Annotated in this window: 42 protein-coding genes, 1 tRNA gene, 1 other RNA gene and 1 pseudogene; 16 read left to right on the forward strand and 29 right to left on the reverse strand. The window is 67.8% G+C overall.

The features are described 5' to 3' along the window. Nucleotides 1-698: 698 nt before the first annotated feature. The 3 genes from VNF71_00200 to VNF71_00210 all read right to left on the reverse strand — a co-directional run bounded on the left by VNF71_00200 (nt 699) and on the right by VNF71_00210 (nt 3,279). Entirely contained in the window at nt 699-1,394 is a 696-nt protein-coding gene (locus VNF71_00200; GenBank protein ID HVA72970.1) for a VIT1/CCC1 transporter family protein, read from the reverse strand. A gap of 67 nt (nt 1,395-1,461) precedes the next feature. Then, nucleotides 1,462-2,058 carry a DUF4389 domain-containing protein gene (locus VNF71_00205; protein HVA72971.1) on the reverse strand — a complete coding sequence of 199 codons (597 nt, stop codon included), beginning with the start codon at nt 2,056-2,058 and terminating at the stop codon, nt 1,462-1,464. A 138-nt stretch (nt 2,059-2,196) separates the two neighbouring features. Beyond that, entirely contained in the window at nt 2,197-3,279 is a 1,083-nt protein-coding gene (locus VNF71_00210) for a trypsin-like peptidase domain-containing protein (protein HVA72972.1), read from the reverse strand. Nucleotides 3,280-3,384: 105 nt separating this feature from the next. Between VNF71_00210 and VNF71_00215 the strand changes: the two genes are divergently transcribed. Further along, nucleotides 3,385-4,107, forward strand: coding sequence for a hypothetical protein (locus VNF71_00215; protein ID HVA72973.1), 723 nt, complete (start codon nt 3,385-3,387; stop codon nt 4,105-4,107). Here the strand turns inward: VNF71_00215 and VNF71_00220 are convergent. From VNF71_00220 to VNF71_00235, 4 genes are read right to left on the reverse strand one after another with little or no spacing between them, the layout of a single operon-like run. Then, nucleotides 4,091-4,792 carry a glycerol-3-phosphate acyltransferase gene (locus tag VNF71_00220; GenBank protein HVA72974.1) on the reverse strand — a complete coding sequence of 234 codons (702 nt, stop codon included), beginning with the start codon at nt 4,790-4,792 and terminating at the stop codon, nt 4,091-4,093. The two genes, VNF71_00215 and VNF71_00220, sit on opposite strands and share 17 nt — an antisense overlap. Nucleotides 4,793-4,794: 2 nt before the next feature. Then, nucleotides 4,795-5,655, reverse strand: a complete 861-nt coding sequence (locus VNF71_00225; GenBank protein ID HVA72975.1) for a DegV family protein — start codon at nt 5,653-5,655, stop codon at nt 4,795-4,797. Nucleotides 5,656-5,700: 45 nt separating this feature from the next. Beyond that, the gene (locus VNF71_00230) at nt 5,701-6,633 is read right to left on the reverse strand and encodes a lysylphosphatidylglycerol synthase transmembrane domain-containing protein (GenBank protein HVA72976.1); all 933 of its coding nucleotides are present in this window, start codon (nt 6,631-6,633) and stop codon (nt 5,701-5,703) included. 40 nt (nt 6,634-6,673) lie between these two features. Continuing rightward, nucleotides 6,674-7,519: an alpha/beta hydrolase gene (locus VNF71_00235; GenBank protein HVA72977.1), complete on the reverse strand. Its 846-nt coding sequence runs from the start codon at nt 7,517-7,519 to the stop codon at nt 6,674-6,676. A 296-nt stretch (nt 7,520-7,815) separates the two neighbouring features. Between VNF71_00235 and VNF71_00240 the strand changes: the two genes are divergently transcribed. The 3 genes from VNF71_00240 (at nt 7,816) to VNF71_00250 (ending at nt 10,526) form a co-directional block, all read left to right on the forward strand. Continuing rightward, a complete protein-coding gene (locus VNF71_00240) occupies nt 7,816-8,226 on the forward strand; it encodes an STAS domain-containing protein (GenBank protein HVA72978.1) in 411 nt (136 codons plus the stop codon). Between the two features lie 193 nt (nt 8,227-8,419). Then, entirely contained in the window at nt 8,420-9,247 is an 828-nt protein-coding gene (locus tag VNF71_00245; protein ID HVA72979.1) for a methyltransferase domain-containing protein, read from the forward strand. 79 nt (nt 9,248-9,326) lie between these two features. Then, the gene (locus tag VNF71_00250; GenBank protein HVA72980.1) at nt 9,327-10,526 is read left to right on the forward strand and encodes a hypothetical protein; all 1,200 of its coding nucleotides are present in this window, start codon (nt 9,327-9,329) and stop codon (nt 10,524-10,526) included. Here the strand turns inward: VNF71_00250 and VNF71_00255 are convergent. Continuing rightward, nucleotides 10,471-11,127 (reverse strand): TetR/AcrR family transcriptional regulator, encoded by a 657-nt coding sequence (locus tag VNF71_00255; GenBank protein HVA72981.1) that lies wholly within the window; start codon nt 11,125-11,127, stop codon nt 10,471-10,473. The genes VNF71_00250 and VNF71_00255 overlap by 56 nt on opposite strands. A gap of 147 nt (nt 11,128-11,274) precedes the next feature. Between VNF71_00255 and VNF71_00260 the strand changes: the two genes are divergently transcribed. Further along, a complete protein-coding gene (locus tag VNF71_00260) occupies nt 11,275-13,221 on the forward strand; it encodes a kelch repeat-containing protein (protein HVA72982.1) in 1,947 nt (648 codons plus the stop codon). Between the two features lie 33 nt (nt 13,222-13,254). On the opposite strand, the gene VNF71_00265 is transcribed toward VNF71_00260, so the two are convergent. The 6 genes from VNF71_00265 to VNF71_00290 form a co-directional block, all read right to left on the reverse strand. Further along, a complete protein-coding gene (locus VNF71_00265) occupies nt 13,255-13,821 on the reverse strand; it encodes an HD domain-containing protein (GenBank protein HVA72983.1) in 567 nt (188 codons plus the stop codon). 45 nt (nt 13,822-13,866) lie between these two features. Next, nucleotides 13,867-14,361 carry a carbonic anhydrase gene (locus tag VNF71_00270; GenBank protein HVA72984.1) on the reverse strand — a complete coding sequence of 165 codons (495 nt, stop codon included), beginning with the start codon at nt 14,359-14,361 and terminating at the stop codon, nt 13,867-13,869. 154 nt (nt 14,362-14,515) lie between these two features. Then, entirely contained in the window at nt 14,516-15,391 is an 876-nt protein-coding gene (locus VNF71_00275) for a maleylpyruvate isomerase family mycothiol-dependent enzyme (GenBank protein HVA72985.1), read from the reverse strand. Then, the gene (locus tag VNF71_00280; GenBank protein ID HVA72986.1) at nt 15,392-16,078 is read right to left on the reverse strand and encodes a DsbA family protein; all 687 of its coding nucleotides are present in this window, start codon (nt 16,076-16,078) and stop codon (nt 15,392-15,394) included. A gap of 29 nt (nt 16,079-16,107) precedes the next feature. Beyond that, a complete protein-coding gene (locus VNF71_00285) occupies nt 16,108-16,875 on the reverse strand; it encodes a crotonase/enoyl-CoA hydratase family protein (protein HVA72987.1) in 768 nt (255 codons plus the stop codon). Between the two features lie 12 nt (nt 16,876-16,887). Next, nucleotides 16,888-17,664, reverse strand: a complete 777-nt coding sequence (locus VNF71_00290; GenBank protein ID HVA72988.1) for an SDR family NAD(P)-dependent oxidoreductase — start codon at nt 17,662-17,664, stop codon at nt 16,888-16,890. A 71-nt stretch (nt 17,665-17,735) separates the two neighbouring features. On the opposite strand from VNF71_00290, the pseudogene VNF71_00295 reads away from it, so the two are divergent. Further along, nucleotides 17,736-18,458: pseudogene (locus tag VNF71_00295) on the forward strand (phosphatase PAP2 family protein). A gap of 41 nt (nt 18,459-18,499) precedes the next feature. On the opposite strand, the gene VNF71_00300 reads toward VNF71_00295, so the two are convergent. Continuing rightward, nucleotides 18,500-19,519, reverse strand: coding sequence for an aspartate-semialdehyde dehydrogenase (locus VNF71_00300; GenBank protein ID HVA72989.1), 1,020 nt, complete (start codon nt 19,517-19,519; stop codon nt 18,500-18,502). A 1-nt stretch (nt 19,520) separates the two neighbouring features. Continuing rightward, nucleotides 19,521-20,738: an aspartate kinase gene (locus VNF71_00305; protein HVA72990.1), complete on the reverse strand. Its 1,218-nt coding sequence runs from the start codon at nt 20,736-20,738 to the stop codon at nt 19,521-19,523. A gap of 97 nt (nt 20,739-20,835) precedes the next feature. On the opposite strand from VNF71_00305, the gene VNF71_00310 reads away from it, so the two are divergent. Further along, nucleotides 20,836-21,768: a peptidylprolyl isomerase gene (locus VNF71_00310; protein HVA72991.1), complete on the forward strand. Its 933-nt coding sequence runs from the start codon at nt 20,836-20,838 to the stop codon at nt 21,766-21,768. Nucleotides 21,769-21,779: 11 nt separating this feature from the next. Continuing rightward, complete coding sequence (locus tag VNF71_00315; protein ID HVA72992.1) at nt 21,780-22,340, forward strand: peptidylprolyl isomerase; 561 nt, start codon at nt 21,780-21,782, stop codon at nt 22,338-22,340. A gap of 25 nt (nt 22,341-22,365) precedes the next feature. On the opposite strand, the gene VNF71_00320 is transcribed toward VNF71_00315, so the two are convergent. Further along, nucleotides 22,366-23,109 carry a Type 1 glutamine amidotransferase-like domain-containing protein gene (locus VNF71_00320; GenBank protein ID HVA72993.1) on the reverse strand — a complete coding sequence of 248 codons (744 nt, stop codon included), beginning with the start codon at nt 23,107-23,109 and terminating at the stop codon, nt 22,366-22,368. Between the two features lie 212 nt (nt 23,110-23,321). On the opposite strand from VNF71_00320, the gene VNF71_00325 reads away from it, so the two are divergent. Next, nucleotides 23,322-25,298, forward strand: a complete 1,977-nt coding sequence (locus tag VNF71_00325) for a protein meaA (GenBank protein HVA72994.1) — start codon at nt 23,322-23,324, stop codon at nt 25,296-25,298. Nucleotides 25,299-25,416: 118 nt separating this feature from the next. Here VNF71_00325 and VNF71_00330 read toward each other — a convergent pair whose 3' ends face one another. The 4 genes from VNF71_00330 to VNF71_00345 form a co-directional block, all read right to left on the reverse strand. Continuing rightward, nucleotides 25,417-25,947 (reverse strand): sigma-70 family RNA polymerase sigma factor, encoded by a 531-nt coding sequence (locus VNF71_00330; protein ID HVA72995.1) that lies wholly within the window; start codon nt 25,945-25,947, stop codon nt 25,417-25,419. Between the two features lie 28 nt (nt 25,948-25,975). Further along, entirely contained in the window at nt 25,976-26,965 is a 990-nt protein-coding gene (locus VNF71_00335) for a hypothetical protein (GenBank protein ID HVA72996.1), read from the reverse strand. 78 nt (nt 26,966-27,043) lie between these two features. Then, complete coding sequence (locus VNF71_00340) at nt 27,044-27,235, reverse strand: hypothetical protein (GenBank protein HVA72997.1); 192 nt, start codon at nt 27,233-27,235, stop codon at nt 27,044-27,046. Next, entirely contained in the window at nt 27,235-28,791 is a 1,557-nt protein-coding gene (locus VNF71_00345; GenBank protein HVA72998.1) for an acyl-CoA carboxylase subunit beta, read from the reverse strand. The genes VNF71_00340 and VNF71_00345 overlap by 1 nt, the downstream gene beginning before the upstream one ends. A 74-nt stretch (nt 28,792-28,865) precedes the next feature. On the opposite strand from VNF71_00345, the gene aat reads away from it, so the two are divergent. Then, the gene (gene aat / locus VNF71_00350; protein HVA72999.1) at nt 28,866-29,597 is read left to right on the forward strand and encodes a leucyl/phenylalanyl-tRNA--protein transferase; all 732 of its coding nucleotides are present in this window, start codon (nt 28,866-28,868) and stop codon (nt 29,595-29,597) included. Here aat and VNF71_00355 read toward each other — a convergent pair. Next, nucleotides 29,563-30,471, reverse strand: coding sequence for a 5'-3' exonuclease H3TH domain-containing protein (locus VNF71_00355; protein HVA73000.1), 909 nt, complete (start codon nt 30,469-30,471; stop codon nt 29,563-29,565). The two genes, aat and VNF71_00355, sit on opposite strands and share 35 nt — an antisense overlap. A 37-nt stretch (nt 30,472-30,508) precedes the next feature. Between VNF71_00355 and VNF71_00360 the strand changes: the two genes are divergently transcribed. Next, nucleotides 30,509-31,090 carry an HAD family phosphatase gene (locus VNF71_00360; protein HVA73001.1) on the forward strand — a complete coding sequence of 194 codons (582 nt, stop codon included), beginning with the start codon at nt 30,509-30,511 and terminating at the stop codon, nt 31,088-31,090. Nucleotides 31,091-31,126: 36 nt separating this feature from the next. Here the strand turns inward: VNF71_00360 and map are convergent, their stop codons facing one another. Together map and mce are read right to left on the reverse strand one after the other, a co-directional pair. Next, on the reverse strand, nt 31,127-32,083 hold the full coding sequence (gene map / locus VNF71_00365; GenBank protein ID HVA73002.1) for a type I methionyl aminopeptidase: 957 nt from the start codon (nt 32,081-32,083) through the stop codon (nt 31,127-31,129). After that, on the reverse strand, nt 32,080-32,481 hold the full coding sequence (gene mce, locus VNF71_00370; protein ID HVA73003.1) for a methylmalonyl-CoA epimerase: 402 nt from the start codon (nt 32,479-32,481) through the stop codon (nt 32,080-32,082). The genes map and mce overlap by 4 nt, the downstream gene beginning before the upstream one ends. Nucleotides 32,482-32,525: 44 nt before the next feature. Here mce and VNF71_00375 point away from each other — a divergent pair, with 44 nt between their 5' ends. Continuing rightward, nucleotides 32,526-33,710 carry an acetyl-CoA C-acetyltransferase gene (locus VNF71_00375; protein ID HVA73004.1) on the forward strand — a complete coding sequence of 395 codons (1,185 nt, stop codon included), beginning with the start codon at nt 32,526-32,528 and terminating at the stop codon, nt 33,708-33,710. 38 nt (nt 33,711-33,748) lie between these two features. Here the strand turns inward: VNF71_00375 and recR are convergent, their stop codons facing one another. The 4 genes from recR to ffs all read right to left on the reverse strand — a co-directional run bounded on the left by recR (nt 33,749) and on the right by ffs (nt 36,771). After that, on the reverse strand, nt 33,749-34,378 hold the full coding sequence (gene recR, locus VNF71_00380) for a recombination mediator RecR (GenBank protein HVA73005.1): 630 nt from the start codon (nt 34,376-34,378) through the stop codon (nt 33,749-33,751). 59 nt (nt 34,379-34,437) lie between these two features. After that, complete coding sequence (locus VNF71_00385) at nt 34,438-34,791, reverse strand: YbaB/EbfC family nucleoid-associated protein (GenBank protein ID HVA73006.1); 354 nt, start codon at nt 34,789-34,791, stop codon at nt 34,438-34,440. Further along, nucleotides 34,788-36,614, reverse strand: a complete 1,827-nt coding sequence (gene dnaX, locus VNF71_00390; GenBank protein ID HVA73007.1) for a DNA polymerase III subunit gamma/tau — start codon at nt 36,612-36,614, stop codon at nt 34,788-34,790. The genes VNF71_00385 and dnaX overlap by 4 nt, the downstream gene beginning before the upstream one ends. A gap of 58 nt (nt 36,615-36,672) precedes the next feature. Beyond that, nucleotides 36,673-36,771, reverse strand: an RNA gene (ffs, locus tag VNF71_00395) — signal recognition particle sRNA small type. A gap of 56 nt (nt 36,772-36,827) precedes the next feature. Here ffs and VNF71_00400 point away from each other — a divergent pair. Next, a tRNA-Ser gene (locus VNF71_00400) sits at nt 36,828-36,912 on the forward strand. 92 nt (nt 36,913-37,004) lie between these two features. Here VNF71_00400 and VNF71_00405 read toward each other — a convergent pair. Then, the gene (locus VNF71_00405) at nt 37,005-38,855 is read right to left on the reverse strand and encodes a hypothetical protein (protein HVA73008.1); all 1,851 of its coding nucleotides are present in this window, start codon (nt 38,853-38,855) and stop codon (nt 37,005-37,007) included. 162 nt (nt 38,856-39,017) lie between these two features. Here VNF71_00405 and VNF71_00410 point away from each other — a divergent pair, with 162 nt between their 5' ends. From VNF71_00410 to VNF71_00420, 3 genes are read left to right on the forward strand one after another with little or no spacing between them, the layout of a single operon-like run. Then, nucleotides 39,018-39,767, forward strand: a complete 750-nt coding sequence (locus VNF71_00410) for an SDR family oxidoreductase (GenBank protein HVA73009.1) — start codon at nt 39,018-39,020, stop codon at nt 39,765-39,767. A gap of 11 nt (nt 39,768-39,778) precedes the next feature. After that, nucleotides 39,779-40,870: a Glu/Leu/Phe/Val dehydrogenase dimerization domain-containing protein gene (locus tag VNF71_00415; protein ID HVA73010.1), complete on the forward strand. Its 1,092-nt coding sequence runs from the start codon at nt 39,779-39,781 to the stop codon at nt 40,868-40,870. Nucleotides 40,871-40,926: 56 nt separating this feature from the next. Then, on the forward strand, nt 40,927-41,577 hold the full coding sequence (locus VNF71_00420) for a GNAT family N-acetyltransferase (GenBank protein HVA73011.1): 651 nt from the start codon (nt 40,927-40,929) through the stop codon (nt 41,575-41,577). Nucleotides 41,578-41,599: the final 22 nt, after the last annotated feature.

Genomic DNA, 41,599 nt, shown 5'->3' on the forward strand with positions numbered 1-41,599 from the left:
CCCGGCGCCGCCGGCGTGCCCACATGCCGAACGGGATGGTACTTGTCACCGTGACGAGCGCCTCCCGTACACGGAGGCTGTCGAAGCAGACAACTGATCCTCCCATGGAGCCGACTGCGCCTGACATCCATGCCGATTGTCCGACGTCGCTCTTCAGGCAATGCCACGCGGCTGGCGCGGGCCGCGGCGGCGCCGACTAGATCGCCCATACCGCCCGGGAGGCGAGTCAGTTCTCGCTCGTGAGTACTTGGCGCAAGCGCTCGAGCAGAAAGTCTTCATCGGTTGGGTTGGTGGCGACGTCGAGCACCTTCCTGCGACTCGTGGGTCCACGAACCAGCGTGACTGAGCCGCGGGGTACACCGAGAGCGTCCGCGACGGCCGCGAGCGCTGCCCGAGTCGCTCTGCCACTCTCGGCGGGTGTAGCGACGCGTACCACCAAAGCGCCATCGTGGGTTCCACCGACCCGGGTCCGCGACGAATTCGGTCGGACGTGGATCTCCAGCCGCACGGGGCTCAGTCTGCCCTCAAACACCAATGGTTGGTCGCGCTCGAAACGTCCGGCGGCCTGGTGACACACCTACTCCCGGGGCGATCTGAGAAGTCGTCCCAGAGCACGCGCTCCATCATCGTCGATCCACGTCAAGGGGTGAGAGTGCGGCATGGCCGACACCTACCCGGGTGGTACCCGCCGCCCCGGGTCAGGTCCCGGCTCCGAATAGGAAGCCGATGCCGTAGGTCACTGCCATCGCTACGGCGCCGCCTGCGCCGACTCTCAGGGTGGCCCGCAGTCGTCGGGCGCCGCCCAGCAGAGCGCCTAGCGCGCCCAAGGCGCACAGGGCGGCCAAGGTGATCGCGGCGATCACCGCCATACGAGATCCGGCTGGGCCGATCGCGGCAGTTAGGAGCGGGATGGCGGCTCCGACCGCAAAGCTGGCCGCCGAGGCGGCTGCCGCCTGGAATGGTTTGGCCGCGGTGGACGGCGTGTGGCCGAGTTCGTCGCGAAGGTGCGCGCCGAGCGGATCGGACGCGTGTAGGGAGGCTGCTACTTGGGCAGCTAGTTCGGGGGGTAGGCCGCGGGCCTGGTATAGGGAGGTCAGCTCGCGTAGTTCTGCTTCCGGGTCCTGGGCCAGTTCTGATCGTTCGCGAGCGCGATCCGCCCGTTCGGTGTCAGCCTGGGCGCTGACCGATACCCACTCGCCGATGGCCATGGCCATCGCCCCGGCGCTCAGTGCGGCGACACCGGCGGTAAGGATCGAGTTGCGAGACGCTCCCGACGCCGCGACCCCGATCAGCAGGGCGGCGGTGGAGACCAGGCCGTCGTCCGCGCCCAGGACGGCAGCACGCAGCCAACCGGAGCGCTGTGACCGGTGGCGCTCGATCGTCGCAGCAGTCACCGACGGGCCCGCGGTTCGTCGGTGGTCGCAAGGTTGGTGGCACCCACGACATGGCTCCCGTAGCCGGTCAGGCGGCCAGGTGGAATGGTGGGTATTCGTCGGTGAGCAGTCCTGCGTATGCCTCGACCCGCAGGGCGTAGCGGTAGACGCCGACCAGGTAATTCCGAAGGCTCTCGGGGTACTCGCCGGTGAAGAGCACCGTGACGAACCCTCCAACCAGCGCGAACACCGCTCCGATCGCGAGCACGGCCAGCACCACATAGTGCGGGATGGCCAGGAACCACTTGTAGAGCGGCTTCCAACGGTCGAGATGCTCCGGGTAGGCGATGCTCAGCGTGGTGTGCGGTTCGACCCCGTCATCTGTCGCGGTCGGATCGAAATCGAATGGCGGGTAGTCCTCATGGAGGAACAGCGCGTAGCTGAACGCCCGCCACTCGTAGCGGTATGTGGTAGCGATCATGTCGAACAACGGCTTCGGGATGCGTTCGGTAAACAACACCGTGAAGAGACTGATCAGGATCAGGATCTCCCGCAGGCTTCGCAGAGCGCTGGCGATCATGAGCTGGGGAACTGCCAGCAACCACTGCACCAATGGCTTCCACCAGGTGACGTGGCGATCCCCGTGGAACTCCAGCTGCGCCGGGTATGGGGCGGATATTGACATCGCGACCTCCTGCAGGGCTGCCCAAGGAATGGCGAGCCCTCAACGCATCATGTGGTCGTGCGGCTTGTTCGTGTCAGGGGCGAAGGGCACATCTTCAGGTCGCGAATCTGAGGGCTCTCGGTCGGACCGCGGGATCGTTCATCCCTGGAGTTGGCTGAGCACGGCGGTGACGGTGCGTTTGGTTCCGCTCTGGCTGACCAGGTCGACTGTGACCGTCTTGCCCGGTGCGAGTTGGGCCAGGATGGCCTGCATCTCGGTGAGCGAGGTGACCTTGTTACCGTCGACGGCGGTGATGAGTTCGCCGGGAACGATCCCTGCGGTGGCTGCGCTGCCTCCCGCTGTGACGCTGACAACTATGGCGCCGACCCGCTGTCCGTTCTGGTCGACGGCGTCGGCCGCGGCGATGTCGAGTGAAGCTCGGTCGCTGCGGGTGACCCGGCCTGAGCTGATGAGTTGGGCGGCGATCAGCTTGACGGTGTTGGAGGGGATGGCAAAGCCGATCCCCGGTATGGTGCCTCCTCCTTGTTGATCGGCGGCCGCCAGGGTGGGGATGCCGATGACTTCCCCGGCCAGGTCGACCAACGCTCCGCCGCTGTTGCCGGGATTGATCGCTGCGCTCGTCTGGATGGTGGAGGGGAGCACGACGCCGTTTCCTTCGCTGACCGGCCGGCCGTTGTAGCTGACGATTCCGTCGGTCACGGAGCTGGAAAGGCCCAGCGGGTTGCCGACAGCGAAGACGATGTCGCCTATCTGTAATGCGTCCGAATCGCCGAACGTCGCGGCGGCAAGGTTGCTGGCACCTTTGACCTTGATGACTGCCAGGTCGTCGGGGGCGTAGCTCCCGAGCAGAGTGGCCGGCAACCGATCACCGTTGAGGAGCTGCACCGTAAAGGTGGTGGCCGAGCCGACGACGTGGGCGTTGGTGACGATATCGCCTGCGTTGTCGTAGATCACCCCGGACCCGAGCCCGCTGGAGGTCGATATCTGTACGACCTGGGGGCGAACCTTCGCCACTACCGCCACGAAGGCCTGCTCTAGCTCGGATGCCGCTCTGCTGACGTTGGGCGACGCCGATTGGGTCGGGGTGGCGGTCGTCGTCGGGGACTGCAATGGGGTCGGGCCGCTTGACGCGCACGCTGCTACTAAGCCGGTGAGGGCCACCAGCATCATCGAACTGATGACGCCATGAAGGTACGCCTTGCGCCTGAAGCGATGTGCCACTGGTTCAACGATGCCTGTGCAGGTCGGTTGTCAACCAGGGCCGAAGGTCACCGAAACCTCTTCAGTCGGCCAGGTCGAGAGAAGCATCTGGCCGATCGAGCAGCCATGAAGGCGAGAGCGACCGGCGAGCAGGCGCCGGAGGAGTCTCTGGTGGGTGTCCCAGACGGGGCGCGCGACCAACCCGCCGAAGGCGTTGGTTATGGTCTAGGAGTGCTGCGGGCGGGACTTCGCATGCTCTGGCGGGCGCTGCCGGTTATCGGTACGACGACCGTCGTGCCGCTGCTGCTCTTCTACATTGCTATGGCCGCCGGATCCGTAGCGTGGGGGATCGGCGTGTCGGTGGCCTACGCGTACCTGACCGCCGGCTACCAGTACCTCCGCAGGCGCCGGGTGAGCGGCATGTTGCTCATGACGGTCCTGCTCGTGACCTTGCGTGCGGTGGGCGCGATTGCGTCCGGGCACGTGTTCGTCTACTTCGTGCTGCCTGTCGCAGAAACCGGCGTGTTCGGGCTTTTGTTCCTGGCGACGATGGCGACCAAGGAGCCCCTGATCGTCCGTCTCGCGCGTGACATGGTCCCTCATCTGGCGGATGACTTGGCGGGCCGGCGTGGCCTGGTCACCCGGCTGTCGCTGGTGTGGACGATCACCTACCTGGCCAGCGGGGCTACAACGCTGCTCATGTTGCTCTCGTTCTCCCTACCGGTGTACCTGGGCGCGCACCAACTCGCCGGCTGGATGTGGGTGGCCGCCGGGATCGGTGCCTCAGTGATGCTGTGCCGACGCCACGGGAGCGGGCTGCTCTCGGCGGCCTTCAGCTCTTTGGCCTGAACCCCCCGACGGACCCACCGGGCGCCGTCGGTGACGCCGCAACGTGGCGCTGCTGCGCCGGTCGGTCGCAATCGAACAGCAGCCGGTGCACGTAGGAGCGCATGTCGCGCCTGGGAGGCGGGAAGTTACCCGCCAGACGTTTGGCAGCGAGTGGCAGCGCGAGTGAGGTTCCGAGGAGAAGCCCGTCGCGTCCCCGGCTCTTCCAGAGGACGAGGGGCAGCGCACCGATCGCGAGCGCGCAACCGGCTCCGGACTGTCGGGCAAGCCGGCCACCGCCCAGCCCTGCTCCGAGGACGACGGCGCCTTCGGGCGCAGTGGCGAGACAAGCTCCCAACGCCACCGACACGCCTCGGCCCCCTTGAAGCCGCAGAAACGGCGACCAGTTGTGACCGGCGACCGCGGCGAACGCTGCGAGCGCTCCGAGGCGGGCGCCGCGCCTACGCGCCAGAAGCGGAACTGCAGCACCCTTGGCAAGTTCCATGCAACCGACTACGGCGAGGGGACCGAAACCGGCTACCTGGTGCAGGCTGGTGCCCGAGACGGTCCCGGTGCCGACATTCCTCAGGTCCACACCCTCGAGCCGCCGGGCGGCGATATTGGTGAACGGGGTCGAGCCCAGCAGGTAGGAGGCGACGATCAGCACAGGCGCTGGCAGGCGCCGGCAAGGGCCCTTGCGGCGTTTCATACTCAGGAACCGGTTTCCGGCTCCCACCACCAAGCGAGTCCCCGCAGGTCCGGACCGGTGTGAGCGACCATCGCCGGACCGAACGGAGCGGCGAAACGAGTGACCGGCTCGACGACCTCGCAAACCGCAGCCAGCAGCTTCTCCGCTTCCTCCGGCGCTCCCACGTGCAGGCCGGCAACGTGGAGCCGGTGCCCCGGCCGCTTCGACTTTCGCCACGAGGAGATCATGAGATCGAACGCCGCGTTCGGCGAGAACACCGGCCGCATCGGCCGGACGTTGCCTCGGCGCAGCTCGAATACCGGGCGGACCCCGACGGCGTTGCCGATCGCACCCAGAGGGCTTGGAACCCGTCCTCCCCGGATCAGGTACGTGAGATCGCCGACCTCTGCAACGAGCCGCACCCGGCGTCGCGCTTCGGACGCGGACCGGATGACTTCGTCGAACGGTGCGCCGTCGATCGCCGCCTGTGCGGCTGCCAGGACGACGAGACCTTCAGCGCCGGCAGCCGTTCCGCTGTCGATCACCTCCACCCGGGCATCGGTCATACCGGCGGCAAGCCGCGCCGAGTCACCGGTACTCGAGAACGACCCGCCCACTGTTATGACGACAACCCCTCGGCCCTGGTCCGCTTCTTCGATCGCCGACAGGAAGGCGCCAGGAGTCGGGGCGGCTGTCTTGACCGTCGAGCCTTCGCGAACGAGCCGGGCAACCTCGTCTATCCCGACGCTGTCGTCGGTGCAGGGGACCCCGTCGATGTCCAGTGACAACGGCGCTATCGCGACCCTACAGCTGCTGGCGAGATCCGGCGCGATCGATGCCGCGCTGTCAGTCACGACACCGACCACGATGCCCTCAGTACCCATGCCCGGGAAGCCAGAAACAAAGGGCGGTCACCGCGCACTCCGCCATCATTCGCTCGCCCTCAGGCGGGCGGCTGCCACCCATCCGACGGCGACCAGCAGCCAGAAGCTCAAGCCGCGGTACAGGACGACTGCTGCGGTTGCCGGGGCAGCCGGGAGGTGCGAACGAGCGAGCATCGTGACGAGTCCCCCCTCAACGATACCTAGCCCGCCCGGTGTGATCGGGAGTTCGGCCAGCAATTGTGCGCCCGCATACACCACGAGAAGCGAGCTCCATGGCACGTGGATCCCGATGGCAAGGATCGCGCTGGCCAGAACGAACGTGTCGAGAATCCAGTTCGCCACGGCCGCTGACGCGCCGAGAGCCCAGACCCGAGGCTCCGGTCGGATGTCCTTCATCTCGGCGACCGCCTTCTGTGCGCGGTACAGCCGGGTCTGTATTGAGTCCGGAGCGTGCCGCTGCGTGAGGCGAATGGCCCGGTCCACGAGCTTCCCGAGAAGCTCGGTGCGCTGGAACAGCAAGGCCGCCAGCGCGGCGCCCACCATCACAATCGCCAGCGGGCCGACCAGGATGTCGCGTAGCTCGCCGCCGACCACCACAGACCCTACGAAAGCGACCAGGGTCAGGGCTGCGAACGCGATGGCCCCGGCGGACAATTCCGCCCACGCGGCACCAACCCTGCTGGCCCCCACACGTCGATACTGGCGGAACACGTATCCCTCGGCGACGAGCACGCCCGCCGGGATCGACATCGCAACCGCGTTCGAGGCCAGCGTTATAGGGATCATGCGCGGAAAAGACACGGCCGTACCGGTGGCATCGATCAGCCGCTGCTGGAGCAGCGAGAGCGAGAGGATCGACAGAGCCTCGGCTGCGCCGCCGGCGAGCAACCACTCCCAATGGACGCCTACGACGAGGGATCCGACCGCGGCGAGTTTCGGGATCCTGCGTATGACGAACACGGCAGCCAGGGCCACCATGACGATTTCGAAGGCCCGCCTCGCCCAGAAGCGCCACCCTCTATGCCGATTCGGCACGGAACGGTGTCGGCAGCTCGGTTCCCTCCGGACGGGGACCGCAGCGACTCGCCTGCACCCCCAGGACGTGCTCGCATGCCTCCAGGAGGACCGATGCAAAGTGGTCTGGGTCACTCAGGCAAGCGCTGTGCCCTCCGGACATCTCGAACACTCTTGCACCGCAGACACCTGCAAGATGGGCTTGCCTGTCGGTCGGGACGTGAACGTCGTCTGCCGTCAGGAGCACCGCCATCGGTGCCTGTATCTCTCCGATCCACTCGCTGGCATCGTAGGTAGCCAGATCCGCGGCAAGGTAGAGCACGTTGCTCCAGCGGTGGCGCCTCATCAAGGGCAACGCCCATCGTTGGAACCCGTCCCATCCGTATAGAAGTCGCATGATGGCTTCAGCGACCACAGCGGAGACCGCATCGGGCAGCATCGAGGCGAACCTGCAGATCCCGTTGAAGATCCGGGTCCAGCGCGCCGTGATCGGGACGGCCGTAAAGCGCGCTGCCGATGCGCACAGCACCACTCCTGCGACCAGGTCATCGTGTTCACGGGCGAGACGCTGGGCGACAGCGCCACCGAGCGAGTACCCCACCACCGCCGCTGGCGCCAGGTCCAGCGTGCGGATGAGCGCTGCCACGTCCTCGACGACGTCGTCGAGGCTCGCCTTGCGCCCGTGTCGTGGTCCGAGGCCGTGGCCTCGCAGGTCGGGCGCGACCGCCCGGAAGTGCTCACCGAGGAGACCGAACACGCCGTACCAGGTGATGTCCGCGGTGGACGTCCAGCCGTGCAGAAGCACGACAGCAGGGGCGCCGGGGCGCCCCGGGGCCTCGCGGACGAACATTTCGCCTCGGGAGCCAACATCGACGAGACGACCTGCGGGGAGCCGCCAGTCGTCCGGCTTGGCTGTCATACCCGCGGGTTCCCGATCGCCGTTACCTCCTGGCCCTTTCGACTGGCCTGACTCGACCCGGGCTTGCGCTGGACCGACCCACCTAACCCCTCTTTACCGGACATACCCGCAACATCCCTTCGGCATGCAGGGGCCCGAGAACGCTATTCGTGCCCACGCCGACACTGCATTTCCGATATGAATCTTCGCCTATTGAACCGCAGCCGGAGTACCGAGAAGCTGAAGACATGCCCTCCGGTGATACGGGCGCGCCCGGCGACCAGCCGAGTAGAGACTTGACGACCAACGTCGAGGAACTGCGTGATGTCTCGATCGTGCACGTGGCGGGCGAAATCGACATCAGCACCGTGGGCGACCTCGAATCGGCCATCGAGCGCGCCCGGGCCCACGCCGGACCGGGCGGTGCAGCGAGCGGCGTGGTCGTCATCGACCTGCGGGGCGTCACCTTCCTGGGGGCGGAAGGGTTGAGGAGTCTCGTCAGCGCCCAGAACCGGATAGCCGAGTCCGGCGGGTCGATGCGGGTGGTGGCGCCTGCAGGCGGCGGGATCATCCGGCGACTTCTCGACCTGAGTGGTGTCGGGGCCCTCCTGGACCTGTTCGAGACGATCGAGTCAGCTGTTCCTGCCGACCGGGACTGAACTCTGGTCCTGGTCGCTTGGGGGCCATCGAGCTGGCGGTGAGCACGAGCCTTCGGGGTAATCCAGACCCGGATGCTGGCGACACAAACGAGGCTCAAGCGTGCGGCTCAAACCGTTGCTGGAGTACCGCATGGCCGGCGCGATCGGCGGGCACGCCCAGCCGGGGCTGTGCAGTTAGGCTCACAGCCTTAGAATGGGTGAGCGAAGCGGAAGCGCAGCAGCCGCCTGGCGGCAGGCGCTCGAAGCGTGGGCCATCCCTCCTGAAATACTCGCCCGAGCTCCAGAGTCGCCGTGGGGATGCCCGAGAGCACTCTTCGAGAGAGCTGCGGCACATGCCCTTGCCACCACCACCGAGAGCCCGTCACGAGCGCGCGCCCGCGAGGCACTGCCACCGGGAGGATCGGTGTTGGATGTCGGCGCTGGCGCAGGCGCGGCCAGCTTGCCGCTCGTTCCGCCCGCGAGGACAGTGTTCGCAGTGGACGTGAGCGATGAGATGCTCCACGCCTTCGTGCAGGGAGCTGAGCGGGTGGGCGCCGAACACCGCGAGATCAAAGGCCAGTGGCCGGATACGGAGATAGAAGCGCCGGTGACGGACGTTGCGGTCTGCCACCACGTCGCCTACAACGTCGCGAACCTGGCCGGACTTTTCGGCGCCCTCGACCGCCACGCAAGACGGAGGGTCGTGGTGGAGCTGACAGAGCGGCACCCCCAAAGCGACCTCAACGATTTGTGGAAGCAGATCCACGGCATCGACAGACCGAGCGTGCCTACCGCAGACGACGCTGCCGCTGTCGCGGCGGAACTCGGGTTCGACGTCCAATTGGAGCGCTTCGAGCAAACGGCCCTCTGGCACGGCTCGGAGCGCGACGAGCGTGTCGCGTTCGCGCGACGGCGTTTGTGCGTCGGATCGGAATACGACCCCTTCATCAGCGAGTGGCTCGCCCGCTCCGGCGAAGAAGTACAGAACCGCAAGCTGGTCACCCTCTGGTGGGACAGCAGGTCCTGGCAGGGCGACTCATGACATGCGGGCGGTCTCACTCTGCGCAACCGCTGCGCAGGATCCGCTTGACCAGAACTCATTTCTAGAAAAAGATTCGAACATGCGTGAATTCGTCCATCCCGCCATCAACGCGCTTCGCGACGCCGGTCCCGAGCTGAAGGCGCAGGCCGCCGTCAACACCGAGGAACGCCGACTGTCGGACGCCACGGCGAAGATCCTCCGGGACACGGGCGCCATGCGCCTGGTTCAGCCGGCACGCTACGGAGGCCTGGAAGCCGACCCGAGAGTGTTCGTCGAGGCGATGATGCTGGCGTCTCAGTTCGACGGCGCTGCCGGGTGGGTCCTCGGAGTGGTAGGGGTTCACAACTGGCACATCGGCCTCTACGCCGACGAGGTGCAGAAGGAAGTCTGGGGTGATGACCACGACACCTGGGTCAGCTCCTCCTACAACTACGTCGGCAAGGCCAGCCGCGTGCAAGGGGGCTTCAGGCTCACGGGACGCTGGTCCTTCTCCTCGGGATGTGAGCATGCCCGATGGGTGTTCGTCGGTGGATTCGTATTCGACGACGAAGGTCGCCCTCTGGAGATGCGCCACTTCCTCCTCCCGCGCCAGGACTACGAGATCGTTGACGTGTGGCACGTCGCCGGGCTGTGCGGCTCCGGAAGCAACGACATCGTCGTCGACGGCGCCTTCGTCCCCGATGCGAGGAGCATGAGCTGGCCCGACCTCAAGGCACACAATTGTCCCGGGACCGAGGTGAACCGGTCCGCGCTGTTCCGGGTGCCGTGGGGATCCATGTTCCTCAACGCGGTGACAGCACCCCTCGTCGGGATGGCCCGGGGGATGCTCGACGAGTCGGTCGCCCTGGTCAAGCAGCGGGTGAGCGGATACGTCCCGCCCGGACCCTCCACGGGGCCTTTCGACGCCAAGCGCATATGGCCGGCTGTCACGATGGCGAGGCTGGCCGAGGCCTCGGCTGAGGTGGACGCGGCAAGAGTGCAGATGCTCGACAACCTCGGCGACGTCTACTCCTACGCCGAGACGGGCGAAGAGGTGCCCCTGGACGTTCGCGCCCGTGCCCGGCGGGACCAGGTGATGGCGGCCAAGAGGGCGACAGACGCCGCCAACTCAATCTTCTCGCTCGCCGGCGGGCGGGGTCTGTCCTTGAAGAGCCCCATTCAGCGGTTGTGGAGGGACGCCCAGGCCGGTGCTCACCACGTAGTGAACGGCGCCGACCAGGCCCTCACTTCTTACGGCGCGTTCCTGATCGGTGAGGAGATCGAAGATCAGCTGGTCTGAGCGCCTCCCAAGCCGTGCCCGACAGCTCGAGAGAGGCGGAGCGAACCGCCGCCTGCGACGGCACGCCCCGGTACAGGGCGGAACGAACCCAGTGGTGCACAGGCCCGATGAGCACCGCGGTGACCGTCTCGAAGGGGAGCTTGCGTAGCTCGCCGCCGGCCATCCGTTTGTCGAGCCATCCCTTCACGACGGCCAGGAACTCGGCGTTCTCGTCGAGAAGCTCGGCGGCGACGTCGTCCGAGCGGTAGCCGGCGAATGGATGCTGCAGCAGGAAGGTCGCCGGGCGGGGATGCCTGACGAGCCAGCGGAGGTGATAGTCGACAGTATCTTTGATCCCGAGTTCAGCACGAGGGTCCGCCGCGAGGATGGCTCCGGCACCGGACTGATAATCGTTGAGCAGGCTGTAATGCAGGGTCGCCAGCAGGAGATCCTTGGATCCGAAGTGATGGTAGAGGGTGCCGACGCTCACGCCGGCACGGGCGCACACCTTTTGGACGAACATTCCGGACTCGCCGGTCTCCACTATCGTGTCGAGGGCAGCCGCGAGGATGTCCGCCCGGCGGCGTAAGGTCTTGCGGGTTCGCCCCCCGGCGGTGACCATTAGAAAAATATTCTAGTTGGGTGCCGTGGCAGGCACTTCCGGTTGGGGCAAGATGCAGATGTGACTCCCGGAGGACGACGAGGTCCGCGTCGCGCGCCAGCGCATCGCCGACCGACACACCAAGATTTTGTCCGCAGGCGCCTGGCGGTGCTGGGTGCGACGGCCCTGGCGGTCGTCGTCGTTGCTGCGGTGCTCACCAACGACTCGTCGAAGGGGTCCCCCAAGGCGAAGACAGCAGGTACCGTCGCCAAGACCAGCCATCCCCCTCAGCTGCAGGTCAGCATCGCCTCGTGGCAGCTCCCGTCCCCGCTGTCGAGGACGGTAGCCCTCTCCGTGGACGGAAACATCGACGTCTTCGGAGGACTCACCGGTACCGGCAACTCGACGACCGGTGCCGTCGTGCAGATAGATCCGGCGAACGGCCACAGCCAGAACGTCGCCACCCTGCCCGTGCCGGTGCACGACGCCGCGGGTGCCGCGATCGGGAGTCGCTACTTCGTGTTCGGGGGAGGGACGACCGCGCTGACGGAATCGGTGCAGTCCTTTTCGCCGGACAGCGCCGCGGGATCGCCTGCGATGTCGGTGGCCGGCCAGCTTCCCGCGAAGCGCGCGGACCTTGCGACAGCTACCGGGCCTGATGGCACCGTCTACATCGCCGGCGGCTACGACGGGGCGAGCTTTTCGCCGGACGTGCTGTCCACGCGCAACGGGACGTCTTTCTCCGTAATTGGAAGGTTGCCGGTCCCGGTCCGCTACCCCGCCGTCGCTGTCACGGCAGGAAAGCTCTGGGTCCTCGGCGGTGAAGCCGCCGGCGGCGGAGAGAGCGACGCCATCCAGACCATCGACCTCAAGACACACGCGGCCACCGTCGCCGCCCATCTCCCGCGGCCCATCTCGCACGCTTCGGCCGCGACTCTCGGCGGCACCGTCTATCTCTTCGGCGGCCGCTCGGGCGGCAACGCACTCGACACCGTCTACAAGCTCGACCCGGTAAAGGCGACTTTTTCGCAAGCAGGCAGTATTCCGCTCCCGATGTCGGACATGTCCGCCGTCGCGTTCGGCGAGACCGTCTACCTCGTCGGCGGGGAAGGCCAGCTCGCCCAACCAGGGCAGTCGGTCATCGTCGCCCGGATGTCCTCTACGACGCCGGCGGCCGCTGCGACGGGGGCAGCTCCCTTCTCCGGCGACCTGTTGATCGCCGATCGCGGCAACGACAGGCTGCTGCTCGTCACGGCCGACAAGAAGGTCCTCTGGGTCTTCCCGAGCCTCCTGCACCCCGCTCCGCCTCAGGGTTTCTACTTCCCCGACGACGCTTTCTTCGCCAAGCACGGCACAGCCATCATCACCAACCAGGAGGACCAGAACACGATCCTCGAGATCGCATACCCGTCCGGGCAGGTCATCGGCAGCTATGGGCACCCGAACCAGCCGGGCAGCTCTCCCGGGTACCTCAACCAGCCCGACGACGCCTACCTGTTGGCCGACGGCAAGATAACGGTCGCGGACGCCAAGAACTGCAGGATCCTGTTCATCAACTCCAACTTCACCTACCTGTCGAGCATCGGCCATACCGGGCGCTGCCAGCACGACATTCCCAACGACGTTGCCTATCCCAACGGCGATACCCCCCTGCAGGACGGCAACTTCCTCGTCTCGGAGATCAACGGCTCCTATATCGACGAGGTGACCATGTCGGGGCAGGTCGTGTGGTCGGTCAAACTGCCGATGATCGGATACGTATCCGATCCCCAGCAGCTGGGGCCCGACCTCTACCTGGTTGCCGACTACTCGAGGCCCGGTGGCATCTACGAGTTCACCCGAGAGGGCCAGATCGTCTGGAGCTACAAGGTCGCCTCCGGCGAGGGCATGCTCGACCACCCCAGTCTCGCCGAGCGCTTGCCCACTGGACTCATCTGTGCCAACGACGACTACCGCGACAGGGTGGTCTGTATCAACCCAACCACCAAGCAGATCGTCTGGCAGTACGGCGACACTGACTCACCCGGCACCGCGCCGGGGATGCTCAAGATCCCCGATGGGTTCGATCTTCTCGCGCCCGACAAGAGCACTCCGACGCACCCGTTCACCGGGTGATTGTCGCCCCGCCGTGAAGGCGTCCAACAGCGGCTAGGGAGCGGGAACGGTCGTCACGAGCCGCGCGCGGACCAGCGGCTCGAAATGCTCGAGGGGCTCGCTCCTGTACTCGGAATCGAACGCCGTCTGGTCGTACTTGGCGCAGAACTCCTCGGTGTACCCGAAGTACGGCGAGTCTCGGTACTGCTCGCGGGTGTTGCGGTCCAGCCCTATGTGATGCCAGAAGTAGTAGCCCTGGAAGATGCCGTGCTTCTCGACCATCCAGTGGTTGGCTTCCGAGACGAACGGCTTGAGGATGTCAGCCGCTATGGAGGGGTGGTTGAACGGGGAGAGCGTGTCGCCGATGTCGTGCAACAGTGCGCAGAGGACGTACTCCTCGTCGCGGCCGTCTCGTTCGGCTCTGGTCGCCGTCTGGAGGGAGTGCTCGAGGCGGTCGACAGGGAACCCGCCGTGGTCGCTCTTGAGATCCCGCAGGAGCATGAGTACCCGGTCGGGCACGAAGCTCTGGGTCACGTTGAGGTGCGGCGAGATGAGCGCCCAGTCCTCCGCGGTGGACTCCTCGAAGGTCTTGAACTTGGCGCGAGGGGCCGAAGTGGTCATGGGTTCGAGGGTACCCCTCGGCCGACCTAAAGAGGTAGAGGCCGCTCAGGCCGGGATCAGCCGCGCCACCAAGCCAGTTTCGACGTCGTAGCGCCACCCCTCGACGGTCGTGCCGGGCGGCAGGCCCCGGCACGAGCGGACGGCTTCCACGTCGTCCACAAGCGCCACATCCGGGTCAGGCATGGACAGCCACGACCAGCCGTTGGTGGCGTCCCGCTGTTGTTGGGACATGGCGTCGGGAACGCTTGCATCGTCGGTACCAGCGAGAGCGCATTTGGTGTGATGCATGACAGCGATCTCTTTCACGCCGAGGAACGTGGCTGCGAGCACCATCGACCGCAGCACGTCGGGGGTAACCCGGCCGCCGGCGTTGCGCAGGATCTTCGCGTCCCCCACCGACAGCCCGAGGATGGATAGTGGGTCGATCCGGGTGTCCATGCAGGTCAGAACGCAGAAGGCCTTGACCGCCCGCGCCTCCATACCGTCGTGAGTGAAACGTGAGGCGTAACCGGCGTTGGCGGCAAGCAACTCGTCGAACATGACCTAGAGCCTTGCAAAACGACAGCCGCGCGCGTAACGCACCGGGGCTGTCCGCCACGATCCAGGCCCGGACCCGCTACGGAATGTCCCAGCAGCTGATCGAGAGTCAGCGCTCGAAGCGCTGATCCGGCCCGTTCGGACTGGGCGGCCGGTGCTAGATGGTGAAGGCGAGGTTGGACACGACTCGCCTTCCGAGCTCGTCGTCACCGGCGATCTCCACACCACCGAGGTCGCCGGATGGGGTACCGCCGAGCAGCCCTCCGGGGTCGACCCGCCCGCACGCCAGGCGGGTGAAGGCGCTCGACGAAAGCACGAGCGTCGTGGCCGGCCCGCCGGTGTCGGGCAAGGTCCGGACCACCTTGGCGCGGCCGTCGACCACGGCGACGTTCAGCTCGCGCTGCACCGGGCCGGTGAGGCGGAAGGTGACCGACTGGCCGGCCGCGAGGCCGACCTTCTTGCCGACCACGAAACCCAGCGCCCGCACGATCTCGTCGACCGATTGCTCTGCCACAGCGCCTGACTCGTGGCCGGGGCGGCCGACGGCGTCACGGATGTCCTGCTCGTGCACCCAGCAGTCGAAAACCCTGATCTGCATGAACCGGCGGTAGTCGGCCTTGCCTACCGGGGTCCACGATTCGGTGGCGAAGTCTTCCTCGCTCATGGCGGCAAGCGCTGCGCGCCTCTCCTTGGTCACGTCGGCGAAATCCGCCAGGACCTCCTTGCGGGCGCGGCCGGCGAGCGCTGCGACCCAGACCTCGTTGAAACCGCCGATGTCGTTGCGCACGTGTTCGGGCCTGCCCGGGTCGACTTCCGGGTTGGGCCTGCCGAGCAGCATCGACTCGGTTCCGATCATGTGCGCGTACTGGGCGGCGACGGTCCAGCCGGGGCAGGGAGTCGGTCGCTGCCAGTCCGCATCGTCGATCTCGTCACCGAGTGCGAGTAACGAGTCCCATTCCTCCGAAAGCTGCGCGGTCAGGTCCGTCCCGCTGCTGCCGGCGACGATCCCCGGTGCGCCACTCGCTTCGGCCATTCAGGCCACCGGCCTTTCGATAGTGCGCCAGTCGCGCGCCTCGATGTAGGGGGTGAAGCTGGCGCCGATGTGGTCCCAGTCGGCGGCGGTCTTCGGGCGTCTCAGCTCGTAGAGGTGCGGGAACTCGGTCCAACCGGCGACCAGGTCCCACAGGCGGCCGGCCTCCTCGCCCCGCGGCGCCGGAGTCACCACCGGCCCGAAGAGGGCGGTCCGCTGAGTACCCGCTTGAAGTACGAGGGTGGGCACGCCGAAGCCGCCGAGGGCGACAGCGGCTTCGTGATCGGCCCGAACGTCGTCGTGGGTCGTCTCGTCGGCGAGCGCCGCGTCGACGAGACCGGGTTCGACGCCGATCTCGGTGAGGACTGCCGCGACCCCCTCCGGGGTGTGGACCTTCACGCCGTCCTCGTGGAGGGCTCTGCCGGCGGCGGCGTAGAAGCGGTCGACAGCGTCATTGCCGTCCAGCCCGCCGGCGCCTCGGCGGAGCAGCGCCGCGACCCGCATCATCGACCAGCCGTACGACCAGTTGCGCTCCCAGGGGTGCTTCTTGCCGTCCTCGCGGTTCACCTCCTCCAACGAGAAGAACCGCCACGTGACCTGGATGTCGCGGACCCGCGCCGCCTCGCGGATCCACTTGCTCGTCTGGTAAGCCCAGGGGCACATGACGTCGAAGTGGAAGTCGACGTTCATCGGGCCAGACCCTACGCCGGCCGCGGGTGCTACTTGCCCGCCCAGTTCGGCGGGCGCTTCTCGATGAAAGCGGTGAGCCCTTCCTTCATGTCCTCACTGCTCATCGCTCTCACCATCGCCTCGCTGGAAAGGCGCCAGCCGGCGTCCTCGTCCTCGGTCATCGCCGCGTACACGACCTTCCGCGACTCCCGGACGGCCACCGGGGCGTTCGCCTCCACGCGGGCGGCAAGCTCCTTGGCCTTGGCAAGCGCTTCGCCGGGTTCGCAGAGCACGTTGACCAGCCCGAACTGGTAGGCCCGCTCGGCGTCGATGGGGTCTCCGGTCAGGGTGAGCTCCATGGCGATGTTGAACGGGAGCTTGCGCGGCAGGCGGAAGAGACCGCCGCCGGCGGCCACGAGACATCTCTTGACTTCTGGGATGCCGAACCTCGCGCTCGTCGAAGCGACGATCAGGTCGCACGCGAGGGTGATCTCCGTGCCGCCGGCGAGAGCCGGGCCGTCCACCGCCGCGATGATCGGCTTAGAGCGCTCGCGACGGGTGATCCCGGCGAACCCGCCCCGTTTGGTCTGCAGGTCGCCGGCGCGTCCCGCGTTGATCTCCTTGAGATCGGCGCCGGCGCTGAACACCGGGGGCACACCCGTGAGGATGCCCAGCCACAACGAGTCGTCGCCTTCGATCTTGTCGATGGCTTCTTCGATGCCTTTGGCGACCTCGCCGTTGACGGCGTTACGCGCGTCAGGCCGGTTGATGGTGATGATCCCTATGTGACCTTCGGTTTCGAACTCGACGATTGCCATGCCAGCGCCCGCTTACTTCGGCTGCAGGCGCGCAGCGCCGTCGATGCGGATGGTCTCGCCGTTCATGTAGCTGTTCGTCACCAGCTCGACGGCAAGGCTTGCGAACTCCTCCGGCTTGCCCAGGCGGTCGGGGAAGACTACGTCCTTCTTCAGCTTCTCCTTGAAGGCCTCGGACCCCTCACCACTGCCGTAGATCGGCGTGTCGATGAGGCCCGGTGCGATCGTGTTGACGCGGATCCCGACGACCCCTAGGTCACGGGCAATCGGAAGCGTCATGCCGACGACGCCGCCTTTCGAAGCCGAGTATGCGGCCTGGCCGATCTGGCCGTCGAAAGCTGCGAGCGACGCAGTGTTGACGATGGCGCCCCGCTCGCCGTCCGCGAGGGGTTCGTTCTGGCTCATGGCCGTCGCCGCGAGGCGGATGCAGTTGAACGTGCCGACGAGGTTGATGCCGATCACCTTGATGAAAGCGTCCAGGTTGTGGGCCGAGTCGTAGCTCCCGTCCTTGCCGATGGTGCGGGTTGCCCATCCCACGCCGGCACAGTTGACGAGAGCCCGCAGCGGGCCCATGTCCTTGGCGGCTTCGACCGCGGCGATCACCTCGTCGGTGTTGGTGACGTCGGCACGCACGAAGACGCCGCCGACTTCCTTGGCAAGCTCCTCACCCTTGGCGTCGTTCATGTCCAGCACCACACAGCGGGCACCCCGCTGGGTCAGCAGGCGCACCGTCGCCTCGCCGAGCCCAGAGGCGCCGCCGGTGACGATCGCGGAGGCTCCGTTGATTTCCATGACGCGAAGGCTAGGCGAGGGCCGCTGTCGCGTAACAATCCCGCGGACCGGCCGGGGTAGGTTGGCGTCGCATGCTGGTGCCTTGGACCTGGGCGGCGATCGCCGCAGGTGTGCTGGCCTGCATCGGCTTGGGCTTGCGCGTCGCCAAGAGGGCGCCGCGGCGAGCAGACCTGGCGAGCGAGACCGCGATCGTGCTGGGCCTGTACGCGCTCTGGCAGGAGGGAGGCAACCTGGCCGTTCAGCACGTCCAGGGTGCCGTCTCGAACGCCCGCTCGCTCTGGCACCTGGAGCGGGCGGTCCACCTACCGAACGAGGTCGCCGTCCAGCACCTGATCCTCCCCCACCCTCTGCTCGTGGAGGCGGTCAACGGGTTCTACGACATCGCCCACGTTCCCGCGCTCATCGCGTTCTTGATTTGGATGTACTTCCGCCACCGGGATGTCTACGCCCGGTGGCGAACCATCGGCGCCATCCTCACCGGGGCCTGCCTGTTGATCCAGATGATCCCCGTCGCGCCCCCGCGGCTCCTGCCCCAGCTGGGATTCGTGGACACGGCGATGCGCTACCACGAGTCCGTCTACGCCCCCGGCGGGATAGGCGACGCGACACAGCTCGCGGCGATGCCGTCGGTGCACATGGCCTGGTCGTTGTTCATCGCCGTGGCTGTCGTCTGCGTGAGCACTAGCCGGTGGCGCTGGCTGATCGTCGCCCATCCGGCCGCGACCCTCTTCGCCGTCGTATCGACTGCCAACCACTGGTGGATGGACGGGATCGTGGCCGCCGCCATGTTGCCGCTGTCTGTGGCGCTGTACGCCGGGTCACGAGCAGCGCTACGTCAGCTGACGATGCCCCTTTCGAGCAGAGCCTCTGCGATCTGGACGGCGTTCAGGGCCGCTCCCTTGCGGAGGTTGTCGCCCGAGACAAACAGCGTGAGCCCCCGGCCCGACGGGTCGCTGTAATCGGGGCGGACCCTGCCAACCAGACAGGTGTCGCCGCCGGCGGACTGGAGCGGGGTGGGAACGTCGAGGACCTCGACACCCGCCGCGCTGCCGAGAAGCTGCAGCGCGCGCTCGGCCGTGATGGCCTGCTCGAAGGTGAGGTTCAGCGCGAGCGAGTGACCCGTGAACACGGGGACCCGGACACACGTGACCGACACCGCGAGGTCCGGGACTCCCAGGATCTTCTGGCTCTCTTCCCGGAACTTGAGCTCCTCGCTGGTTTCGTCCCCGGCGAAGCTGCCGGCGTGCGGCAGTACGTTGAACGCGAGCGGCCCGGGGAACACCTTCGCCGGCGGGTAAGAGAGCGCCTCGCCGTCAAGAGCGAGCGCTGCAGCCTTCTCTCCGATGGCACGGACCTGCTCGTCCAACTCGGCCGTCCCGGCGAGGCCCGCGCCCGACGCCGCCTGGTAAGTGGAGGCAACGACACGCCTCAGACCAGCCTCGGCGTGCAACGGCGCGAGGACCGGCATGCACACCATGGTCGTGCAATTCGGGTTGGCGACTATCCCCTTGGGTATGCGGTCGAGTTCGTGCGCGTTGACCTCTGGAACCACGAGAGGGCAGTCGGGGTCCATGCGCCACGCCTTCGAGTTGTCGATGACGATTGCTCCCGCGCCGGCCACTCTTTCCCCGTATTCCTTCGACGCATCTGCTCCCATGGAGAAAAGAGCGACGTCCACGCCGGCATGGTCCGCGGTTGCCACGTCCTCGACCGTGATGCCGTCGATTACACGGCCGGCGGAGCGCGAGCTCGCGAACAGACGCAGGCCGCTGTGCGGGAAGCGGCGCTGCTCCAGCACGGCCCGCATCACCGTCCCGACCTGTCCGGTCGCGCCGTAGATCCCTACCGTCGGCATCTCACTCGCCCTCCAGCTTGAACGCCCGGTGCAGCGCCACGACCGCCTTCTCCGCGACCTCCGAGCGCACGACGCACGTGAGCCGGATCGACGACGTCGAGATCATCTCGATGTTGATGCCCTCCGCGGCCAGGACCTCGAACATGGTCGCCGAGACACCGGGGTGGGTCTTCATGCCAGCGCCGATGATCGACACCGTCGCGACGTCGGGATCCGCGAGGACGTCGGCCGCGCCGATCTCACCTTGCAGACTCCGGCACACGTCGGTGGCAGCGCTCAGATCCTCGTGGGGGACGGTGAAGGAGATGTCGGTAGTGCCTTGAAGCGACACGTTCTGCTCGATCATGTCCACGTTGATCGACCTGTCGGCGAGCGCGCGAAACAGCCGCGCAGCGATACCCGGCTTGTCCGGCACGCCGGTCACGGTCAGCTTCGCCTCGGAACTATCGGATACGACAGCCGAGATGATCGCCTGCTCCATATCGGGGTCTTCCTCCTCGATCCAGGTCCCGGGCTCCCACGTGAACGCCGACCGCACGTGCAGGCGGACGCCGTGGTTGCGAGCGAACTCCACAGAGCGCATCGCAGGCTTGGGGCAGCCTGCCGCGCACATCTCCAGCATCTCCTCGAAGCTGACCCGCTTGAGCCGGCGCGCCTCGGGGACAACCCGGGGATCCGCTGTGAACACGCCTGACACGTCTGTGTAGATCTCGCACGCGTCAGCCTGCAGCGCCTGCGCGAGGGCGACGGCTGTCGTGTCCGTCCCGCCACGTCCTAAGAAGGTGACGTCACGGTCGGTCGAGACGCCTTGGGCGCCTCCCACCACAGGCACCCGCCCGTTGGCGAGCGTCTCTCGCAGCCGGTCGGCGCGCACGTCGACGATCTTCGCCCTGGTGTGGTCGGTGTCGGTGATGATCCCCGCCTGGCTGCCCGTGAAGCTGTCGGAGGGGATCCCGGCGTCGTGGAGGGCCATGCACAGGAGCGCCATCGCCTTGCGCTCGCCTGCCGTGATCAGCATGTCCATTTCGCGCCCCGGGTGGGTCCCCGACACCTGCGCGGCAAGGTGCAGCAAATCGTCGGTCTCGCTGCCCATGGCGGAAACCGCCACCACGACCTGGTTGCCCCGCTTGACGGTACGTGCGACGTAGTCGGCCACGTTGCGCATCCGCTCGGCGTCGCCCACAGACGTCCCGCCGAACTTCATCACCAACAGGGCCACGACCCTCAAGGGTACCAGTGGGGTGGTGGCGGCCCCCGGCGGTTTGGGGCGGCGGCCGCGGCTAGGCCTGTTGGCGCCGCGGCTAGCTTTGTGCGCCGTGCCTACCGACAAAAGAGCCCGCCAGCGCGCAGGGCGCGCAGCGCGCATGGCCGAACTTCAGCGCGCACAAAAGAGGCGCAGCCGCATCCGGCGCGGTGTGATCATCGGTGTCGTGGTGGCCGTGGCAGTCGGCCTGGCCGTGTACACCGGCACGCGGGGCGGTTCGTCGAAGAAGGTCAACACGGGTACCGGCACCTCGACGACGGCTCCCGGCACGACCACTCCCGGGACCGCTTCCACCGTCCCGTTGGGCACCGGCCTGGCCGTCCGGACGGCCCCGGCGGTCAGCGCCAACTGCTCTACGCCGGCCGGAGGCGCGACAGGATCAGGCGCCGCGACGGCATCCGGCAACGGTGTGTCGATCGTGCCGGCGCCGGCCCACGTGCCGTTCCCGAACCTCGACGGGTCATCGCCCCGCTACACCAAGTTCTCCTCCGCCCCGCCGTTCTGCATCGATCCGACGAAGACCTACAACGCGACTGTCAAGACCGACGCGGGCAGCTTCGTCATCGAGCTTCTGCCCAAGTACGCGCCGGTCACGGTCAACAACTTCGTCTTCCTCGCCGGCTACCACTTCTACGACGGGATCGTGTTCCACCGGGTCATCCCTGGCTTCATGGACCAAGTCGGTGACCCGACGGCGACGGGGAGCAGCGGCCCGGGGTACTCGTTTGCGGACGAGCTGCCGTCGGCCAGCTCTGCTTACGGCACGGGTATCGTCGCCATGGCCAACAGCGGCCCGAACACGAACGGATCGCAGTTCTTCATCGTCGTCCCGGGCGGAGGTTCGGGGCTGTCACCGTCGTACAGCGTTTTCGGCCAGGTGACGTCGGGCATGGACGTGGTCGAGAAGATCAATTCCGACGGGTCCCAGGCGGGCACGCCGGCGAAGTACCACAAGATCCTGTCCGTCAGCATCACCGCCTCCTAGGAGCGTTCACTTTGGCTTCAACCACCCCGTGCCCCTCCCCCGAAGGGTCGAGCCCCAAGCAGCAGCAGTTCGACGGCCCGCCGCCGATGTGCATAGACGCCTCGAAGCGCTACAGCGCGCAGATGGTCACGTCGAAGGGCGCCATGACGATCGCTCTCGACCCCATCGCCGCTCCGCAGACCGTCAACAACTTCGTCTTCCTCGCCCGCTACCACTACTTCGAAGGGATCGTCTTCCACCGGATCATCCCCGGGTTCGTCCTGCAGGGTGGCGACCCGACAGGTACCGGTCGCGGCGGACCCGGTTACCGGTTCGCCGACGAGCTGCCACCGCCGGGACGCTACGAGCTGGGATCGCTGGCGATGGCCAACGCCGGTCCGGACACCAACGGGAGCCAGTTCTTCGTCATCAGCGGGGCGTCAGGGGTGCGGCTGCCTCCGCAGTACTCGTTGTTCGGCAAGGTGGTCGCAGGGCTGGACGTCGTCGCGGCGATCGACGCTGTGGGGACCCAGTCCGGGACACCAACCGAGACCGTCACCATCGACTCGGTGACGATCACCGAGTCCGAATAAGCCTCTGCCCGCCGGGCCGCGAGTACTAGCGGTTCCTGAGGACCTCCAGGCCCGCCGGCTTCCCGTCCACGTACACGGTCACACCGCCGGCGCCGGCGGTGCGCCACGACCCGTCACCGTCGCGGATCAAGGCAGTGCGCTCATCGATCGCTGCAATCCGCAGGTGGCCCGTGGCGAGCTGCACCGTGCGGTTGGCCTTCTCCTCGGACCAGGTGTCGTAATGGGGCAGGACCGCCAGTTGCGGGATGAGCCCGAGCCCCAGTGTCAGCGCACCCCCGCGTGGATCGACCATCGGATCCCCCAACACCATCGCGCCGGCGCTCGACCCGGCCACTACAGCACCGGAGTGCCAGGCGCCGACGAGCGCCGACCAGGCCGGCGTGTCCTTGAGGACCGAGCGAAGGTGCATTGGCGAGCCGCCCGACAGGTAGATGAACCTGGCGCCGGCGACGATCTTCACCTGGTCGTCGTCGACAGCGTCGGACCGGGACAGGATCATCGCCGGGCGGACCGTCGCGCCGAATTCGGCGAACCAGGCGGCCGCCTTATCGACGGCCCTTTGCGGGTGCTCATAAGCGGCGGCGGTCGGGAGCACGACCACTTCGGATTTGCCCGACTGCTCCCAGAGATCGCGGTCGAAGTCGCAGCCGGGGGTCCATTCTCCGCCGCCCACCAGCGCCAGCGTGCCGGGTGTGAGACTGGTGCCGGTGGGGTCGTCCGTACCGGTGGGGTCGTCGGCGCCGGGGTCGCCGTGGTCCGCTTCGCTCATCGCCGGTCACCGTAGCGGGCCGCCGCCGGCGCCTCGGCGGTTGCGCGGGGACTGACGGGGCTGAGGGGTGCACCGGGGCTGACGGGTGCGCCGGCAAAGGCAGGCGCACCCGTCTGATTCCCGCGGGGGTGGCAGACCCCTTCTCCGCGTAGGCCACTGTAGCGGGGGTTGGCGGTTTCGGCACCCGGTGCATCCGATGGGAGAATGTCGCCGTGACCACACCCTCGAATGACGCCGCCGGCGCCCGGCTGACCCAGCCGGACCGGCCCTGGGTGATGCGCACCTACTCCGGGCACTCCACCGCAAAAGCCTCGAACGAGCTCTACCGGACGAACCTGGCGAAGGGCCAGACCGGCCTGTCCATCGCCTTCGACCTGCCGACCCAGACCGGTTACGACCCGGACGCGCCGGAAGCTCGCGGCGAGGTCGGAAAGGTCGGCGTGCCCGTGGTGCACAAGGGCCACATGGCCGAACTGCTGGAGGGGATACCTCTCGAGCAGATGAATACCTCGATGACGATCAACGCCACAGCAGCCTGGCTGCTCGGCCTCTACGTCGCCTGCGCCGACGACACCGGCGCGCCACGCGCCGCCCTCACCGGCACCACGCAAAACGACATCGTCAAGGAATACCTCTCCCGCGGCACCTACATATTCCCGCCGGCGCCGAGCCGGCGCCTGACCGTCGACACGATCGCGTGGGCGGTGCGCAACCTCCCCAAGTGGAACCCGATCAACGTGTGCAGCTACCACCTTCAAGAAGCTGGTGCCACACCTGTCCAGGAGTTGGCGTTCGCGCTGGCGACGGCGGTGGGCGTGGTCGACGCAGTGCGCGATTCCAAGCAGCTGGAAGAAGACGAACTGCCGGCCGTGGTGGGACGGATCTCTTTCTTCTGCAACGCAGGCATCCGCTTCGTCGAGGAGACGTGCAAGATGCGCGCGTTCACCCGCATGTGGGACCGCATCTGCCTGGAGCGCTGGGGAGTCGACGATCCGAAGCTTCGCCGTTTCCGCTACGGGGTCCAGGTGAACTCGCTCGGGCTCACCGAGCAGCAACCCGAGAACAACGTCCCCCGTATCGCCCTCGAAGCCCTCGGTGTCATCCTGTCCCGCGATGCCCGGGCACGCGCGATTCAGCTCCCCGCGTGGAACGAGGCGCTCGGGCTGCCGCATCCCTGGGACCAGCAGTGGTCCCTGCGGATCCAGCAGATCCTCGCCTTCGAGACGGACCTGCTCGAGTACCCGGACCTCCTCGACGGTTCACACGTGGTCGAGGCGCGTACAACGGAGCTGATCGAGGCTGCGTCGGAGGAGCTTTCCGCGATCCTCGGTGACGGCGGCGCCTTCGAATCGATCGAGCGGATGAAGTCCGCGCTCGTGGTGAGCCAGTCGGAGCGGACACGGCGAATCGAATCCGGCGATGCGATCGTAGTTGGTGTCAACCGTTTCACCACGTCCGAGCCGTCGCCGCTTGACGTCGAAGGGGCCGTGCTGCGGGTCGATCCCGCTGTGGAAGCCGAGCTGGTCGAGGACGTGGTCAGGTGGAGGAAAGAGAGGGACGGGAGCGCGGTGCAAGCGGCCCTTGACGAGTTACGCCGAGCGGCTGAGAGCCCGGGCGTCAATGTGATGCCGGCGACGATCCAGCTCGCACACGCCCGCGGGACCACCGGCGAGTGGGCGACCGCGTTGCGGGAGGTGTGGGGCGAGTACCGGGCGCCGACGGGCGTGGGGAGGGCGGCCGTGGCACGTGACGACGGTTTCACCACAGCCCGCTCGCGGGTGGGAGCCGTCACGGCGCGGCGCGGAGCCCCGCCGCGGTTGCTGGTGGCGAAGCCCGGCCTCGACGGCCACAGCAACGGCGCGGAGCAGATCGCCGTGGCAGCCCGTGACGCCGGCTTCGAGGTGGTGTACCAGGGGATCCGCCAGACGCCGGCGCAGATCGCCGCAGTTGCGCGCGACGAGGACGTGGACGTGGTGGGCCTTTCGATCCTGTCAGGCAGCCACCTGGAGTTGGTTCGCGAGGTGATGGGCGGCCTGCGCGACGCCGGCGTGTCGGTGCCCGTCGTGGTCGGGGGGATCATCCCTCCCGGTGACGAGGCGGAGCTGCGGGCGGCCGGTGTGGCTGCGGTGTACACACCGAAGGACTTCGAGCTGGGTCGAATAGTCGCCGAGCTGGCTGGGCTCGTCTGAAACGATCGGACGGGTGGGTCCCCTCTTCTCTGTCCACTTCTCCCGCTTGGAGCGCGCCGTAAGCGGACAGGGCTCGCGCCGGCCTGGCGGTTCGGCGTGAACTCTGTACCCTCATGACTCAAGCGAGCGCGGCGGCGAGGTCGCGGCGAGCGTCCTCGAGGTGCTTGCGGACCGTGCCGCCGGCGATGCCAAGCGCCTCGGCCGCTTCGCGGACGGGCAGACCGACCACGAGGCACATGACAGCGCACGACCGCCGGCGGGGCGGCATCGCGGCGAGGGCCGCCTCGATCGCGACGGATGATGCGGCGGCGGATCCGGTCGGGTCGGGCGGGTTGCGCTCAGCGGTAGCGGGTGGCCGGCGGGCAGCCTTGCGCTGGGCCTTGGCCAGGAGACGGAACCCCGCGGTGTACACATAGCCGGTGGGGTTCGGGCCGCGGCTGACCCGGCTCCAGTGCACGAGCGCCCTGGCGAAGGCCTCTTGTGCCGCGTCCTCCGCGGCCGCGGAGTCGGCGCCGGCGAGACGGAGGGCGCGGACCAGGCGGTGGTAGTGGCTCTGGTAGCAGTAAACGAAGTCAACCGTTGGCAGGTCCGCGATGGGTTCTCTGGCGGCTCCGGCCGCGGCTGGCGGGTCGGGTGGGAGAACCTGCACCGCCACCATCGTGTCAGCCGGCGGCTTCCTAGCCGCCGGACCCATTGGTGCCGGATCCCGTAGTGCCGGATCCCGTCCTAGGGATGGTCGGGCTGGGGGCACGGGCAGGGGCAGGGGCGGGTGCCGGAGTGGGGCAGGCGACCGCCGCCGAGCCGGAGACACCCGCGCTAGCTGAGCCCGAGCCGACCGTCCCCGAGCCGGCAGAGCCCGAACCGGCAGAGCCCGAGCCGACAGAGCCCTGGGTGGGCGTCACGACCGGCAGCCACTGGACGGGCGTGGTCGCCAAGGAGTGACCGGAGGAGTCGAGCGCGGTCAGGGTCCCTACCGTCTCCTGGGTGACCTTGCCCGACTGGAACCAGGCCGCCGGCGCAGCGAGGACCGCCCATCCCTGAACCGGGGTCATCTCGTCGGTGGCCCCGCCGGTGAAGTCCATGCGGACCTTGCTGACGGCGGAGTTGGTCTGCAGCACAACGACGGCGACCGGGTCGCCCTCGGCGTCGCCCACCACCGTGGTTTGCTCGCTGAGAATCATCGACCCGAGCTGCTGAACCACGAACCCGCTCCCGGCTGTGGCCACCATGTCCGGTGTCGATACCTCGGCTTGGAAGTGGGAGCCGGCCGTCCCGCACTCGGTACTGCCCGCTGAGCTGAGGGGCATCATTAGGGGGGTCGCGACCAGGTAGCCGCGGATATCGATCCCGTTGGCCTGCCGGGTGAACAGACGAGTGAACCTGTTCGGCTCCGGGAGAGCGGCCGACGGCCCGCCGGCGATCTGGGCGCCGCTCGGGGCCTGGGACGATGCGCGGGTGCTCGACCCGGACGCAGGCGAGGTGGCGACGACCTGCCGGGCGGACCCTCCGGTGGTCGACACCGCGTACCCCACCCCCCCACCGGCGGCCACGGCAACCACACCGGCCAGGGCGGCGGCACGCCAGCGCATGCGCCGTCCCGCCCTCGCGACGATCGCGTGAAGGTCGTCGGAGCCGGACACATCCCCATCACCGAGGAGGCCTCCCATCCGCGGATCCACTGGTTGCATACCCTCTATAACCCCCGAGGGCAGCGTTTCGCGTACTAAAGAGGTTCGCGAACCTCTTCAGATGCCGCCACGCTCCACCCAAGGACGCTCGCGGCGAATCGTCGTCGGGCGCGACCACCACCGGCCGGAGAAGCGCCAAGGGCCGGGACGCTCGGGCTCTTGCGCCGCCAGGACCACCGGCCGCGGCCAGGCCATCTCCACCGCCGCCACGATCGCTGCGAGTTCCTCAGGGGAAGGGTCGGCCGCCACTAAAGGGGCACGTTACCGTGCTTGCGCTTCGGCAGCTCCTCCCGCTTGGAGCGCAAAAGGTCGAGCGAACGGGCCAGCACCTTGCGGGTGTCCGCAGGGTCGATCACGTCGTCGACGTAGCCGCGCTCCGCTGCGAGGTACGGGTTGGCGAACTTCTCCGTGTACTCCTCGACCAGCTGCGCGCGGCGGGACGCCGCGTCAGGCGAGGTGGCCAGCTCGCGGCGGTAAACGATGTCCACCGCGCCTTGTGGTCCCATCACCGCCAGCTCCGCGGACGGCCACGCGAACGCGAGGTCGGCGCCGATGGACTTGGAGTTCATGACGACGTAGGCACCGCCGTAAGCCTTGCGGGTGATGATCTGGATGCGGGGAACCGTGGACTCGCAGTAGGCGTAGAGCAGCTTGGCCCCGTGACGGATGATCCCCCCGTACTCCTGGTCGGTTCCGGGCATGAAACCGGGGACGTCGACGAAAGTGACGAGCGGGATGTTGAACGAGTCGCACGTGCGCACGAACCGTGCACCCTTCTCGGAGCTCTCGATGTCGAGCACGCCGGCGAGGTTCTGTGGCTGGTTGCCGACTATGCCCACGACGTGCCCGTCGATGCGGGCGAAGCCGCATACCAGGTTCATCGCCCAAAGCGAGTGGTACTCCACGAAGTCGCCGTCGTCGACGACCGCTGTGATGACCTTCTTCATGTCGTAGGGCTGGTTGGGGCTGGCGGGGATCAAGCCCCGCAGCTCCGGCGTCGAACGCTCGGGGTCGTCGCCGGTCTCGAGGCGCGGCGGCTCCTCCATGTTGTTGGACGGGAGGAAGCCGAGCAGGTAGCGCACCTCGTCGAGGCAGCTCTTCTCGTCGGCCGCGACGAAAGCCGCGACACCCGACTTGGTGGCGTGAGTGAGCGCGCCGCCGAGCTGTTCGAGAGTCACCTCCTCACCGGTCACGGTCTTCACCACGTCCGGGCCGGTGATGAACATCTGGGAGGTGTCGCGCACCATGAAGATGAAGTCGGTCATCGCCGGGCTATAGACGGCGCCGCCGGCGCACGATCCCATGATCACGCTGACCTGGGGGATCACGCCCGACGAGTCGACGTTTCGCTTGAAGATCCCGCCGAAGTAGTGCAGACCTACGACGCCTTCCTGCACGCGCGCGCCGCCGCCGTCGTTGATGCCGATCATCGGCACACCGAGCGAGGTGGCGAGATCCATGATCTTGTGGACCTTCTCGCCGAACACCTCACCGAGGGATCCTCCATTGACGGTGAAGTCCTGGGAGAAGATGCAGACCTTGCGACCGTCGATCGTGCCGAAGCCGGTGATCACACCGTCTGTGTAGGGCCGCTTGTCATCGGGCAGTCCCGGGGCCCTCGTGCGAGCGAGCATGTCGAGCTCCTGGAACGACCCCTCGTCCAGCAGGTAGTCGATCCGCTCCCTCGCCGTCATCTTGCCCTTGGAGTGCTGGCGCTCGATGGCGTGGGGCGGCCCGGCGTGGATGGCCTGCTCCTTGCGGCGGGCCAGTTCCTCGAGGCGTTCGGACATCGGGTGCTCTGACATCGGTCCAAAGGGTACTGCCGGCGCCACCAACGCCCCCATTCGGCGTGGCCGTTCGAGCGGCAAGACTGCCAGGTGTGGCCACTCCCGCAGCTCCGGCGAACAGGCGGGCGGTCGAGCCTCCTCCGACCCGCTGGGAGTTCCCCTCGGACCCTCGCGCGCTCGCCAGGGCAGCTCAACAGAGCGGGGGGGAGGTCGTGGCCGTCGGGGCCGACCTCGAACCGGGAACGCTGCTGGCCGCGTACCGGTCCGGGTTGTTCCCGATGCCGGCGAGGCGCGGTCTTCCTGGCTGGTGGTCACCAGAACCCCGTGGGGTCATCCCGCTGAACGCTGGAGGCTTGAAGGTGTCGCGCTCGCTCCGCAGGTCGTGCGCACATTTCGAGGTCCGCGTCGACACCGCGTTCGAAGAGGTGATCGCTGCGTGCGCCGACAAGCGCCGGCCTGGCAGGTGGATCGACCGTGACATCGTGCGTGCATACACCCGGCTGCACGAATGGGGTTGGGTGCACAGCGTGGAGGCCTGGGATGACAAGGGCGTGCTGGCCGGTGGGCTCTACGGCGTCGCGGTGGGCGGCCTCTTCGCCGGCGAGTCGATGTTCCACCGGCAGACCGACGCGTCGAAGGTCGCTCTGATTCGACTCGTCGAAATTCTGCGCGCAGCGGGCGACGCCGAGCGCCGGCTCCTCGACGTCCAATGGGTGACACCGCATCTCGAGTCGCTCGGGGCGGTAGGCGTGACACGCGAGGAATACCACCGCCGGCTCGAGGTGGCGCTCAGTCTCCCCCAGCCGGAGTGCTTCGGCGGCTAGCCGCAAGACGGTCGGCACGTGCGGCTAGCGAGGCCGAGTCCAAGACACCCGCTGCGAACGCGCCGAACTTGGCGTCGGGGCCCGACCAGAGCAGCTCCGAAACGCCGGATATCACGGGCGGTTCGGTTCTGAGCGTGGCGAGATCCCGAAAGAGCATCGCCAGGCCCCTGGATGCGGCGAGCGTCGCGGCGAGAGTCCCGCCAGCCCGGACATTCACTTTCCATTGGGCCCCCGAATCCGGGATCGACTCGAGATGCCCGTATACAGCGAGCACCGCGGCAGCCGACTTGGCGCCCCAGCCCGGCAGTCCGGGGAATCCGTCGGCGCTGTCGCCGACCAACGCGAGGTAGTCGGGGATCGACGCCGGCGGGACACCGAACTTCGCCACTACACCCTGCTCGTCGATGATGGCTCCCTTGCGCCGGTCGAGCTGCACGACGCGGGTGCCGGTGACGCACTGGGCCAGGTCCTTGTCGGGAGTGCAGACCACCACTTGGTCCACCGTGGGATCCGAAGCAGCTACAGCCGCGGCGGATGCAAGCGCGTCGTCAGCTTCGAGCTCGACCATCGGCCAAACGGCCGCGCCCATCAGGGCGAGCGCCTCCTCCAGTAAGCCGAACTGGCCGAGCAGCAACGGGTCGACGCCGGCGCTCGTCTTGTAGCCCGGCCACATGTCGTTGCGAAACGACTCGATCACATGATCCGTGGCCACCCCCACGTGAGTCGCCCCATCCTCAATCAGGGCCAGCACCGACGAGAGAACTCCGCGGACGGCCGCCACCTCCTGGCCGGCCGAGTTCGCATGCGGCGGCGCTCCGAAGAAATGCCGGAACAGCTCGTAGGTTCCGTCGACGAGATGGACCCTCACGCGCATGGCGGTTCAGCATGGTAGGTCGGTACGGTGCAGCGCAGTGACATGGTTGATATGCGACTACGGGGAGGTGATCAGCCTCCCCCAACCCGCCGGCGACCTGGCGGCCATCGAGGCGGCGGCGGGCGTCCAAGGCGACGGGCAGAGCTTCTGGAAGGCGTACTGGCGACACCGCCCTTCCTACGACCGGGCTGATGTCACCGCGGCCGAATACTGGCGGGCTGTCACCGGCCGCGCGGTCAACTCCGACGCGTTGGAACACCTCGCCCGAGCCGACGTGGGAAGCTGGCTGCATCCCAACCCCGACAGCATCTCTGCTGTTGCCGAGTTAAAGGAGAGAGGCGTGCGGCTGGCCCTTTTCTCCAACGCGCCGGCCGAACTGGCCAGAGAGCTGCAGTCCGCGCCCTGGCTGGGGTCTTTTTCCGAGAAGTTCTTCAGCTGCGACCTGAACGCGGTGAAGCCCGCCCACGACTCGTACCTGGCCGTGCTCGAGTCATTGGGCGCTCACCCGGAAGAGGTCGTGTTCGTCGATGACCGGCCGGCGAACGTCGCCGGCGCCCAAGCCGTCGGTATCCGGGCGTTCGTCTTCGAAGGCCCGGCGCAGTTGGCCAGACTCGTCTAGCTGTTCGCGCCATCGTGGGCGTCGCAGCGAACCTCTCTAGGCAGGCTCAGGCGTCAGGATCTCGTAGCCGTCCTCGGTCACGAGGATGGTGTGCTCGAACTGCGCGGTGCGCCGGCCGTCGGCGGTCACCGCGGTCCACCCGTTGTCCCACATCTTCTCGCGCCAGGTGCCAAGGGTGATCATCGGTTCGATGGTGAACACCATCCCGGGCTCCATGACGGTGGACGCCTCGGGTGTGTAGTAGTGCGGGACACTCGGCGACGTGTGGAACTGCTCTCCGATCCCGTGCCCGACGAACATCCGGACGACGCCGAGGCCATTGCTCGACGCGTGCGTTTCGATCGCACGCCCGATGTCGGAAAGAGGCCGCCCAGGGCGCGCGGCCTCGATTCCCAAACGGCGGCACTCGCGTGTCGCCTCGACGAGCCTGCGCGACTCCGCGTCGACTTCGCCGACGTAGAAAGTCGCGTTGCAGTCGCCGTGGACGCCGTCGATGTATGCGGTCACGTCGATGTTCACGATGTCTCCGTCGAAGAGAGGTCGGTCGTCGGGGATGCCGTGGCAGATGACCTCGTTGACCGACGTGCAGATCGACTTCGGATAACCGTGGTAGTTGAGCGTCGAGGGGAAGGCGCCGCGCTCGATGTACGCCCCGTGGGCGATGACGTCGAGTTCGTCCGTCGTCACTCCCGGCGCGACAGCTGCACCGGTCACCGCCAACACCTCGGCGGCTATGCGCCCCGCCACGCGGATGCGCTCGATCACGTCGGCGGACTTGACCATCGGCTCATCGCGGCGCTCGGGTATGCCGGTGCGGTAGTAGTCGGTGGGCACGATCCCGTCCGGCACTCCAAGCATGGGGCTCACGTCACCTGGCAGAACCCGGCCCTCTGTCGCCTTGTGGCAGCGCTTGTACTTGCGGCCGCTGCCGCACCAGCAGGGGTCGTTGGATCTGGGGATCCGGGTAGAAGTCTGCGTCGCGGGTGCCGTCACTCCTGCACCAGCTCTATCAACGTCCCGAACGCGGTCTTGGGGTGCAAGAACGCGACAGTCGTGCCGCGCGAACCCGGCCTCGGGGTCTCGTCGATCGCGCGCGCGCCGGCGGAGACGGCTTGCTTCAGCGCTTCCGCGCAGTCGTCGACGCGGTAACCCACGTGGTGCAGCCCTTCACCCTTGGTATCGAGGTACTTGGCGACCGGCGAGTCCTCGCGTGTCGGTGTCAGCAGCTGGATGTACGAATCGGCGACGGAGAGCAGAGCCTCCTCCACCCCGTCGCGCTCGACAACCTCACGGTGGGTCACGGTCGCGCCGAACGTCTGCTTGTACCAGTCGACCGCCGCGTCGAGATCCCGGACCGCGATAGCGACATGGTCCACTTCGGTCAGCGCCATCCGCCCAGGCTACCGCCGCGCCGGGCGGTCGTAGACTGGGCGGCATGCCAGGTTCAGTCATGGTCGCCGGCGCACGCACCCCGATCGGCAGGCTTTCCGGAGCGCTCTCGGGCTTCTCGGCGGCGCAACTCGGCGCGGTCGCGATCCGGGAGGCTCTTCGGCGGGCCTCGATGCGGCCGGAGGACGTGGACTACGTGATCATGGGGCAGGTACTGCTTGCGGGCACGGGCCAGGTGCCGGCCCGCCAGGCGGCGACCGCAGCGGGGATCCCGATGACCACGCCGGCGACGGTGGTCAACAAGGTCTGTCTTTCGGGTCTCAACGCGATCTACCAGGCGGACCTGATGATCTCGGCGGGCGACGCGGATGTCGTCGTGGCGGGCGGCATGGAGTCGATGACAAACGCGCCGCACCTGCTGCTCGGCGCTCGGCAGGGCTACCGCCTCGGCGATGCCGTCCTGCGCGACGCCATGATGTACGACGGTCTCGAGGACGCTCGCAGCCACGAGGCGATGGGGCGCGACAGCGAGAACTACCTGCCCCGGTTCCCCGACGTGACCCGCGAACGCCAGGACGCCTTTGCAGCGGAATCTCATGAAAGAGCGGCCAGGGCGACCAAGGACGGCCTCTTCGCCGAGGAGATAGTCGCGGTTGAGGTGCCCCAGAGGAAAGGTGATCCTGTTCTCGTCAACACCGACGAGGGCATCCGGTCAGGCACGACAGCGGAGTCGCTGTCCGGGTTGCGGGCGGCCTTCGCGGAAGGTGGGTCGATAACGGCGGGGAACGCCTCGCAGATCTCGGACGGCGCGTCCGCGGTGATAGTGATGTCCGAAGAGGCCGCAGAGCGCTGCGGCGTCGAACCGCTCGGCCGTGTCGTGAGCTACGGAATGGTCGCGGGGCCTGACACCTGTCTGATGACCCAGCCGTCGCGGTCCACTTTGAAGGCTTTGGGCAAGGCAAGCCTCGGCGTCGGCGACGTGAGCGTCTTCGAGTTCAACGAGGCGTTCGCCGCGGTCGCTCTCGCTTCCATCGACGACCTCGGAATCTCAGGGGACATCGTCAACCCCAACGGCGGCGCCGTCGCGCTCGGGCATCCCATCGGCGCGTCAGGGAACCGGTTGGCGCTCACGCTGCTGCACGAGCTGCGCCGGCGCGGCGGTGGTATAGGCGTGGCCGCGCTGTGCGGAGGCGGCGGGCAGGGCGACGCCCTGGTGGTCCGCGCGGGCTGAACCTGTTCGAGCCGGCTAAAGGGGTTCGCAGAACCTCTTCAGTCGACCAACTCTCGACGCCCTTCCAAGGCCCTGCCTAGCGTCAGCTCGTCGGCATACTCGAGGTCCCCGCCGGCGGGGAGGCCCCGTGCGACCTGGGTGACCTTCACGGGGAGCGGCTTCAGGAGGCTGCCGAGATACAGCGCGGTCGCGTCGCCCTCGATGTTGGGGTTGGTGCAGAGGATCACCTCTTTGATCGCTTCGCGATCAATGCGGGCGAGCAGCTCGCGAATGCGCAGCTTGTCGGGCCCGATCCCGTCGATCGGGCTGATCGTGCCCTGGAGGACGTGATACCGGCCGCGGAACTCCCGAGTCTTCTCGACCGCGACCAGGTCGCGGGGCTCCTCCACTACGCAGACGACCGTCGGGTCGCGTCTCGAGTCGGTGCAGATCTCGCACTCGATCTCGCTGTCCGGCTGGGCCTCCTCGCGCCGGCTCTCTGCGACGTTGAAGCAACGGCGGCACCAGGACACCCGCTCTTTGACGACGCTGATCGCGCGCGCCAGGCGGAGCGCGTCATCGGACGAGAGCCTCAAGAGGTGGAAAGCGATCCGCTGCGCGGACTTGGGCCCGACCCCTGGAAGCCTTCCCAACTCGTCGATCAGGTCTTGGACTGAATTTGCGTACATGGGCGGCTCGACATGGGGTCATCCGAGCGTACCCGGGTGCCGGCGCGGTTCGGGGGTTCTCAGAGACCCAGCAAGCCACCCAGGTCGAGGGCGCCGCCGCCCGCTCCGGCGATACCGCCGAGGGCGCTAGAAGCGAGCGCATGCGCCTGCTCCACCGCGTCTCTAACCGCGGCGAGGACCAGGTCCTGGAGCATCTCGACGTCATCGAGAACCGACGGGTCGATGGTTATGTCCTGGAAGTCGAGGCCCCCCGTGACCTTCACCCGCACAGCCCCTCCGCCGGCCGTGCCCTCCACGACCTTGGCGGCGGCTGCCTGCTGGGCCTCGCGGAGGTTCTGCTGAACCTGGCCCAGCTGCGAAAGCAGCGAGTTGAAGTCGGGCGGCTCGCTGCCCCGGTTGCCCTGGTTGCTCATGACACCTCCTCGGCGCCGGGGAAGGCCTCGAGCAGTCGCTGCTCGGGCGAGATCGCTGCCGTGGCGGGCGCGTCCTGGAGTTCGTGGATGTCGCCGATGTCGTTCAGGTCGACTTCTGCGGGCTGGCGCTCGACGCCTGGCCCGGTTCCGGCCGCTCCTTCGAGGACCAGGCGAAGCGGCACTCGGCGGCCGAAGTGCTCCTCCATGGCGGCATGGATCTCGGGCAGGAGGGGCTCGGCACGGGTGAGCAACCCCTGGTCGGGCAGCGCGTAGACAGCAGCTTCCGGGTCTACGCCGACGAACCGGCCAGCGGAGACGTACACCTTCACGCCCGGCCTCAGCTTCGGCAGGATCGAGTCCCCCCAGGCGATGGTCAGCTCCTCCCGGGTCGGTAGTGGGCCGCCGGCGGACGGCGGCGAAGTCGGAGGTGCCGGGGCGCCGGCCGGCGGCCGGGCGGTGTCCTCCGGCCTGGTCGGGTTCTCCGGCCGGGCGGTGTTCTCCGGCACGGCTGGGGGTCGCGAAGGGGGTTGGCGGTGCGCACCGAGCGCGGGCTTCGCGCCGGGCGGCATCGGGGGAGGCGCCGGCGCGGGAGCGGGTTGCGCCGGCGCCGAGCGCGGCAGGGCGTCGCGATGAGCGAGGGGGCGGTCCCGCCCTCCGGCCCTCGGCTGCCCTTCGGTCGCCGACTGCGCTTCAATCCTCGACGGCCCTTCAACCCTCGATTGGCGTTCGAGCCTCTCCAGCCGCTCCAGGATGGCGGCACGGCTGTCGTCCGCCTCGGGCGAGGCGACGCGGATCAGGGCGACCTCGAGCGTGATACGCGGATCTGGTGCGTCGCGCATGTCGATCAGCGCCTGGCCGATCACCTCCATCGCCCTCACCAGCGCCGGGGTCCCGAGGCGGCGTGCCTGCGCCTCCGCCTCCTCGGCGGCCTCGTCGGCGAGCATCACGAGCGAACGGGCCTGCATCGCCAGGAACCCGTTGCGCAGGTACTCCAGCACCTCGGTAGCGATCCGCCGAGGGTCCCGCCCGGCGGTCGCCGCCTCCGCGACCTCGACCAGCACCCGGGCCGGATCGCGATCTCCCAGGGCCGCGACCAGGTCGGACACCACGCCGACCTCGTCGTCTACGCCGCCGGCGGCAGCAACCTGGTCGAGAGCCGAGAGAGCGTCGCGGGCCGATCCGTGACCCCTCTTCACCACGAGGTCGATCGCCTCCGAGGGGAGACCGAGCGAGGCACGGGCGTTGACATCGCTGAGCAGGGAACCGAGCAGATCCGGCCCGAGCAACCGGAACTCGAAATGCTGGGTCCGGCTGCGGATGGTCGGCAGCACCTTCTGCGGGTCGGTGGTCGCCAGCACGAAGATCACATGCCCGGGCGGCTCCTCAAGGGTCTTCAACAACGCGCTTGACGCCGCCGACGTCAGCTGGTGCACCTCGTCGACGATGTACACCTTCCAACGACCAGGCGTCCCGAGCGACACCCGCGACAGCAGGTCCTTCATCTCGTCTATGCCGCGGTTGGTGGCCGAGTCGAGCTCCTGCACGTCGAGCGACGATCCCTGGCGGATCGACACGCACGACCCGCAGGTGCCGTCCGGCTCGCCGTCGTCGGGGTTCTCGCAGTTGAGCGCCATCGCCAGGATCCGAGCGGTGGAGGTCTTGCCCGTCCCCCGCGGGCCGCTGAACAGGTACGCGTGGGCCACCTTGCCGTCTCGCACAGCGCTGCGCAGGGCGCGAGTGACGTGGTCCTGGCCGAGCACCTCGTCGAAGCGCTGCGGCCTGAACCGCCGGTAGAGCGCCAGATGAGGGGTTCCTTCAGCCACGAGCGCCCAGCCTACGGCAGCCCTTCCGGTCCCAAAAGCAGCAGCTGGCGCCCGGCGCGGCGGTCAGGCGATCTGCGGCACACGATGCGGTCCGCTGAGAGCTGCTGCCGTCAGGCCCTGACTCGGTTCACGGTGCGCCGTTACGCAGGACCCGACCGCCGCGCCCGGCGCCAGGCCATCCATGGACACGATACCCTAGGAATTCCCAGCCGAGGAGGGGTGCGAGAGCGGCCGAATCGGCACGATTGGAAATCGTGTGTCCTTCACGGGACCGTGGGTTCAAATCCCACCCTCTCCGCTCGAAATGAGTCCCTGGTCAGCGGGGGTCCAGGGACCTCCGCTGACCAGCCCGACCGCACGGTCGCCGAGAAGCGCCGGCTCCCTGTCGGGCTAGCTGTCGGACAGGCTGAGCCCCAGCCGGAACAGGTACGAGTCGACAGCCGTTCGGTTCAGGTCGTGGAGGCGGCTGGAGGCGGCAGCGGTCACGTCGTAGATCGGGTACGGGTAGGCCGCTCCCCCGACGACCGGCTTGTTCAGTGGAGATCCCCCGTGCGAACCGGCGAACTCGGCGTCGCCGTAGTTGAAGACGCCCCCGTCGGACGCAAACAGCCAGTAGCCGCCACCGTCCTCGGCCGGTGCCATGGCCACGATCGGCTGGTTGAGGGGCGACCCCCCGTGGGAGCCGTAGAAGCGGGCGTCGCCGTAGTTGAAGATGCCCCCGTCGGACGCGACGAGCCAGTAGCCGCCGCCGTCGGGGGTGGTGGCCATGCCGACAATCGGCTGGTTCAGGGGCGACCCCCCGTGGGAGCCGTAGAACCCGGCGTCGCCCATCGTGAAGACCCCTCCATCTGACGCGGCGAGCCAGTACCCCCCGTCGTCATAGGTGGGCGCCATCCCGACTACCGGCGCGTTGAGCGGGCCGGTCGCCGAGCCGTAGTTACCGGCGTCGCCGTAGTTGAAGACGGCTCCGTCCGACCCGGCCATCCAGTAGCCGCCACCGTCATAAGTGGGGGCCATCCCCACTATCGGCTTGCTCAGTGGCGAACCCCCGTGCGACCCCAGGATCGGGGCGGTGCCGTAGTTGAAGATCCCGCCGTCCGAGGCGACCATCCAGTAGCCGGGGGGGATCCTCCACGTGGTGTCGAGCTGATTGGACGTGGCGCCAAGGGTCGATGCCGTGATCGTGGTCTGCACCGAGTTGAGCGAGGACGTGTACAGGACCGCCGTCGCGCCCGACACCGGGACCGTGAAGGCGTCGCCCAAATTGGAGAGCGAGCCCTCCGGGACGACCTGGCCGTCAAGACCCGACACCCAGAAGTTGGAGTTGGTGCCGGCGTTCACGATCCCCGTCATGATCGTGTTGCCATCGCCGGAGCTCAGGGGGTCGGGAGACGACCCGCCGTCACCGAACCCGTAGACGGTCCCGTTGGCGGTCATGATCCGGTAACCGCCCCCGTCCGGCGTGGCGGCCAAGGCGAGGACGGGGGAGTCGACGCCCGTTGCCGCTGGGGAACCCCAAAAGCTGGCATTACCGAAGTTGAAGATCCCGCCGTCGGATGCCACCAGCCAGTAGCCGGCACCGTTCGGTGTGGCTGCCATGGCGACGATGGGTCGGTTGAGTGAGCGGCCACCCATCGAGCCGTAGTAGCCGGCGTCGCCGTAGTTGAAGATGCCCCCGTCAGACGCAACAAGCCAGTAACCGCTGTCCGACGCTGCGGCGATACCCACCACTGGCTGGTACAGCGGGGACTGCGAGTGGTCCCCGGACCAGACGGCGTCGCCGCAGGCCGTCACCGAGGCGTCGTCGCCGAGAAGGAAGTAGCCGCCGCCGTCCGGCGTTCCCGCGATCCCGATTACCGGGGCCCCGCCGGTCGTGCAGTTGAACGCAGGTGCGGTTCCCTCATTCAGCACGTAGCCGTCTTCGCCGGCGATCCAGTACCCGGTTCCACCGGCGGACTCGGCGACTCCGACATAGACGTCGTCGGGCAATAGCCCGTTGGTCGGGTGGAACTGGACGTTCGTCCCGCTCGGAGGCTGGCCCCCGTTGTAGGTGACCGTTGCGGTCACGATATCGAGGCCGTCCACGTACGGCGAGGGCTCGCTCTGCACGGCCGACACCGACACCTGAGGGGACACGGTCGCGTGCGCCGACGGCCCGCCCATAACCGCTGACACCGCCACGACCAGCCCGAGTGCCGTCCCGGCAGCCACCGTTCGCCGCACAGGGTGGAAATTCTCCATTTGTCCTGCCCCCTCGCTGGCCCCGCTCCCGCAGCTGCCGCGCCAGAAGACTACGACTGCGGCACCGCCTCGGTCAACGGTTTGACCGCCCTCGCAGCCGGACGGGTTGCGTGCTGCCAGGGTGCAGGTAAAAGATCAGCCGTCTCTGCAGAGGGGAGAACCGTGGCACAGGAAAGCCTGGACCTGACAGGAAAGGTCGCTCTCGTAACCGGGGCGTCAAAGGGGATAGGGGCGGCGATCGCCAGGATCTACGCGGAGCACGGCGCGATGGTGATGCTCTCCTCGCGCAAGAAGGACGCCCTCGAGGAGACCGCTTCCACCATCGACGGAGAGACCGCCGTCCACGCGGCCCACGCCGGCGACCCTGTCCAGGCGGCCGAGTGCGTAGCGGCGACGATCGGGCATTTCGGAGGGCTCGACATCCTCGTCAACAACGCCGCCACGAACCCCTACTTCGGCCGCGCCATCGACATCGACCTGCCGCGCTTCGACAAGACGGTGGAAGTGAACATGCGTGGGCCTTTCATCTGGACCCAGGAGGCCTGGCGCCAGCGGATGTCGGAGCACGGGGGGAGCGTCATCAACATCTCGTCGATAGGTGGCCTCAGCTTTGGCGGGCCCCTCGGCATCTACGACCTGACCAAGGCTGCCCTCATCCACATGACCAAGCACCTCGCCAGCGAGCTGGGCCCGAAGACGCGGGTGAACGCGATCGCACCCGGTCTTGTGAAGACCGACTTCGCCCGTGCGCTTTGGGAGCCGCAGGGTGAGGAGGTGGACCGCCCCTGGCCGCTGCGCCGGCTCGGCCAGCCGGCCGACATCGCGCGTGCCGCTCTGTTCCTCGCCAGTGACCTGTCGTCGTGGATCACCGGAGACGTGCTCGTGGTCGACGGCGGTGCCATGGTGAGCTAAGTGTTTAGGTAATGGCAGACCTCTGGGACCTGATCGGCGAGGAGTACGAGGAGGTCGTCCACTGCCACGACGCAGTGAGCGGCTTGCGCGCGATCGTGGCGATCCACTCCACGGCGTTGGGGCCCGCGTTGGGAGGGACCCGCTTCTACCCCTACGGATCTGGCGATGATGCTCTGGTCGATGTGCTGAGGCTCGCCAAGGGCATGACCTACAAGTCGGCGCTCGCCGGACTGGATCTCGGCGGTGGCAAGGCGGTGATAATCGGGGACCCTGCGACCGCGAAGACCGAAGCGCTGTTGAGGGTGTACGCGAGGTTCGTGGACTCGTTGGGCGGGCGGTACCTGACGGCGGAGGATGTCGGTACGACACAGGCCGACATGGATCTCATAGCGCGCGAGACGCGCTGCGTGACGGGCACGTCGCCGTTGCTCGGTGGCTCGGGTGATCCCTCCGAGGCGACGGCCCGCGGCGTCTACTGGGCGATGCGGGCCACTGCCGCGCACCTCGAGGGCAGCGGGGACCTGGCCGGACTGCACGTCGCAGTGTCGGGTGTCGGCAAGGTCGGGTCCGCGCTCGTCGGCTTGCTCGTGGCGGACGGGGCGAAGGTGACGGTCGCCGACGTCAACCGTGCCGCCGTCGACCGCCTCGAGGGGGACGGTGTGGCGACAACCGACCACGCTGCCGCCCATTCGATTCCATGCGACATCTTCGCCCCGTGCGCACTAGGTGCGGTCCTCAACAGCAGGACCATCCCAGAGCTCCACTGCAGGGCGGTCGTCGGGGCGGCCAACAACCAGCTCGAGACCGACGCCGACGGAGAGGAGCTGGCGCGGCGAGGAATCGTCTATGTGCCTGACTTCGTCGTCAATGCCGGCGGGGTGATCAACATCGCGGACGAGCTGATCGGCTACCACCGTGAGCGTGCGCTCGAATCGGTCAAACGAATCGGCGAGACGACCTCTCAGATCCTCGCTGCGGCTGCGGACGGTTCGAGGACGACCGTCGAAGCCGCCACGCAACTAGCCGAGGCGCGCATCGATAGCGTGTCCGCCACGCGGCGGATCACGTCTTTTCCCAGGCCTGTTCCTAGACCAGGCGCTTAGAGCCGGACAGTGGTCGAGAGTCGTCGGGCTGCCGTGAGGAGGCGTAGCCTTCGCTCGTGACTACTGGGGTTAACACACAGTTCGATATCTCGCCCCTTTCGTGCCGGGGCCGGGATCTGGACTCCGCGGCGATGGTGGCCGCGCGCGCATTCCACAACGATCCGTTCTTCGAGCATCTCGACCCGAAGGGTGTGAGACGGGCCCGGGCCCTGGCTCTGTTCTGGCGATCGGAGATCGCGTGCCTCGGCGACGGCGCGCGCGTGCTCGGGGCCCGGGACCCGGATGGGCGAGTGGTAGGTGTGTCGGTCTGGCTGCCTCCCGGCCAGTACCCGCTGCCGGCCATGGCTCAGGTCCGCCAGATCCTCGGCGCCGGTCGCGCGATGGCCCTTCGGCCGAAGGCGATGGTGGAGGGGCTCCGCTATCTGTTGGCCATCGACAAGGCGCATCCCAAGGAAGAGCTGTGGTACCTCCTGCTGCTCGCGGTCGACCCGTCGGTTCAACGCGGCGGGATCGGTGCGCGGTTGCAGGAAGAGGGCCTCGCCTCGGCCGACAATGAAGGGCTCGACTGCTACCTCGAGACCCAGAAGACGGAGAACCTCGTCTACTACCGCCGCTTCGGCTACGACGTGGCGGAGGAGCTGCGCCCGGTCGAGGGCGGGCCGCCGCTTTGGACGATGCGCCGGCCGTGCAAGGCCGCGACCCTGTGATCGCCCGGACGGCCCCAGCGCC

The organism is Acidimicrobiales bacterium, from assembly GCA_035533095.1.
Lineage (GTDB): Bacteria > Actinomycetota > Acidimicrobiia > Acidimicrobiales > Palsa-688 > DATLUM01.

Bases quoted from the DNA above. Each gene is read 5' to 3' on its own strand.
- VNF71_00205 (HVA72971.1), bottom strand. From the start codon at position 2,058: ATGTCAATATCCGCCCCATACCCGGCGCAGCTGGAGTTCCACGGGGAT.
- VNF71_00215 (HVA72973.1), top strand. From the start codon at position 3,385: ATGAAGGCGAGAGCGACCGGCGAGCAGGCGCCGGAGGAGTCTCTGGTG.
- VNF71_00220 (HVA72974.1), bottom strand. From the start codon at position 4,792: ATGAAACGCCGCAAGGGCCCTTGCCGGCGCCTGCCAGCGCCTGTGCTG.
- VNF71_00225 (HVA72975.1), bottom strand. From the start codon at position 5,655: ATGGGTACTGAGGGCATCGTGGTCGGTGTCGTGACTGACAGCGCGGCA.
- VNF71_00230 (HVA72976.1), bottom strand. From the start codon at position 6,633: ATGGTGGCCCTGGCTGCCGTGTTCGTCATACGCAGGATCCCGAAACTC.
- VNF71_00235 (HVA72977.1), bottom strand. From the start codon at position 7,519: ATGTTCGTCCGCGAGGCCCCGGGGCGCCCCGGCGCCCCTGCTGTCGTG.
- VNF71_00240 (HVA72978.1), top strand. From the start codon at position 7,816: ATGCCCTCCGGTGATACGGGCGCGCCCGGCGACCAGCCGAGTAGAGAC.
- VNF71_00245 (HVA72979.1), top strand. From the start codon at position 8,420: ATGGGTGAGCGAAGCGGAAGCGCAGCAGCCGCCTGGCGGCAGGCGCTC.
- VNF71_00250 (HVA72980.1), top strand. From the start codon at position 9,327: ATGCGTGAATTCGTCCATCCCGCCATCAACGCGCTTCGCGACGCCGGT.
- VNF71_00255 (HVA72981.1), bottom strand. From the start codon at position 11,127: ATGGTCACCGCCGGGGGGCGAACCCGCAAGACCTTACGCCGCCGGGCG.
- VNF71_00265 (HVA72983.1), bottom strand. From the start codon at position 13,821: ATGACCACTTCGGCCCCTCGCGCCAAGTTCAAGACCTTCGAGGAGTCC.
- VNF71_00270 (HVA72984.1), bottom strand. From the start codon at position 14,361: ATGTTCGACGAGTTGCTTGCCGCCAACGCCGGTTACGCCTCACGTTTC.
- VNF71_00275 (HVA72985.1), bottom strand. From the start codon at position 15,391: ATGGCCGAAGCGAGTGGCGCACCGGGGATCGTCGCCGGCAGCAGCGGG.
- VNF71_00280 (HVA72986.1), bottom strand. From the start codon at position 16,078: ATGAACGTCGACTTCCACTTCGACGTCATGTGCCCCTGGGCTTACCAG.
- VNF71_00285 (HVA72987.1), bottom strand. From the start codon at position 16,875: ATGGCAATCGTCGAGTTCGAAACCGAAGGTCACATAGGGATCATCACC.
- VNF71_00290 (HVA72988.1), bottom strand. From the start codon at position 17,664: ATGGAAATCAACGGAGCCTCCGCGATCGTCACCGGCGGCGCCTCTGGG.
- VNF71_00300 (HVA72989.1), bottom strand. From the start codon at position 19,519: ATGCCGACGGTAGGGATCTACGGCGCGACCGGACAGGTCGGGACGGTG.
- VNF71_00320 (HVA72993.1), bottom strand. From the start codon at position 23,109: ATGAGCGAAGCGGACCACGGCGACCCCGGCGCCGACGACCCCACCGGT.
- VNF71_00335 (HVA72996.1), bottom strand. From the start codon at position 26,965: ATGGGAGGCCTCCTCGGTGATGGGGATGTGTCCGGCTCCGACGACCTT.
- VNF71_00345 (HVA72998.1), bottom strand. From the start codon at position 28,791: ATGTCAGAGCACCCGATGTCCGAACGCCTCGAGGAACTGGCCCGCCGC.
- VNF71_00355 (HVA73000.1), bottom strand. From the start codon at position 30,471: ATGCGCGTGAGGGTCCATCTCGTCGACGGAACCTACGAGCTGTTCCGG.
- mce (HVA73003.1), bottom strand. From the start codon at position 32,481: ATGGCGCTGACCGAAGTGGACCATGTCGCTATCGCGGTCCGGGATCTC.
- VNF71_00375 (HVA73004.1), top strand. From the start codon at position 32,526: ATGCCAGGTTCAGTCATGGTCGCCGGCGCACGCACCCCGATCGGCAGG.
- recR (HVA73005.1), bottom strand. From the start codon at position 34,378: ATGTACGCAAATTCAGTCCAAGACCTGATCGACGAGTTGGGAAGGCTT.
- VNF71_00385 (HVA73006.1), bottom strand. From the start codon at position 34,791: ATGAGCAACCAGGGCAACCGGGGCAGCGAGCCGCCCGACTTCAACTCG.
- VNF71_00405 (HVA73008.1), bottom strand. From the start codon at position 38,855: ATGGAGAATTTCCACCCTGTGCGGCGAACGGTGGCTGCCGGGACGGCA.
- VNF71_00415 (HVA73010.1), top strand. From the start codon at position 39,779: ATGGCAGACCTCTGGGACCTGATCGGCGAGGAGTACGAGGAGGTCGTC.